40 protein-coding genes are annotated in these 40,520 nt (G+C 70.4%); 14 read left to right on the top strand and 26 right to left on the bottom strand.

What is annotated here, in order from left to right:
- The 11 genes from M3N57_04755 to prcB all read right to left on the bottom strand — a co-directional run.
- Positions 1 to 451 (bottom strand): hypothetical protein (locus tag M3N57_04755; GenBank protein MDP9022009.1); only part of this gene is annotated, 451 nt, incomplete at its 3' end.
- Positions 448 to 1,257 (bottom strand): twin-arginine translocase subunit TatC, encoded by an 810-nt coding sequence (gene tatC, locus M3N57_04750; GenBank protein MDP9022008.1) that lies wholly within the window; start codon positions 1,255 to 1,257, stop codon positions 448 to 450. The genes tatC and M3N57_04755, both read right to left, overlap by 4 nt.
- A complete protein-coding gene (gene tatA, locus M3N57_04745) occupies positions 1,254 to 1,436 on the bottom strand; it encodes a twin-arginine translocase TatA/TatE family subunit (protein ID MDP9022007.1) in 183 nt (60 codons plus the stop codon). The genes tatC and tatA overlap by 4 nt, the downstream gene beginning before the upstream one ends.
- A 92-nt stretch (positions 1,437 to 1,528) precedes the next feature.
- On the bottom strand, positions 1,529 to 1,798 hold the full coding sequence (locus M3N57_04740; protein ID MDP9022006.1) for a hypothetical protein: 270 nt from the start codon (positions 1,796 to 1,798) through the stop codon (positions 1,529 to 1,531).
- Positions 1,799 to 1,825: 27 nt separating this feature from the next.
- A complete protein-coding gene (locus M3N57_04735) occupies positions 1,826 to 2,191 on the bottom strand; it encodes a hypothetical protein (protein MDP9022005.1) in 366 nt (121 codons plus the stop codon).
- Complete coding sequence (locus M3N57_04730) at positions 2,154 to 3,188, bottom strand: WYL domain-containing protein (GenBank protein ID MDP9022004.1); 1,035 nt, start codon at positions 3,186 to 3,188, stop codon at positions 2,154 to 2,156. Before M3N57_04730 ends, M3N57_04735 begins: the two co-directional genes overlap by 38 nt.
- Entirely contained in the window at positions 3,185 to 4,117 is a 933-nt protein-coding gene (locus M3N57_04725) for a WYL domain-containing protein (protein ID MDP9022003.1), read from the bottom strand. The genes M3N57_04730 and M3N57_04725 overlap by 4 nt, the downstream gene beginning before the upstream one ends.
- Positions 4,118 to 4,145: 28 nt before the next feature.
- On the bottom strand, positions 4,146 to 5,498 hold the full coding sequence (pafA, locus tag M3N57_04720; protein MDP9022002.1) for a Pup--protein ligase: 1,353 nt from the start codon (positions 5,496 to 5,498) through the stop codon (positions 4,146 to 4,148).
- A gap of 62 nt (positions 5,499 to 5,560) precedes the next feature.
- Positions 5,561 to 6,868, bottom strand: coding sequence for a hypothetical protein (locus M3N57_04715; protein ID MDP9022001.1), 1,308 nt, complete (start codon positions 6,866 to 6,868; stop codon positions 5,561 to 5,563).
- A complete protein-coding gene (prcA, locus tag M3N57_04710) occupies positions 6,865 to 7,539 on the bottom strand; it encodes a proteasome subunit alpha (GenBank protein ID MDP9022000.1) in 675 nt (224 codons plus the stop codon). The genes M3N57_04715 and prcA overlap by 4 nt, the downstream gene beginning before the upstream one ends.
- A gap of 37 nt (positions 7,540 to 7,576) precedes the next feature.
- A complete protein-coding gene (gene prcB / locus M3N57_04705; GenBank protein MDP9021999.1) occupies positions 7,577 to 8,449 on the bottom strand; it encodes a proteasome subunit beta in 873 nt (290 codons plus the stop codon).
- A 104-nt stretch (positions 8,450 to 8,553) separates the two neighbouring features.
- Here prcB and M3N57_04700 point away from each other — a divergent pair, with 104 nt between their 5' ends.
- Positions 8,554 to 9,840: a hypothetical protein gene (locus M3N57_04700; GenBank protein ID MDP9021998.1), complete on the top strand. Its 1,287-nt coding sequence runs from the start codon at positions 8,554 to 8,556 to the stop codon at positions 9,838 to 9,840.
- 24 nt (positions 9,841 to 9,864) lie between these two features.
- On the opposite strand, the gene M3N57_04695 is transcribed toward M3N57_04700, so the two are convergent.
- The 6 genes from M3N57_04695 to M3N57_04670 all read right to left on the bottom strand — a co-directional run bounded on the left by M3N57_04695 (position 9,865) and on the right by M3N57_04670 (position 16,387).
- Positions 9,865 to 10,059: a ubiquitin-like protein Pup gene (locus M3N57_04695; GenBank protein MDP9021997.1), complete on the bottom strand. Its 195-nt coding sequence runs from the start codon at positions 10,057 to 10,059 to the stop codon at positions 9,865 to 9,867.
- 38 nt (positions 10,060 to 10,097) lie between these two features.
- Entirely contained in the window at positions 10,098 to 11,579 is a 1,482-nt protein-coding gene (locus tag M3N57_04690) for a proteasome accessory factor PafA2 (GenBank protein MDP9021996.1), read from the bottom strand.
- A 175-nt stretch (positions 11,580 to 11,754) separates the two neighbouring features.
- Entirely contained in the window at positions 11,755 to 13,482 is a 1,728-nt protein-coding gene (gene arc, locus M3N57_04685) for a proteasome ATPase (GenBank protein MDP9021995.1), read from the bottom strand.
- A 172-nt stretch (positions 13,483 to 13,654) separates the two neighbouring features.
- Entirely contained in the window at positions 13,655 to 14,470 is an 816-nt protein-coding gene (locus tag M3N57_04680; protein MDP9021994.1) for a tRNA (adenine-N1)-methyltransferase, read from the bottom strand.
- Positions 14,467 to 15,618, bottom strand: coding sequence for a MoaD/ThiS family protein (locus tag M3N57_04675; protein MDP9021993.1), 1,152 nt, complete (start codon positions 15,616 to 15,618; stop codon positions 14,467 to 14,469). Before M3N57_04675 ends, M3N57_04680 begins: the two co-directional genes overlap by 4 nt.
- A 49-nt stretch (positions 15,619 to 15,667) precedes the next feature.
- Complete coding sequence (locus tag M3N57_04670; GenBank protein MDP9021992.1) at positions 15,668 to 16,387, bottom strand: M50 family metallopeptidase; 720 nt, start codon at positions 16,385 to 16,387, stop codon at positions 15,668 to 15,670.
- A gap of 275 nt (positions 16,388 to 16,662) precedes the next feature.
- Between M3N57_04670 and M3N57_04665 the strand changes: the two genes are divergently transcribed.
- The 5 genes from M3N57_04665 (at position 16,663) to M3N57_04645 (ending at position 23,030) form a co-directional block, all read left to right on the top strand.
- Positions 16,663 to 17,799 (top strand): hypothetical protein, encoded by a 1,137-nt coding sequence (locus tag M3N57_04665; protein MDP9021991.1) that lies wholly within the window; start codon positions 16,663 to 16,665, stop codon positions 17,797 to 17,799.
- Between the two features lie 202 nt (positions 17,800 to 18,001).
- The gene (locus M3N57_04660) at positions 18,002 to 19,264 is read left to right on the top strand and encodes a M15 family metallopeptidase (GenBank protein MDP9021990.1); all 1,263 of its coding nucleotides are present in this window, start codon (positions 18,002 to 18,004) and stop codon (positions 19,262 to 19,264) included.
- An 85-nt stretch (positions 19,265 to 19,349) separates the two neighbouring features.
- Positions 19,350 to 19,997: a 2,3-bisphosphoglycerate-dependent phosphoglycerate mutase gene (locus M3N57_04655; protein MDP9021989.1), complete on the top strand. Its 648-nt coding sequence runs from the start codon at positions 19,350 to 19,352 to the stop codon at positions 19,995 to 19,997.
- Positions 19,998 to 20,098: 101 nt separating this feature from the next.
- Positions 20,099 to 22,180: a cell wall-binding repeat-containing protein gene (locus M3N57_04650; protein ID MDP9021988.1), complete on the top strand. Its 2,082-nt coding sequence runs from the start codon at positions 20,099 to 20,101 to the stop codon at positions 22,178 to 22,180.
- Positions 22,181 to 22,217: 37 nt separating this feature from the next.
- Positions 22,218 to 23,030: a heme-dependent peroxidase gene (locus M3N57_04645; protein MDP9021987.1), complete on the top strand. Its 813-nt coding sequence runs from the start codon at positions 22,218 to 22,220 to the stop codon at positions 23,028 to 23,030.
- A 36-nt stretch (positions 23,031 to 23,066) separates the two neighbouring features.
- Here M3N57_04645 and M3N57_04640 read toward each other — a convergent pair whose 3' ends face one another.
- Complete coding sequence (locus M3N57_04640; protein ID MDP9021986.1) at positions 23,067 to 24,068, bottom strand: potassium channel protein; 1,002 nt, start codon at positions 24,066 to 24,068, stop codon at positions 23,067 to 23,069.
- Positions 24,065 to 24,727, bottom strand: coding sequence for an endonuclease NucS (nucS, locus tag M3N57_04635; protein MDP9021985.1), 663 nt, complete (start codon positions 24,725 to 24,727; stop codon positions 24,065 to 24,067). The genes M3N57_04640 and nucS overlap by 4 nt, the downstream gene beginning before the upstream one ends.
- Before the next feature lie 218 nt (positions 24,728 to 24,945).
- On the opposite strand from nucS, the gene M3N57_04630 reads away from it, so the two are divergent.
- The 4 genes from M3N57_04630 (at position 24,946) to M3N57_04615 (ending at position 28,898) form a co-directional block, all read left to right on the top strand.
- Positions 24,946 to 26,124, top strand: coding sequence for an RNA polymerase sigma factor (locus M3N57_04630; protein MDP9021984.1), 1,179 nt, complete (start codon positions 24,946 to 24,948; stop codon positions 26,122 to 26,124).
- A gap of 61 nt (positions 26,125 to 26,185) precedes the next feature.
- The gene (gene ychF / locus M3N57_04625; protein ID MDP9021983.1) at positions 26,186 to 27,280 is read left to right on the top strand and encodes a redox-regulated ATPase YchF; all 1,095 of its coding nucleotides are present in this window, start codon (positions 26,186 to 26,188) and stop codon (positions 27,278 to 27,280) included.
- A gap of 31 nt (positions 27,281 to 27,311) precedes the next feature.
- A complete protein-coding gene (locus M3N57_04620) occupies positions 27,312 to 27,500 on the top strand; it encodes a hypothetical protein (GenBank protein MDP9021982.1) in 189 nt (62 codons plus the stop codon).
- A gap of 9 nt (positions 27,501 to 27,509) precedes the next feature.
- A complete protein-coding gene (locus tag M3N57_04615; protein MDP9021981.1) occupies positions 27,510 to 28,898 on the top strand; it encodes an AarF/ABC1/UbiB kinase family protein in 1,389 nt (462 codons plus the stop codon).
- 3 nt (positions 28,899 to 28,901) lie between these two features.
- Here the strand turns inward: M3N57_04615 and M3N57_04610 are convergent, their stop codons facing one another.
- The gene (locus tag M3N57_04610) at positions 28,902 to 30,692 is read right to left on the bottom strand and encodes a long-chain fatty acid--CoA ligase (protein ID MDP9021980.1); all 1,791 of its coding nucleotides are present in this window, start codon (positions 30,690 to 30,692) and stop codon (positions 28,902 to 28,904) included.
- Positions 30,693 to 30,787: 95 nt separating this feature from the next.
- Positions 30,788 to 32,584, bottom strand: a complete 1,797-nt coding sequence (locus tag M3N57_04605) for an AMP-dependent synthetase/ligase (GenBank protein MDP9021979.1) — start codon at positions 32,582 to 32,584, stop codon at positions 30,788 to 30,790.
- A 206-nt stretch (positions 32,585 to 32,790) separates the two neighbouring features.
- Here M3N57_04605 and M3N57_04600 point away from each other — a divergent pair, with 206 nt between their 5' ends.
- Entirely contained in the window at positions 32,791 to 33,684 is an 894-nt protein-coding gene (locus tag M3N57_04600) for a hypothetical protein (protein MDP9021978.1), read from the top strand.
- A gap of 98 nt (positions 33,685 to 33,782) precedes the next feature.
- Positions 33,783 to 35,900 (top strand): HDIG domain-containing protein, encoded by a 2,118-nt coding sequence (locus M3N57_04595; protein ID MDP9021977.1) that lies wholly within the window; start codon positions 33,783 to 33,785, stop codon positions 35,898 to 35,900.
- Positions 35,901 to 35,934: 34 nt separating this feature from the next.
- Here M3N57_04595 and M3N57_04590 read toward each other — a convergent pair whose 3' ends face one another.
- The 3 genes from M3N57_04590 to M3N57_04580 all read right to left on the bottom strand — a co-directional run bounded on the left by M3N57_04590 (position 35,935) and on the right by M3N57_04580 (position 37,976).
- Positions 35,935 to 37,008: an NAD-dependent epimerase/dehydratase family protein gene (locus M3N57_04590; GenBank protein ID MDP9021976.1), complete on the bottom strand. Its 1,074-nt coding sequence runs from the start codon at positions 37,006 to 37,008 to the stop codon at positions 35,935 to 35,937.
- A 93-nt stretch (positions 37,009 to 37,101) separates the two neighbouring features.
- Positions 37,102 to 37,500: a peptide-methionine (R)-S-oxide reductase MsrB gene (msrB, locus tag M3N57_04585; GenBank protein ID MDP9021975.1), complete on the bottom strand. Its 399-nt coding sequence runs from the start codon at positions 37,498 to 37,500 to the stop codon at positions 37,102 to 37,104.
- An 11-nt stretch (positions 37,501 to 37,511) separates the two neighbouring features.
- Positions 37,512 to 37,976, bottom strand: a complete 465-nt coding sequence (locus M3N57_04580; protein MDP9021974.1) for a YbhB/YbcL family Raf kinase inhibitor-like protein — start codon at positions 37,974 to 37,976, stop codon at positions 37,512 to 37,514.
- Positions 37,977 to 38,054: 78 nt separating this feature from the next.
- Here M3N57_04580 and M3N57_04575 point away from each other — a divergent pair, with 78 nt between their 5' ends.
- Positions 38,055 to 38,378 (top strand): hypothetical protein, encoded by a 324-nt coding sequence (locus M3N57_04575; protein ID MDP9021973.1) that lies wholly within the window; start codon positions 38,055 to 38,057, stop codon positions 38,376 to 38,378.
- A 37-nt stretch (positions 38,379 to 38,415) separates the two neighbouring features.
- On the opposite strand, the gene M3N57_04570 is transcribed toward M3N57_04575, so the two are convergent.
- Both M3N57_04570 and M3N57_04565 read right to left on the bottom strand, forming a co-directional pair.
- Positions 38,416 to 39,543, bottom strand: a complete 1,128-nt coding sequence (locus tag M3N57_04570; GenBank protein ID MDP9021972.1) for a cation:proton antiporter — start codon at positions 39,541 to 39,543, stop codon at positions 38,416 to 38,418.
- Between the two features lie 2 nt (positions 39,544 to 39,545).
- Positions 39,546 to 40,034 carry a cation:proton antiporter regulatory subunit gene (locus M3N57_04565; GenBank protein MDP9021971.1) on the bottom strand — a complete coding sequence of 163 codons (489 nt, stop codon included), beginning with the start codon at positions 40,032 to 40,034 and terminating at the stop codon, positions 39,546 to 39,548.
- Positions 40,035 to 40,303: 269 nt separating this feature from the next.
- On the opposite strand from M3N57_04565, the gene M3N57_04560 reads away from it, so the two are divergent.
- On the top strand, positions 40,304 to 40,520 hold a 217-nt coding region (locus M3N57_04560; GenBank protein MDP9021970.1), incomplete at its 3' end, for a hypothetical protein.

The raw sequence follows: 40,520 nt of genomic DNA, 5'->3' as shown, positions 1-40,520 counted from the left end.
CGACGAACAGCTGGCGGGCGCCGTCCGCGGCGGGTGACACCTCGGCGGCCTCCAGCGCCGCGATCGCCTGCCCGTAGGCACGCAACCACGTGTCCAGGTGCTCGGTGACGACCGACGGGTCGCCATCACGGAGCGTCGTGAGACCGCTCTGGACGGACCGTTCGCCGGTCGGCAACCCCGACTCCCAGATCATCGCTGACTGCTCGACCGCCAACGCCAGCGACCCGAGCTCGTCCGCGGCGGCGGCGAGCGGGTCGGGCGCGGTGACCCGACCGATCGCGATCCCTGCGGACAGACCGATCAGTGCGGCCACCACACCGACGAACGGCGCCCGGCGGTACCACGGACCGAGCAGCTCGCGGCGCTCGGCGCGGGCACGTTTGGCCGCCAGACGATCCTGGATGTGTGGCGGGACCTTCCCGGTCCCAGGGCCGCGGGTGCTGGTGGTCATGTGGTCGTCCTCTCCGCCACAGCCATGTCACGCCGTCGCCGGCTGCGTTCGATCAGTCGGGCGGCCAGGATAGAGCCCTCGTACAACGCTGCCATGGGCGCCACCATGAACAGCATCGTGACCGCGTCGGCTGTCGGTGTGACGAGCGCGGCGATGACGGCGTTCAACACCAGGGCGTACGGCCGGAAGCGACGCAGTTGTGCGCTGGACACGATCCCGACCGCGGCCAGGAAGACCACGACCAGCGGGACCTCGAACACGAGCCCGAAGGCCACCGCCGTGGTGAGGATGAACGACACGTACTCGGCGACAGACAGCAGCGTGGTGACCTGGTCCCCACCCAACCCGATGAGGAAACCCAGACCGCGTGGGATGACCAGGTAGGCGAAGGCGGCCCCGAGCACGAACATCAGCTGGCTCAACACCACGAACGGCAGGGTGTAGCGCCGTTCCCGTTCGGTGAGACCGGGAACCACGAACCGCCACACCTGGTGGAACAGCACCGGCGCGGTGAGGAACAGGCCCACGATCAGCGCGATCTTGACCCGGACCCCGAACGGTTCCAGGACCCGGAGGAAGACCAGCGAGCAGTCGCCTTGGACGTCGCGGTAGGCGCCGGGCAGGTTGCAGTAGGGCTGCTTGACGAACGCCAGGACGGGCTCGTAGACGAACCAGCCGACCACCGCCCCGGCAGCCAGGGCGATCACCACACGTAGCAGCCGCGTCCGCAGCTCGGCCAGGTGCTCGCCGAGCGTCATCTCGGCCGGGCGAACCTCGTTCGTGGCGGCGGAGTCAGTGGTGGTCACGCGGTCGGCGCGTCGCGCTCCGTGGCGTTGGAGTCCTCGACCTCAGGCTCCTCGGAGGCCTTGCGGAACTCCTTGATGCTCTTGCCAACGGAGCCGGCCAGGTCGGGGAGCCTCTTCGCCCCGAACAGGACCAAGATGATCACGAGGATGATGATGAGCTCTGGCGCACCGGGGTTCATGGTTGACCCTGACCTGGACGCGGGGATGCCGACGGTGTGGGCGACGGCGCCCGCGGAAAGTGTACGCCCTGGGGTCAGGCGAGACGTGTGGGTCAGCGCGAACCTGGCGTCGGCGGTCCGTACGGGGGGCGGCTGGTCGGGGCGACGTGTCCGTCGGCCGGCGGTGGCCAGGCGCGCGGCTGCGTGAGCGCCGAGTGTGCGGCCTGTGCCTCACGGCCGACCAGGATCATCCCCGGCTCGAGCGCTGCTCGCTGCTGCCTCAGCGTGGCCGCCAAGCCCTTGACGCGTCGGACCAGCAGCCACGTGACGGTGGCGAGGACGGCCAGCGCCACGACGACGGTCGCGGCGGCAGCAACCAGCACGGTGACCCATCGGCGGGAGCTTGGAGTCTAGGCCCTGCCGGGCGTGCAGGCGCCGAGGAGGCGCTCGAACCAGTCGTCGAGGCCCAGCAGCAGGTGCAGATCCAACACGTCGTCGTGGCCGAACGGCGCGCCACCGGGCGGGTCCTCGGGGTGCGCGAGCAGCACCGGTGTTGCCTCGATCACGTTGACCGTGACACCACCGGTGGTGAGCAGGCGCGTGACGCGCTCGTCGGCCGGCTTGTCGACCACGGACCGGCAGACCGGGCACGTGAAGGTGTAGTGGCTGTCGGGGCCGACCGGGGAGTCGGCGCCGCGCACGACCGTCAGACGGATGTCGGCTGGGGTGAGATCGATCTCACCGCATTGGTGGCACGTCGCCCGGATCGTGGTCATCGCGCTCCCCTCCCGTGTTGGCCTTGCCCAGAGGGTCGGCTTCCGGCGGGGCCGGCTTGAGGCCTCCTTCCGGTTGCGTGTAGCGCTCGAGCGCGGCGGAGGCGGCTTGGCGGACGGCGTCGCGGAGTTCGCGGGGCCGCAGCACGGTCACGCCCGGTCCTGCGCTCAGCACGATCCGCTGGATCCACCGCAGCGCGTCGGTGTGCAACACGATCCGCCGGCCGCCGTCTGCGAGTTCCTCGACGATGTCGGGGCGCACACTCTCGGCGACCCAGCGCACGTCAGGGGCGAGGACCAGTTCAACCGAGACGTCGCCAGGTCCCGGTTCGTACCGCGGCGGGGCGAGGTCGAGGTCGGCAGGGCGTGGCGTGGCCGGGGTGTCCAGCACGTCGAGGCCGGCGATGCGGTCGAGGCGGAAGCTGCGTCGCTCGCCGGAGCGGTGGTCGAGCCCGTGCACGTACCACGACCCGTCGGACACCTGCAGGGCCCAGGGGTCGACCTGACGGGGACTGGGGGCGGCCTCGCCTCGGCTGCGGTAGTGCAGCCGCACGCGCCGGTGGTCGGCGATCGCCGTCCGAAGCGGCGGGAGCCAGTGGGTGCCGTCCTCGGCGAGCTGGACCCGGACCCCCTCCGGGATCCCGGCCGCGGCGCGCACCTGGTCCAGCGCGGAGCGCAGCGCCGGCAGGTCCTCGCCGAGAGCGGCCACGACCGCCTCTCCAGCCAGCACCAGGCGGAGCGCTTCGCGGGCGGTGAGCCGCAGCGGTTCCTCGACCCACGCGACGCGGACCACCACCCGGTCGTCCACGACGTCGATGTCGAACAGGTCTCCCCCGCCGAGGCCAGGCAGGCCGCAGTACCCGATCGTGTCGAGGTCGGCGAGGATGGTCCGCCGGTCCACGCCGAAGGCCTGGGCGGCCTCGTCGACCGTGGCAGCGGGACGTTCCAGGAACCACGGCACCAAGGTCAGCATCCGCGCGGCGTCGTCAGCGGCGGTCACCGGTTGACCTCCAGGAGGTCCCGGAGCCGCGTCCGGGCGTCGGCGCGGAGCTCCGGCGGCGCGAGGACCTCGGCGTGTGCGCCGAACGTCAGGACCCAGGGCAGGAAGCGCTGCGGATCCACGTCGTCGAACCGGGCGACCACCCAGCCGTCGTCGCGGGTGCCTTGGGAGACGCCGCCGCGGGCGGCGATCTCCCACACGACCCCGGGGGCGAACGCCACCACCGCGGCGATCATCTCACCGACCGGTCCCGCCACGTGTGCCGCCAGGTCGAGGTCCGCGGGCGTGGTGTAGGCGTGGGGTTCGCTTGCGACCTCCGGCGCGGTCGTGAGGCGATCCATGCGGAACGCGCGGACGGCGTCGCGGTCGTGGTCGCGTCCGACCAGGTACCAGGCGCCCCGCCGTTGCACGACCCCGTAGGGATCCACCATCCGGGTGGACGCCGCCCCGCTGGCGGTGCGGTACCCGAAGCCGACGCTGCGCCGCTCCACGACGGCGTCGGCGACGCCGTCGAGCGCGTCGCCGCCGACGTCGATCCGTGCCGGCGGGGTGGGGACCGCCGCCGGGTCGGGTGCCCGTGTGGCGACCTTCGCCAGACCGGGGCGGGCAGCCTCCTCCCCGGTGACCTGCACGGCGATCGACAGCGCCGCGACCTCCTCGGCGGACAGCTCGACCGGCTGCAGCGCGTAGGCGTCCGGATCGATCAGGTAGCCCACGTCCGGCCCGAGGGGATCCACCGGACGGGTCTCGATCGGCACGCCGAGCTGTCGCAGGTCGTTCTTGTCACGTTCGAACATCCGCCGGGCGGACTCCGGGTCGTCGTGGTGGTAACCAGCCACGTCGCGGCGGATCTCGGCGAGGGTGAGCGGACGGCGCGTCTCGAGGAGCGCCACCGTGAGGTTGATGAGCCGCTCGACCTTCGCCGTCATCGCGCCCGCAGGCTAACGGAGGAGTCGCCTACATCGACGCGATCAGCTTCTCGACGCGCTCGTCCTGCCAGCGGAACGGGTCCTTGCACAGGACGGTGCGCTGGGCCTGGTCGTTGAGCTTGAGGTGGACCCAGTCCACCGTGTAGTCCCGGCGGCGGGCTTTGGCCTGACGGATGAACCGGCCGCGGAGCGCCGCCCGCGTGTGGGGCGGCGGCTCGAACTTGGCCTCGTCGATCTCGGCGTCGAACAGCCGCTGCAGCTCCCCCCGGCGCTGCAGGACGTGGAACAGACCCCGGTCGCGGGCGACGTTGTGGTAGGCGAGGTCGACCATGGCGACCCTGGGGTGGGACAGCGGTAGGCCGTGACGGGTGCGGAAACGCTCGATCAGGCGGTACTTGGCGACCCAATCCAGCTCCCTGTGCAGGCGGAACGGATCCTCGGCGATCGTCTCGACGACGTCGCGCCACTGGTCGAGGGCTTCCTTGGCGTCGGGATCCATGTCGGTCGTCGCCGCGAAGCGCTCGACCCGCTCGAGGTACGCCTGCTGGATCTCGAGCGCACTCAGCTCGCGGCCCGTCGCCAGCCGGAGCCGCCGCCGTCCGGTCAGGTCGTGGCTGACCTCCCGGATCGAGCGGATCGGGTTCTCCAGCGTGAGGTCACGCATGATCGACTGCTCTTCGAGCATGCGCAGCACCAGGTCGGTGGTGGCGACCTTGAGCCAGGCGGCGTACTCGCTCATGTTCGAGTCGCCCACGATCACGTGCAGCCGGCGGTAGCGCTCCGCGTCGGCGTGGGGCTCGTCACGGGTGTTGATGATCGGCCGTGACCGGGTGGTCGCCGACGACACCCCCTCCCAGATGTGCTCCGCACGCTGCGACAGGCTGAAGACCGCGCCCCGCGGGGTGTGCAACACCTTCCCCGCACCGGTGAAGATCTGGCGGGTCACCAGGAAGGGGATCAGCGCGTCCGCCAGGCGTTGGAACTCGCCGACCCGCGTGACCAGGTAGTTCTCGTGACAACCGTACGAGTTCCCCGCCGAATCGGTGTTGTTCTTGAACAACGAGATCTCGCCGGCGATGCCCTCCTCGTGCAGCCGCTGCTCCGCGGCGTGCACGAGGTCCTCCAGGATCCGCTCCCCGGCTTTGTCGTGGATGACCACCTGACGCGGCGAGTCGCACTCGGGCGTGGCGTACTCGGGGTGGCTGCCCACGTCCAGGTACAGACGTGCGCCGTTCTCCAGGAACACGTTGCTGGAGCGGCCCCAGGAGACCACGCGGCGGAACAGGTAGCGGGCGACCTCGTCGGGACTCAGACGGCGCTGGCCACGGAACGTGCACGTGACGCCGTACTCGTTCTCGATGCCGAAGATCCTGCGCCGCATCCGGTTCCCCGCGAGCTCGTCCGACGCCATGGTACGGGCAGCGCGGTCGCGGCGGCGTGGCTTCAGGCGGCGAGCGCAGCGGCCGTGGCGAGGTCAGGACCGATCCCCAGCCGCACCTCCGGCCCCTCGCAGCTCAACACCGCATCCTGGGAGGCGCCCTCGAACTCCGTCCGGCCCTGGCTGCCGCGGCCGGGTCCGAACGCGGCCGCGTACCACTCGCCAACGGCTGCGCACAGTCCCGTCTCACCCTCCAATGCCATCGCGACGGCGCTGCGGCCGCCGTCGGTGAACAACACGACCTCGCCGCCCCGCCACCGCGTCGCTGCGCCGCGCGGGTCGGCCAGCGCCTGCGTCGGATCGTCCCCGGGTGCCTCGAACAGGAACAGCAGATCCGCAGCGCCCACGGCCAGCGACGTGTCGCGGGTCCACGGTGCGGGCAGGTCCGTGACGTCGCGGGGATCGGCGGCGCCGCCGTCGCCACCGACGTAGCGCTCGGGGACGAGAATCTGCAACGTGGTGGTTGGCGGGCGACGGTAGGCGCCGTTCACGGCCGCGAACCCGTCGATGTCCCACAGGTGCACCACGAACGCGAGCCCCTCCTCGTACGGGAACGACAGCGACCGTTGGACGACGTGGGGAAGGTCGGTGAGGTCGCCGAGCTCAGCGGCGAGCCTCGCCTGTTCGGCCAGCAGCTCGACCTGCTGCTCGGGCGTCAGCGCACGTTCGGCGTACCGGATCATGGTGAGGGTGGCGTCGCCCTCCACCAGCGCGCTGGCCGCGAAGGCGGCGTCCTCCTCGCCGGGGGCCGGATCACGCTCGGCGAACGGCAGCCCCAGGACCTGGTCGACCAGGGCGTGCTCGAGCTCGTGGGCCAGAGTCACCTCGTCGAGGGGACCCAGCCGCTCGCCGTCGCCGGCTCTGACGACCAGCTCGCGGGTGCGCTTGTCGTAGAAGCCCGCCACCTGCTCCCCGAGCGCGGTCGCGAGCATCTCACGCAGGTCGGTCCCCGGCGGGATCGCTCTCAAAGCGACCAGGATCCGCCGGTCGGCCTCGGCTTCCTCGTCCGTGTACTCCTCGACCAGCGCCCGTGCGCGCGCCGCGAGCTCCTCGGGTGGGAGGTAGGTCGGTCGTGGGATCTGTTCGAACTCCAGCCCGCGCACCTCCGACACGATCCGTGCCACCCGCTGCAACTGCCCGCCGAGGGCCTCGGAGGCGACGGCGGGGGCGGGTGTGGACGGGGCCGCGGCGGGGCGGTCGGGGGTCGACACCCCAGAGCGCTCCACCGCCACGGCTGATGCGGTCACCCCGATCACGACGGCGGCTACGGCGATCAAGCTGGCGTGCCGCGACCAGCGGTCGGTGCCGGTCACGCCCCCTCGCTGCGGACCCTGGCGATGTCCTGGTCGTCGAGCCGGAAGAACTTCCGCCGCTCACGCTCGCGCGACAGCCCCGAGATCTCCAGGTCGCCGGGGGCGATCTCGCGGTCGGGTCCGAGGACCGACACGGCCAGCCGGACGGCGTCGTCGAGGGACGCACCTTCCTGGTACCGGGACTCCAGGGCGCGGGTCAGCTCCTCGGACTCCCCGCCGATCGCCACGTAGCGGTGCTCGTCGACGATCGATCCGTCGTAGAGGATGTGGTAGAGTTCCGCCCCGTCCTCGCCGCTGACCTCGGCGATCAGCATCTCCACCTCGAAGGGCTTGCCCTCCCCCATGAAGATCGCACCGAGCGCCTGGCTGTAGGCGTTGGCCAGCGACTTGACGGTGACGTCCTCGCGGCCGTACTGGTATCCCTTGGCGTCGGCGAGGCGGATGCCCGAGACGCGGAGCGCCTCGAACTCGTTGTACTTCCCGACCGCCGCGAACGCGATCCGATCGTAGATCTCCGACGTCTTGTACAGCGACCGCGACGGGTTCTCGCTGACGAACACGACGCCGTCGTCGTACTCCATGGCCACCAGTGCTCGCCCCCGGGCGATGCCCTTGCGGGCGTATTCGGCCCGGTCCTTCATCATCTGCTCGGGCGAGACGTAGAAGGGCATCGCCACGGTGGTGTCTCCCGTCAGGCTTCCGGCACGGTCACCGCTGCGGCGGTACGTCCGCGATCGTGCGTTCCTCGCGCGACGCGACCACGTCCTCGACGTGCGCGCCGACCGACTCCTCGCTCATCTCCCGGTACCCGTCACCGTCGATCACGGCGACGATCGGGTAGATGCGCCGGATCAGGTCGGGACCGCCGGTGGCGCTGTCCTCCTCCGCCGCGTCGAACAGTGCGCTGACCGCCAAGCGGACAGCGCCCTCCTGCGGCGCGTCGGGATCGTGATCGCGCTTGAGGGCCCCACGGGCGTCGCGGCCGCCTGATCCCGTGGCGGCGTAGTCGGCCGACAGGTACCGGCCACCGACCGGGTCGTACTCGAAGATCCGACCGTGGGTGTCGGCCGCCTCGACCCCGGCGAACAGCGGGACCACCACGAGGCCCTGCATCGCGAACGGGAGGTGGGCGCGGACCATGTGCGCCAGCCGGTTGGCCTTGCCTTCCAGCGACAGCGTGTCGCCCTCGACCTTCTCGTAGTGCTCGAGCTCGGTGGCGAACACCTTGGCGAGCTCCATGGCGAAGCCCGCCGCCCCGCTGATCGCGATGGCGCTGAACCGGTCGGCGGGGAAGACCTTGCGCACGTCCTTCTTGGAGATCAGGTGCCCGGCGGTCGCGCGACGGTCGCCAGCCACCACGACGCCGTCGCGGTAGGTCAACGCGAGGACGGTTGTGCCCTCGGCAGTGAGCTCGCCGAGTACGTCGGGCGCGTCACCGCCGCCCGAACCACGGAGCATGCCGGGCACCGCGTCGGGCGACCGCCGCCGCATCACCTCGAAGAACGACGACCCGTCGGGGTCGAACGGCGTTGGCAGCCGGAGCTCGCCCCACAGGCCGGTGCGTGGCGGGTCGGGCGTCAACGGCGCACCACCGTGGCCCGATGCGTCGGGACGCTCCTTGGCATCGCCACTCCTACGTCGTTGGGCCGCTGCAACGCCATGGATAGTAGGACACCGGGCGAGGTGTGCTGCTCTACGATCCGGCCGAGCCGGCCCGCGACGGGCCGCCAGCGATGGACGGACACTCGGCGATGCAACCGCCTCGTGCAGCCGTCGGCCCGCGCCGACGGGGGTCGATCGTCGCCGGGATCGCCGGGGTCGCAGCAGCCGCGACGCTCCTGGTGGCTGCGGGGCCTCCGCGAGCGGAAGCGGTCGCCCGACCGGGTGAGGTGCCGTCATGGTGCGATGCGACCGCTGACGGGTACCGCTGCGTGGCCGGGCCGATCTCGGTGCCGCCCGGCGAACGCGTCGAGCTGCTCAGCGGCGTGGCTGCCCCACCCGAGGCCGGGTACGTCACCTCGGCTCGGGCGACGTTGGTCGACGCCGACGGTCAGCAGGTGCACCACCACGCGGTGCACCTGCACCACGCGGTCTGGCTCAACCCCCACCAGGATGACCTCACCTGCGACACCTACGAGGACACCGCGCCCAACTTCGAACGCTTCTTCGCCACGGGGAGCGAGCGCACCGAGGTCGTCGTCCCCGACGGGTACGGCTACCACTGGGTCAGCCCAGCGCCGCAGGCACGCACCGACGTGCCCGACTGGGTGCTCGTCGCGATGCTCGACGGCATGGCGGGTCACGCCGAGGCGTTCATCCAGCTCGACCTCGGCTACGTCGCCGAGGTCGACGCAGACGGCATCGTCCCGGTCCGGCCGGTCTGGCTCGACGTGCGCAACTGCAGCGCGCACCCGGTGTTCACCGTCGAGGCGGGCAGTGGCGAGGGCGGCTTGCACGAGGAGGTTTGGACCTACGAGATGCCGATCGGCGGCCGGTTCGTGTTCGCCGGCGGTCACCTGCACGACGGCGGCCTGCAGCTGCGGCTGGACAACGCCACAGCCGGGACGCAGCTGTTCACATCAGAAGCGATCCACAGCGTCCCCGGCCAACCGTGGCCGCTGACGGCGATGACGACGTTCGCGGATCCCGACGGCGTCCCGGTGGCGTCGGGTGATGTCCTCCGCCTGACAGCGGTCTACGACAGCAGCCGCACCTGGCAGGACGTGATGGGGATCATGGTGGCGATGCTGGCCCCGCCGCGCCCGGAGGGGGTCGATCCTCATCCTGGCCAGCTACCGGCGGCGCCGGACCAGCCAACCCGTGACGACGACGCCGCGCAGCCACCAACCACCGCGTCGGAGCCCACCGCATCGGCGGGGCGGCCGGTGGTTGCCGTCAGCGCTGGCGCGGGGGGCGCAGTCGGCTTGGCGGTGTTCGTGCTGACCCTGCGCCGACGCGACCGGCGCCGGTGAGCCACCGCGCGCCCGGCGGGTGCGCTACTGACCGCCCTTCTGGACGTAGTTCTTGACGAACTCCTCGGCGTTCTCCTCGAGGACCTCGTCGATCTCATCGAGGAGCTCGTCGACGTCCTCGATCACGTCCTCGGACGTCGTCTCAGCCGCTTGCGTGGACTGCTCCTCTTCGGCTTCCCGGGTCCGGGCCCGCTTCTGGGTACGTCCCCCGTCGCTCACGCTGTCCCTCCTGCTGGTTGTGGGGAGGGTACCCACGCTCAGCCGGTCAGGGACGCCAGCAGGTCCTCGGCCGTCTCGGCTGCGTCCAGGACGTCACCGACGTGGGCGGCGGTGCCCTTCCCCGGGTCCATCATCGGCACCCGTTGCAGCGCGTCACGGCCGACGTCGAAGATCAACGCGTCCCATCCGGCAGCCACGATGTGGTCACGGAACTTGTCCAGGCAGCGGCCGCGGAAGTACGCGCGGGTGTCGGCCGGCGGGTGCCACATCGCCCGCTCGATCTCGCTCTCGGCCACCAGCCGTTCGACCTTGCCGCGCTCCGCGAGGCGGTGGTAGAGCCCCTTGTCGCGTCGGACATCGTGGTACTGCAGGTCCACCATCTTCATGCGGTCGTCGCGCCAATCCAGGCCGTGCCGCTGGCGGTACTGGTCGAGCAGCTGCAGCTTCGTCGCCCAGTCGACCTGACCGGCCAGGCGCCGTGGGTCCTCTTCGGCCGTGGTCAGGACCGACTCCCAGCGTTGCAGCACCTCGGCATGGACCGGGTCGAGGTCGAGGTCCTTGCAGTACCGCTTGGCTGCCTCGAGGTACCGCCACTGCAGGTCCAGAGCGGTGACCTGCCGCCCGTCCTTGAGCATGACGGTCCCACGGCCGGTCAGGTCGTGGCTGATCGCGTGGAAGGCAGCCACCGGCTTCGCCAGCTCCGGTGGATCGGGCGCCGCGCCATCCTCGATCATCGACAGGATGATCGCGGTGGTCCCCACCTTCAGGAACGTCGCGACCTCACACAGGTTGGCGTCGCCGTTGATGACGTGCAGGCGTCGGTAGCGCTCCGGGTCGGCGTGGGGCTCGTCGCGGGTGTTGATGATCGGGCGCTTGAGCGTCGTCTCCAACCCGACCTCGACCTCGAAGAAGTCGGCCCGCTGGGACAGCTGGTAGTCGACGTCCGGGTCGTCGAACTCGTTCCCGATGCGTCCCGCCCCCACGTACAGCAGGCGCGATACGAAGACGGGGATGAGCTGTTTGACCAGCGTGGGGAACGGGACGGCGCGGTCGACCAGGTAGTTCTCGTGGGTCCCGTAGGCAGCGCCCTTGCCGTCGGTGTTGTTCTTGTGGATCAGGACCCGGCCGCCGGCGAGCGCGTTCACTGCGCGCTGCGCGGCGACCTCGAGGATGCGCTCCCCGGCCTTGTCCCAGATCACGAGGTCGCGGGGGTTGCTGCACTCGGGGCTGGAGTACTCCGGATGGGCGTGGTCGACGTAGAAGCGCGCCCCGTTGGTCAGTACGGTGTTCGCCAGCCCCAGGTCCTCATCGCCGGGTGGTTCGTGCGACGACTGTTCCTCGTAGCCGCGTGCGTCGCGGAGCGGGTGCTCCTCCGAGTGGTCCCACTTGACCTGGTGGCGGGCGATCGGCTGGTAGGACGACACGACCAGCGACGAGGCGAGCACCGGGTTGACGTCAGGCTGACCCTGTACGGTGATCCCGAACTCGGTCTCCGTGCCGATGTACTTAGGAAGGACCACCGAACCCCCTTCGGTCGTGCGTGGCCGTCGTTGGTAAGGGTAGGCGGCGACGCTGTCTGAGGCCTCCTGGACCGAGGCGCTCAGGGCTGACCGGGCGGGGAGACCGGAGTGAAGGCGGGGGGCCCTTAACCGGGGTGGGCGGACGCTCGCAGGAAGAGCAGAAGCGGGCGGGCTCTTACAGGTACTGGCCCGCGTTGACGTTCTCGATCGCCTTCCCGCTGTCCTCCGCACCGCTCACCAGCGTGCGCACGTAGACGATCCGTTCGCCCTTCTTGCCCGAGATGCGCGCCCAGTCGTCCGGGTTGGTGGTGTTGGGCAGGTCCTCGTTCTCGCGCCACTCGTCGCGGATCGCCCGGACCAGGTCGTCGGTGCGCAGTCCACGTTCCGTGGAGGCGATCAGGCGCTTGATCGCGTACTTCTTGGCGCGGTCGACCACGTTCTGCACCATCGCTCCGGAGTTGAAGTCCTTGAAGTACAGGATCTCCTTCTCCCCGTTGGCGTAGGTCACCTCCAAGAAGCGGTTGTCCTCGTCCTCGGCGTACATCTTCTCCACGGTGCGGTTGATCATCGACTTGATCACCGCAGCGCGATCGCCTCCGTGCCCATCGACCTCGGCGGGGTCAAGCGGGAGCCCCGAGTGGAGGTAGATGCGGAAGATCTCGCGGGCGGCGTCCTTGTCGGGGCGCTCGATCTTGATCTTCACGTCGAGGCGGCCGGGGCGCAGGATCGCCGGGTCGATCATGTCCTCACGGTTGGACGCGCCGATCACGACGACGTCCTTCAGCGACTCCACCCCGTCGATCTCCGCCAGCAGCTGCGGGACGATGGTGTTCTCCACGTCCGAGGAGACGCCCGACCCGCGGGTGCGGAACAGCGAGTCCATCTCGTCGAAGAACACGATCACCGGGTAGCCCTCAGCGGACTTCTCGCGAGCGCGCTGGAAGATCAGTCGGATCTGACGCTCGGTCTCGCCGACGTACTTGTTGAGCAGCTCGGGGCCCTTGACGTTGAGGAAGTAACTCCGCGCGTCGGACTTCCCCGTCTTCTCCGCCACCCGCTTGGCCAGAGCGTTGGCGACCGCTTTGGCGATCAGCGTCTTGCCGCATCCCGGCGGGCCGTACAGCAGGATGCCCTTGGGGGGCTTGAGCTCGTGTTCGGCGAACAGATCCGCGTGCAGGTACGGCAGCTCGACGGCGTCGCGGATCTGTTCGACCTGCTCGGCCAGGCCCCCGATCTGGTCGTAGGTGATGTCGGGGACCTCCTCGAGCACGAGCTGCTCGACGTCGGCCTTGGGCACGATCTCCAAGGCGTAGTTGGCGCGGGAGTCTACCAGCACCGAATCGCCAGCCTTGAGCGGCTGATCGAGGAGCGGATCGGCCAGGCGGACCACCAGCTCCTCGTCGCCACGGCCCATGACCAGCGCACGTCCCTTGCCCAGAAGCTCGGTGACGATCATCACCTCGCCTGCGTCCTCGTACCGACTGGCCCCGACGATGTTCAGCGCCTCGTTGAGCAGCACCTCCTGACCGGGGCTGAGCTCGTCAACGTCAACGTCGGGTCCGACGTTGACCCGCAGCTTGCGCCCCTGCGAGGAGACGTCAGCGGTCTCGTCGTCGTGGGGCCGGAGGAACGAGGCGTAGCTCTGCGGGGGGCTTGAGAGGCGTTCGACCTCCTCGCGGAGGGTGGCGAGCTGCTCGCGTGCCGCGCGGAGGGTCTCGGCCAGTTTGGCGTTCTGGTTGAGGGCGCCCTGCAGCTGTCCCTTGGTCTCCAGGACACGCTCCTCCAGGAGCCGGATGCGGTTGGGGCTCGCCTCGAGGCGGCGCCGCAGCAGCTCGACCTCTTCGCGGAGGTACTTCAGCTCAGCCTGCAGCTCGTCGTGATCGTCGATGCTGCCGGCGAACACCTCTGGCTGGTGCTCGGCGCGGCGGCGGACGTCATCAGGATGGCGGTCGGAGTGACGCTCGGTCACGGGGCCTCCCTTGGGGCCGGACAGCGCTCGTCGGGGTCAAGTATAGGTGGAGACGGCCGGGCTGCCGATGAGTCGAACGGGCTGCCGATGAGTCGAACGGCTGCCATCAGGCACCCTCGGGCGTCCCGATCCGCCGTGCCGTGGTCAGGAACGCGGTGTGCGCCACCATGCGGTGGTCAGGGCGCACCGCCAACCCCGACACCGTCCAGGTCCGGTGCAGCGTCTCCGACGACCGCACCAGCCCGAAGTCTCCGTCTGCCTGCAGCGCCTCAACCAGTCGCATCACCTGGGTGATGGTGGGGGTGTAGGCGATCAGGATCCCGCCTGGACGGATGGCCTGGGCCGCACCCGCCGCGAGCTCCCACGGTTCGAGCACGTCGAGGACCAGTCGGTGGCAGGACAGTCCGGGCAGGGCGTTGGCGAGATCACCCGCACGCAGGTCCCAATTCGACGGCGGACCGCCGAGGAAGCTCTCGACGTTGCGACGGGCGTCCGCCAGATGATCGGCGCGCCGCTCGTAGGAGATCAGGCGCCCCTCGGGGCCCACGGCCTGCAGCAGCGCCAGGCTCAACGCACCCGACCCGGCGCCGGCCTCCACGACCGTGCACCCCGGGCGGACGTCGCCGAGCGCCACGATCATGGCCTGGTCCTTGCGGTAGACCACCTGCGCGCCGCGCGGCATCTTCAGGGTGAAGTCCTCCAGCGTCGGGCGGAAGGCCACCACCGCCATGTTCTTGGAGGTCCGTGCGGCGGTGCCCTCCCGACGTCCGATCAGGTCATCGTGACGCAGCACGCCAGCGTGACTGTGCCACTCCCCGCCGACCTCCAGCAGCACCAGGTAACGGCGATCCTTGCGGTCGCGGAGGATCACCCGCTCCCCGGCCTCGAGTGGGGCGTCGGCGCCGGGCAGCCGCGCGCTCACGCGTGTGGGGCGGGCAACCGCGCCACGATCCGGTCGCGCTGGCGGCAGAAGGCGCAGACCGGGGCGTGGTCATCGTCACGCGACGAGGTCGGCATGCCACAAGCGGCGCAGCTGGCCAGCGCGACGTCCGCCTGGTCGGGGCACTCCTCGGCGCCCCGATCGTCGGCGTGCTTCTCCAGGAAGCCGAACAGGAACTGCGCCTTGGTGCCCGGGGCGTGGCGTTCCACCACGTTGAGGGCCTCCTTGAGCTCCATGCCGGTGTTCCCGGCGACCAGGGGGCACTCCTCGACGACGTACTCGATGCCGCGGACGACGCAGTAGGCGGCCATCTCCCGCTCCGATAGGCGGTACAGGGGCTTGCAGCGGCGCGGCTGGTTGGGGCCGGTCGCGGGCAAGACGGGGCGCTGCCGCGCCAGGAAGCCACGCTGCCAGCGCAGGACGTTCCCCAGCAGGGTCGCCGCCTCGTCGTCGAGGTTGTGTCCGGTGACGACGACGTCGTACCCGCCCCGCACGGCTTCGCGGTTGAACACGTAGCGCTTCGACAGCCCGCACACCCCACACGTCGCCCGGTCCGCGACCTGGGAGGCGTGCGGGATGGCGTAGCCGTACGCGTCGGCCAGATCGACCTCGAGGAGGGTGACGTCGCGCTCCGCGGCGAAATCGCGACAGATGCGACCGGAGCGGGTGCTGTACCCGCCGATCCCCAGCCCGACGTAGAGTCCGTCCGCGCGGTAACCCATGGTCACCAGGGCGTCCCACAACGCCAGGCTGTCCTTCCCACCGGAGACCGTCACGAGGATCCGGTCGCGGTAGCTGAACATCGTGTTGCGGTCGATGGCTTTGCGGATCTGGTTGTGGACGTGGTCCACGAGGTGAGCACCGCACCACGCCGAGCGGTGGCGTGGCTCCTCGATCACCGCCGGGACGCGGCAGACGACACAGCGCGGGTCGCCGGCCCCGCCCGACATCACCGGACGGATCTCGATCTCGTCCTCGTCGGCGATCGCCATCCGGTCGGTGACGAGCTCGCCGTCACGGATGACCAGGACGGTGTGGGGGTCGATGTCGAGCTCGGCGAGGACCTGCCGCACGGTGCGCGGGCCCTCCAGCTCGACCTCTCGGTCAGGGTTGCGCAGACGGATGCGCATGATGCTTCTCCCTGGATGGCGGCCATCGGGGACGGTGAACCCGAGCGGGCTACGCCTCGGCCGGGACCGTATCGCTGTCCGGTTCGGCATGCAGACGTGCGGCCTGTCGTGCCGCGTGCAGCAGGAACCCTCCGACCGCCGCCAGGTACAGACCGTCGGCCATGCTGACGGCGACCGCCAGCGACACGCCCGCAGCGATCGTCAACACACCGAGACCCAGCCCGCAGCGTCGCGCCGTACGCCGGCCCCGCTCGGGATCGCCGGTGCGGGCCCACACCGCCGATCGCACGAGCACGCCACCGTCCAGGGGGTGGCCCGGTAGCAGGTTGAACAACCCGAGCGCGGCGTTGAACACGCCCAGGTACGTCAGGATGGTGACGGTCAGCGGGTCGGCCACCGACAGAACGTCGGGCGCGGCGATCAGCAGCCCACCGACGAGGAGGTTGGCCAGGGGCCCTGCGAGCGCCACCGCGAACGCGTGATCCGCTCGGGGCGGATCGTCGCGCAGGTGTGCGATCCCGCCGAACACGAACAGGGTGATGCCGACGACCTCGATCCCCAGCCGGCGTGCGACCAGAGCATGGGCGAGCTCGTGCATCACGACGCTGCCGAGGACGGCGCCGGTCACGGCGAACGTGGCCGCGGCGGCCGGAGCGGGGTCCAGCCATCCGCGGAAGACCACCGCGAACGCCACGAGCAGGACCGACGCGATGGCCAACCACGACCGGTCGGCGGCGACCTCGATGCCGAGGACATCGCCGAGGCGCATCGCCGGTGGTCCGGGGCCGTCACCTTGGGAGGCGCGTCGGTGGGAGGCGCGGCGAACTCGCCGCGCCGAGCGGAACCTCCCGCGTCGCGCACGCATGTGCCGCATGGTACGGCTCCGCCCCTCGCTCCGAGCGGATCTCGCGAAACTGCCGACGACACGGCAGGGCCTGTCGGCGCGTGACCGCGACGGCGTCCGATCGTTGGTCCGATGCGCGAGCCGGCGTCGTGGGGCGCTGTGCAGCTCAGCCGGACGCGCGGCCGGTGAGGAGGCCAGCTGTGCTCGACGCGGTCGCCAGCGACGAGTTCCCTGAGCTGCGACCGTTCATGGACGCCCGCGGGTACGAGCCGGGTCAGGCGTTGCACGGCGTCCCGCCGGGCGTGGAACTCACCGCCATCCGCGAGGCCGCCGTCGACGTCCGCGACGCGATCATCTCCACCGGACGCCCGGACGCCGTCACCACCTGCGATCTGATCACCTTCGCCTACCCCACACGGTTCGCTCTGTGGCGGGCCGCGATCAGCCCCGCCCCGTTCGTGTGGATGACGAACCGGATGCTGGTCGTGCAGTGGACCGATCCCCGACAGCGCCGCCGAACGCTGCTGTGGGAGCCCACCGATCACGAACGTGGCGAGCACACGCCGTACGTCGCCGCCCTGAAACAGCGCTCGGTCGTCCCTGACCGGCTCCTGACCCGGGTACACGGCACCGTGCTCGGTCACCTGCGGGTGCTCGGGATCGACCCGGCTGATGTCGACTACGTCGCCTTCGACCACCTCCACGGTCAGGACGTGCGTCGGCTGCTCGGCACGACGCTGCCGTCCCCGGACCTGGGTGCGCCCGACGAGCCGCTCGCGGGGTGGCTGCCCAACGCCCGCATGATCACCCAGGTGCGAGAGTGGGACACGATCCGCCACCTCCACCCGCTGCAGGTGCCCTGGTACCAGCCGTGGGCCTACGAGGACCTCCCCCCGGAGTCGCTGCTGTTCGTCGACGGCGACGTCCACCTCGGGCCCGGCGTCGCGCTGCTGTACACGCCCGGTCACACGGCTGGGAGCCAGACCCTGACCTTGCATACCGACCGGGGCGTGTGGGTCTCCAGCGCGAACGGTGTCGCCGCGGAGTCGTGGACCCCGCGCGCCTCGCGCATCCCCGGGGTCCGCCGCTGGTGCAGCGACTGGGGGCAGGAGGTCGTTCTCAACGCCAGCACGCTGGAGTTCGCCGCCTGGCAGTACGACTCCATGGTCGCCGAGGCTCTCGTGGCTGATCCCACCTCCGACGGCGACTTCCGCCTGACCTTCCCCTCGAGTGAGCTGACCGCACACCGGCTGTCGCCGCTGACCACGCCGACGCTCACGCACGGCGCGATCCGCCACGGCACCGTGCGCCCAAGCCCCGTCCACGCCGCACCATGACCCGCGACCCGCCGGGCCGACGCTCAGCGCGCAGCGTGCAGAGCGGTGCGTCACGGAGACGGCACGGAAACGCAGACGGCGACCGCGGCGCTGACGTAGGCTGTCGGAGCGCTTACCCGCCAGGTTGCCTCAGGGGCGGAGCGAGCCGGATCGGAGGGCGTCGACCGTGTGGACGCGCCTGAGACGCGCGGGGCTGCGGCTGGTGCCCAGCCCCCGGTGGCGGACTGCGGCGGCCCTCGTGTTCGTGCTGCCGCTGCTGGTGTCCCCCCTCGGGACCGACACCGGGGAGCGGGTCGCCGCCCAGACCACCGCGGTTGCGCCCCCGCACGCCGAGTTGGCAGCCGCCAGCCCGGGTCCGGTCGGAGGCTCCGACCCCGCCGCGCAGCAGCCGGGGACGGCAGCCGCGGCCCCCGAGCCGCACTCGCCCCAGCCACCGGTTGCGGACACCGTCGAACCGGTCCAGCCCCAGCTGCTGGTCCGCCCGGCCGAACCCGTCCAGCCCGACGGGCTGGTCACCGCACAGAACGTCCCCGGCATCCGCCACCTGGCCGGTGCGGTCGAGCTCGACGGCGCCATCCAGGCGCTGGGGAGTGCGCACGAGATGAAGATCCTGGTGGTCGACCCGGTGGCTTTCCGACCGCTCACCCCATCGTCCACGGCCCAGACCAAAGGGGTCTGGGAGCGCCTCACCGAGGGTGAGCTGGTCGTCCGGCACGACATCGCTCACCACCTGCAGCTCCCACTCGGCGGCGACGCCACGGTGTACGGACCGTCCGGCGAGACGCTCGTGCTGCGCGTCGGCGCGTTCGCGTCCAACGGGGCGCCTCCGCTGGCCGACGCGCTGGTGTCGTGGCAGGTCGGCGCGCAGCTGGGCGCGGCCGCCGCCAACCTCCTCGTCATCGCCGTGTCCGATGACACGGCCGCGCCGGCGGTGGGCCGGCAGCTGGTGGAGGCGATCGGAGGTGGCGACGTCTCCTCGGTGCGGCCCCCGGCTGAGCAGACAGCCCGGCTGGTGGGTGTCGGAGCCAAGCATTTCGAGTCGTTCAGCTACATGGACCACGGCGACGGGATGATCACGATCGACTCGGCGTGGGTCCGCAAGTGGATCGTCACCGCCCGCCTGCCGATCTTCGGTGGCGTGGCTCGGTGCCACCGCGTGATGATGCCCCAGCTGATCAACGCGCTGCGCGAGGTCGAGGCTCGGGGCCTGGCTCACCTGATCGACCGCGGCCAGTACGGCGGGTGCTGGGTTCCCCGCCACATCCTCTTCGACCCCAAGAAACCCCTGTCGATGCACGCCTGGGGACTGGCCGTCGACTTCAACGTCGCGACCAACCAGTACGGCGCGAGACCGACCATGGACGGGCGGATCGTCGAGATCTTCCAGCGCTGGGGGTTCGGGTGGGGCGGGCACTGGTCGACGCCCGACGGGATGCACTTCGAACTGCGGGCGGTCATCCAGTGACCGGCCTGCCGAGCCGGCCAGATGGCCGCAGGACGGCCAGACGCCTGCGGTAGCCTCGCCAGCTGGTCACGCCCGGGGAGCCCAGATGCCGATGCTCGCGCTGGTGCGCCACGGCCAGTCGCTGTGGAACCTCGAGAACCGGTTCACCGGCTGGGTGGACGTGCCGCTGACCCCGCTCGGTGAGGAGGAAGCCAGGCGGGGCGGGCTCGTGATACAACAGCGGGGGCTGGCTTTCGGCGTCGCCTACACCTCGGCCCTCAAGCGCGCCACCGAAACGCTCCGCATCCTCATGGAGGTGGCCGGTTACGACGATCTGCCGGTCATCGGTGACCCGGCGCTGAACGAGCGCCACTACGGCGATCTCCAGGGGCTGAACAAGGACGATACGCGGGACCGGTACGGCCCTGAACAGGTGCACCTGTGGCGGCGCTCCTACGACGTGCCTCCGCCCAACGGTGAGGCGCTGAAGGACACCGCCGCACGGACCCTGCCGTTCTACGAACGGTCGATCCTCGGCGATATCCGCCAAGGCAAGGACGTGCTGGTCGTGGCGCACGGCAACTCCAACCGTTCGATCGTGATGGAGCTCGACCAGCTGAGCGAGGACCAAGTCCCCGGTCTGGAACTGCCGACCGGGGTGCCACTGGTCTACGAGCTGAAGGAGGACGGCACGGTCCTCGACAAGAAGGTGTTGGACCTCGACGAGGACCCGGCGGACCCCGAACCGCAGTAGCATGCTGCGACCTCGACCGGGGGTCGACCATCCACCAGAGCCGCCTCAGACGTTGGATCGCGCTCGCCACGGCCGCCGCCGCGCTAGCGGCGCTCCCGCCGGTGGCGTCGACTCCCGCCGAGGCTGGCAGCGCACCGGTCCTCGTTCAGCGGCTCGACGTGGTCCCCGGCCTGGTGCGGGAGGTCTACCGTCACCACACCGGGCAAGGACCCAGCAACGTGCAGCTGCTGCGCCTGGCGCCGGGTCACCCGCGGGTGCGCGTCGTCCCCGAGCTGGGACAGGGGGTGATCCCCGGGCGCGAGACGGTGTTGAACACCACCCGTCGCCTCGGTGAGGACGCGGTCGGCGCCGTGAACGCCAGCTTCTCGAACCCGGCCTGCCCCGTGACGGACCCGCCCGGCGAGCCCTGTGGCCTGCTGGTCCGAGACGGGATCGTGCTGTCGGAGAACGTCCTCAACGGGGCCTCGTGGCCGGGGGCGTTCGCGCTGTTCGATCCCGCCGAGACCTGGCGGCGACCGTACGACGTCGGTCGGCCCAGCTTCGAGGGCTACCTGCGCTTCTACGACGGCACCCGGGTCGACATCACCGCGGTGAACCGCCAGCCCACCGCCAACGAGGTCGTCGCGTTCAACCGCGCCTACGGCCCGTCGACCACGACGCCTGCAGGCACGATCGAGTTCGTCTTCCCCGACCTGCAGCTGCGCGCCCTCACCCAGGCCGAGGTCGTGATGCCCGCGCCGTCCGCGTCCGGCGGGGCGCCGATCCCAGCCGGTGGGACGGTCGTGGCTGCGACCGGGACCCACGCCGCGACGCTACAGGCACATGCCGGTGAACGCGTCGAGGCGAAGGTCTACACGGCGGGAACCGAGTGGGCCGGTGCCCAGCAGGCGGTCGCGGCCGGTCCGCTGATCGTCAAGGACGGGTCGATCACCCCGAGCACCAGCTGGTACGCGGAGGGTTTCTCCCACGAGCACCACAACGAGGCTCTGCACCCCCGCACGGTCGTGGCGTTCACCGGGGGCAACGAGATGCTCCTGCTGACGGTCGACGGCCGCCAACCCGACAGCGTCGGGTTGACCACCCAGCAGACCGCGGAGCTGGTCCGGGCGCTGGGTGCGGTCGACGCCGTGATGATGGACGGCGGCGGCTCGACCACGATGGTCGCCGACCACCAGACGGTGAACGTGCCGTGCTCCTCGCCGTCGACCTGCGGTCAGCTGCGTCCGGTCGCGTCGTCGCTGGTCGTGTGGTCACCGACCCCCAACGTCGATCGCCTGGCCGGTCCCGACCGGTTCTCCACGGCCGCTGCGATCGCCGACGCTGGCTGGCCCGGCGGGGCCGGGACGGTCGTGCTCGCCAACGCCGCCAGCTTCGCCGACGCGCTCGCCGGCGGTCCTCTGGCCACCGCGCACGGCGCGCCGCTGCTGCTGGTCGACACCGACCAGGTCCACCCGTCGACCGCCGGCGCGATCAGCCGCCTGCGACCCCAGCGGGCCCTGGTGCTGGGCGGACCGGCGGTCGTGTCCGATCGCGTCATCGCTGAGCTGCGTCGCAGCGTCCCCGAGGTGCGCCGCGTGTTCGGCGCCGACCGGACCGCAACAGCTGCGAGCGTCGCGCGCGAGCTCGGCGCCCCGTCGGGGCGGGCGTTCCTCGCGTCGGCCGCGACGTTCCCGGACGCGTTGAGCGCAACGGTCCCCGCCGCCCGCAGCGCCGCACCGCTCCTGCTGACCTGGCCCGATCAGCTGGCCTCGGCCGCCGCCGAGGCGCTGGCCGTGCTCGGCGTCCGTGAGGTGGTCCTGGCCGGGGGCGGCAGAGCGGTGTCCGACGCGGTCGTCACCCAGCTGCAGGCCCGGGGGATGACCGTGACCCGTGTCGCCGGCGCGAACCGCTACGAGACCTCCGCACGACTGGTGGAGTGGGCGGTCGCCGCCACGGGACTACCCACGACCGCCGCGGTGCTCGCCTCGGGCGCGGCGTTCCCCGACGCCCTGTCGGGCGGGCCGTTCGCGGCCAGCCGGGGCGCTGGCCTGCTGCTCACCGACCCGGCGGCGGCGTCCGCGTCACCCGGGACGTGGCAGTGGTTGACCGCCCACGACATCGACCACGGGTGGGTCTTGGGCGGCCGTGCCGCCGTGTCCTCACGGGTGCTACACGAGCTGCAGGCCGCGGTCGACGCGCGCTGACCGTCGGTAGGCTGGCGCCGCCGTTCGGAGGTGCTCGATGGACCAGCCACAGCCGATCCGCCCCGCCGAGGGCTGGGGGGTCCTGCACCTGTTCCTCCGCGTCGACCGGGCAGTCGCGGCGACCCTCCCCGAGACAGCGGTCAAGGATCTCGCCGGGGTCCTCGAGCGCTTCGACGACGACCCCGAGACGCAGGTCCACCTTTTCTCGGTGCTCGGCCACAAGGCCGACGCCATGGTCTTCGCCCTGTCGCCTGACCTGTCGCTCCTGCGCCGCCTGCAGACGGCGATCACCGCATGTGATTTCGGCCCGGCGCTGGAGCTGCCGTGGTCCTACGTCAGCCTCACCGAGACGTCGGAGTACACCCCAACCGCCGCGTCGTACAGGGACGACCTCGCGGCCAAAGGCGTCGCCGGCGACGACCTCGACCGGCGCGTCGCCGCATTCGCTGAACGCCAGGCCGAGTACAACCGGCACAAGCTGTACCCGCAGATGCCGCGCTGGGAGGTGGCCTGCTTCTACCCGATGTCGCACCGGCGGGTCGGCACCGACAACTGGTACTTGCTGCCGTTCGAGGAACGGATGCGTCTGATGCACGAGCACGGCCGGTCCGGGCGGGCGTACGCCGGTCGGGTGCTGCAGCTGGTGACCGGCTCCACCGGCCTGGACGACTGGGAATGGGGCGTGACCCTGTTCGCCCACGACGTCGCCGACCTCAAGCACATCGTGTACCGCATGCGCTACGACGAGGCGTCCGCCCGCTACGCCGACTTCGGCCCGTTCGTCGTCGGACTGCGTCGTTCCGCGCAGCAGCTGGTCCGCGAGCTGGGCCTCACGGTCCCCGACCTGTGACGGGGACGCTGCTGCTGGCTGCCGGCCCGGCACGCATCAGGTAGGACGGAAGCGATCACGCATGCGGGCGACCTCCTCCTGGCTTCCCATCACGACCAGCACGTCACCGTCGTGGAGGACCGACTCGGCCGACGGGTGGGTGTCCATCGAGCCGTCCTCGGCGTGCAGGACCGCCAGGACCGTGCAGCCGTACGTCTCGCGGATCGCGGCCTGGCGGAGCGTGTGGTTGTCCAGCGGGCTGCCGGCCCTCACCGGGACCTCCTCGAGGGTGTACTCGATGCCGCCGGCGCCGATCCCGTCGAGGAAGTCCGACACGACGGGGCGGGTGAGCAGCTGAGCGATGCGCCGGCCCCCGATGGTCGACGGCGCGATCACCCGGTCGGCGCCGGCGCGGCGTAGCTTGGCTTCGTTCTCGTCGGCTTTGATCCGGCCCACCACCGTGCATCCCGGCCGCAGGCCCTTCGCGGTCAGCGCGATCAGGACGTTGTCCGCGTCGGTGTTGACGCAGGCGACGACAGCCTGGGCACGCTCCAACCCGGCGTCGAGCAGCACGTGCTCGGCGGTGGCGTCGCCTTCGACGTGCAAGAAACCCGTCCCGGCGACCTCGGCGATCTTGTCCTCGTCGTTGTCGACGACCACGAACGGCATCCCCTCGCGCATCAGCTCGGCCACCAGGTGACGTCCAACCCGCCCGTACCCGCAGACGATCACGTGTTCGTCGATGGCGTTGATCCGGCGCTCCATGCGTCGCCTTTCGATGATCCGCCGCAAGTGACCCTCCACCACGAACTCCGCGGCGCTCACGGCGGCGTACGTGGCGCTCGCCACCCCACCGACGATCAGCAGGACCGTGAAGACCTTGCCCGGTCCGTCGAGGGGCGCGACCTCCCCGAAGCCGACCGTGGTGACCGTGATCACCGTCATGTACAGCGCATCGAGGAGGTTCATCCCCTCCAGCAGCTGGTAGCCGACCACGCCCACCAGCAGGACGCCGAAGTAGATCGAGAACGCGATCCGCAAGCGGCGAGTGGGCGTCACTCGAAGAGCCTTAGGGTCCCGTCGTCGCGGCCACGGAGCTCGTCGAGGTCGATCTCGACCCAGGCGATCCCCCGCGCATCGGCGAGGACCCGGGCCTGGGGTTTGACCTCGGTCGCGGCGAGGACCCCACGCACCGGCGCGAGGAGCGGATCGCGTTGCAGCCGGTCGAGGTAACGGGTGAGCTGTTCGACGCCAGCGATCTCGCCGACCCGTTTGACCTCGACCGCCACGGCGCGGCCGTCCGCGTCGCGCAGCAGCAGATCGACCGGGCCCAGGTCGGTGGGGAACTCACGGCGGATCAGCCGTGAGCCCTCCGCGATGCGGTCGGGATGCGTCGCGAGCAGTTCCTGCAGCTGCCGCTCGACGCCGTCGAGGGTGAGTCCGCGCTCGGTGTCGAGTTCGACGGTGAGATCCTCGTGGACCTCCTCGAACTCGATCGTCAGGGTCTCGCCGCGCGGGTTCACCACCCGCCAGACGTCGCCTTCGTCGACGATCGTGTTGGGGGCGTTCATCCAGTTGAGCGGCTTGTACGCCCCGACGTCGGCGTGGATCGCGACGCACCCGTCCGCCTTGACCATGACCAGCCGCACCGCCGAGGACAGGGTGGACGACAGCCTGCCGTCGTAGTGGGCGGTACAGCGGGCGACGATCAGGCGCACGGTCAGGCGGCCCGGACCGGCACGGAGATCCCCATGTGGCGGCACCGTAGCGGAGGGCGCGACCGGCGCCGCACGATGCCGGCCTGCCAGGACGTCGCGTCCGTCGGCTGGTAGCGTCTGCGCCTCCCACCAGCCGAGCCGCCCTGACACCGTGGTCGGCTCGCCGGAGGCCGGAGCCGCATGCGGGCGCGGCTCCGAGCGCACAAGGAGCCAAGCGGGTGGAGCAGCGCGAGGCTCGGGAGCTGGTCACCCACAAACCCGAGCTCGGTGAGCTCTTCGAGCGGGGTCGTGGCCGGGGCTACGTCCTGCTGTCCGAGCTCCACGACCACTACGACCCGCTCAACGACGACGCGGACTGGATCGCCCGGGCGGCGCGCGCCGTGGAGGACCTCGGGCTGGAGGTCGTCGATGACCAGGCCGACGAGACCGAGCGCCCCGTCGCTGACGTGATCAGCTCGTCGACCGACCCCGTTCGTCACTACCTCAACGCGATCGGCAGGACGGCGCTGCTCACCGCCGAGGAAGAGGTCGACCTGGCCAAGCGCGACCAGGCCGGCCAGGCGGCCCGGCGGTTCCTCAACAACGGGGCGTCGCTCACCCCTCGTCAGCGCGCGCAGCTCCGCCAGGTCGACCGGGATGGGCGCCTTGCTCAGGACCACATGGTCCGGGCCAACCTCCGGCTGGTCGTCTCCGTTGCGCGCCGGTACCGCGGCCGCGGCCTCGATCTCCTCGACCTCATCCAGGAGGGCAACCTCGGTCTGATGCGGGCCGTCGAGAAGTTCGATCACACGAAGGGCTACAAGTTCTCGACGTACGCCACCTGGTGGATCCGCCAGGCGCTCACACGAGGCCTGGCGGACAAGTCACGGGTGTTGAGGTTGCCCGTCCACGTCCACGAGGCCCTGGGGAAGCTGCGGTGGGCCGAGCTGGACCTCGTTCAGCAGCTGGGACGCGACCCCACCGAGGCGGAACTCGCCGACGCCATGGACATGTCGATCGAACGGCTCCGCGACATCCGCTCGGCCGCGCGGGAGCTGCTGTCGCTGGACACGCCGGTGGGCGAGGACGGCGGCACCACCATGGGCCACCTGGTCGCCGACGAGGACGCCGTCGACCCGGAGATCTCGGCCGCGTTCGTCCTCACCCGCGACCTGCTGCACACCGTGTTGGCCACCCTGAACGAACGGGAGCGTGGTGTCGTGTTGATGCGGTTCGGCCTGCTCGACGGCAACTGCCGCACCCTCGAGGAGGTCGGTGCCGAGTACGGCGTGACCCGCGAGCGGATCCGCCAGATCGAATCCAAGACCCTGACCAAGCTGCGCCACCCGTCTCGGTCTGACCGGCTCCGTGGCCTGCTGGAGACGGCCCCCGCTGGCCCACTGGTCGGCGACGGCTAGGTCCGGATCACCTTGCCCGTACGCTGCCAGCGACGTCTGATCGCAACGGGAGTGAGCGTGCATGGGGCTGCAGGTCGGGCTGGTCGGTCTGCCGAACGTCGGGAAGTCGACGTTGTTCAACGCGCTGTCCCGCGCGGGGGCGCTCGCGGCCAACTACCCGTTCGCGACGATCGACGCCAACGTGGGGGTCGTCGCGGTCCCCGACGAACGCCTCGACCGCGTCGCGGAGCTGGCCGGCTCGGCCCGAACCGTCCCGACCACGATCGAGTTCGTCGACATCGCTGGGCTGGTGGCCGGGGCCAGCACCGGGGAGGGGTTGGGCAACCAGTTCCTGGCGCACATCCGCGAGGTCGACGCGATCTGTCACGTCGTGCGCTGCTTCGACGACGACGACGTCGTTCACGTTTCCGGCGTGGTCGACCCCGTCGGTGACGTCGACGTCGTCGAGACAGAGCTCATCCTCAAGGACCTCGAGACGGTCGAGAAGCGTCTGGAGCGCATCACGCGCGTGGCGCGCAGCGGGGACACCTCAGCAGCCGACGAGGCCGGGTTCCTGGGTCGCTTGCGTGATCACCTCGCGGCCGGAGAGCCGGCACGCCGCTTCGAGTGCGCCGCTGTCCACGCCGACCTGCTCCGCGACCTGTTCCTGCTCAGCGCCAAAGCGGTCGTCTACGCCGCGAACGTCGGCGAGGACGACCTGCCCGACGGCGGACCCCTGGTCGAGCCGCTGCGGAAGTTGGCGGTGGATCAGGAGGCCGACGTGGTGGTCGTGTGTGCGCAGGTCGAGGCGGAGCTCACCGACCTGCCCGAGCCTGAGCAGCGTGAGTACCTCGGCGCGCTCGGCCTGGAGCGCAGCGGCCTGGAGAGACTGGTCAACGCCGCCTACCGGCTACTGGGCCTCGTCACCTTCTTCACCGCAGACGACAAGGAAGCGCGCGCCGTCACCGTCCGCCGCGCGACCCGCGCCCAGCGCGCCGCCCGGGAGATCCACTCCGACATGGAGCGGGGGTTCATCCGTGCGGAGGTGATCTCGTACCACGATTACCTGACGTACGGCTCGGAGTCGGCCGTCCGGGATGCGGGACGGCTGCGACTCGAAGGCAAGGACTACCCGGTCGCCGATGGTGACGTCATCCGCTTCCGTTTCGCGGTGTAGGTTCGCACCCGACATCCCATAGGAGCCCCCCATGGCCCGCACCCAGCTGATCACCCGCCTCGAAGTGGCCGCTTGCCCGACCCACCGCACCAACGTCGGTCATTACAAGGATCATGATGTCGGATGCGACTGCCTGACCGAGGAGCGTCGCTCGGAGCTCGCCCAGCGCCTGGAAGACGCCCGGACGGAGGGCAACCCGCTCGCTGACCCCGTCGAGTAACAGCCGACCGTGGCGCGACGTGAGGGACTGGGGGGGCGGGTCGGTCGGGGCGCACGCCTGGCGGGAACCGGGGTGCGGTCCGCAGCCGGCCTGGCCGCAGCGAAGGCGCGCCAGCTGACCGGTGGGGACGCTGATCCCGAGGAGTTCCACCGGGCCACCGCGGACATCCTCGTCAACGTCCTGGGCGAGATGAAGGGCGCAGCGATGAAGCTCGGACAGCTGCTGTCCTTCGTCGACGTCGACCTCCCACCCGACGTGCGGTCGATCTACCACGACGCGCTCGCCAGCCTGCGCGACAGCGCCCCGCCGATGGATCCCGCACTGATCGAGCAGGTGGTCGCTGAGGAGTTCGGGGCGTCGGCCAACGCCATCTTCGCGGAGTGGCACCGTGAGCCCATCGCCGCTGCCTCGATCGGGCAGGTCCACGCGGCCCGGCTCGACGACGGGCGCGAGGTCGTCGTGAAGGTCCAGTACCCGGGCGTGGCCGAGGCGGTCAGCGCTGACCTGCGCAACGCCGAGGCGTTCTCACCGCTGGCGCGGATCATCTCCCCCCACCTGGAGGTGGAGCCCCTCGTGGAGGAGCTGCGCGAGCGGGTCGGCGACGAGCTGAACTACGAGCGTGAGGCCAACTACCAGCGGGCGTTCGCCAACCGCTACGACGGCCACCCCTTCGTCCACGTCCCCGAGGTCGTGGCCGACATGTGCCGCGGACGGGTGCTGGTGAGCGAACGCGTGCGCGGTCGAACGTTCAACGACATCGCCGAGCGGGGCACCGACGAGGAGCGGCAACGGCTCGGTGAGATCATCTTCCGCTACGCCTTCGGCACCATCGAGCGCTTCCGGCTCTTCAACGGTGATCCGCACCCAGGTAACTACCTGTACGAGGACGACGGACGCGTCGCCTTCCTCGACTACGGGTCGGTGAAGATGTTCAGCCGGGAGCGGTTCCAACACATGCAGCGCATGAACCAGACGGTCAAGCAAGGTGACCCCGACGAGGTCGTGCAACGACTCCGCGAAGCGGGGTTCCTCCCCCCCGGCGTCGAGGTCGACGCCGAGCTGATGTACGAGTGGTGGCAGCTGTACATGCGGCCGGTCCTGGCGGAACAGCCGTTCACGTTCACCCCCGAGTTCGCAACCGAGGTCATCCGCTCCACGACGGACCCGCGGAGCAAGTACCTAAAGGTGCTGCGCCCGTTGAACCTGCCGCCCGACTACCTGCTGCTCAACCGCATCCACTTCGGGATCAACAGCGTCCTGGGACGTCTGCGGGCGAGCAACGACTGGCGCGAGATCCGCGCCGAGTACGTCGAGGACGCCCCGCCGGCGACGCCGCTCGGGGAGCAGGACCGCAAGTGGTGGGAGACGCGGGAGCCGGTGTACGACCCGCCAGCTTGAGTTCTACTCCTCTGGGTAGATGTCGTCGATCACACGGTCGTACTTGTCGGCGACGACTCGGCGCTTGACCTTCAGCGTCGGTGTCAGCTCACCACCGTCGATGGTGAAGTCCTCGGGGAGGATACGGAACTCACGGATCGACTCCGCTCGCGACACCGCCTTGTTGGCGTGGTCGACGGCACCCTGGATCTCGGCGCGCAGCTCGGGGTCGTCGGTGAGGTCAGCCACCGTCTTCCCCGTCTTGCCGTGCTGCTCCGCCCAACGGGGGAACTCCTCGGGGTCGATCGTGATGAGCGCCGCGATGAACGGCCGCCCGTCGCCCACCACCATCGACTGGCTGACCAGCCGGTGTGAACGAAGCCGATCCTCGAGGACCGCTGGGGCGACGTTCTTCCCGCCCGCCGTGACGATCAGTTCCTTCTTCCGGCCGGTGACCCGCAGGAACCCGTCGGCGTCGAGTTCACCGAGGTCGCCGGAACGGAAGAAACCTTCGTCGGTGACGGCCTCTCGGGTCGCCTCGTCGTTGTTCCAGTACCCGGCGAAGACGTTGCCTCCCTTGATCAGGATCTCGTCGTCATCGTCGACCCGGACGGTGCAGCCGGGGAACGGCTGCCCGACCGTCCCGATCTTGAGGGCGTCCGGGCGGTTCGTCGTCGCCCCTGCAGTGGTCTCCGTGAGGCCGTAGCCCTCGAGGATCTTGAGTCCGATCCCGTTGTAGAAGTGGCCGAGTCGCTCACCGAGCGCGGCACCACCGGAGATCGCGTAGCGGAGCTTGCCGCCCAACCGCTCCCGGAGCTTGCCGTACGCGAGCCGGTCGAAAACGGTGTGCTGGATCCGCGTCGCGAGGTTCACGCCGCCGTCCTGGCTCTGGCGCGAGTAGTCGATCGCGACCTGCACCGCCCTCTCGAAGATCTTGCCCTTGCCCTCCTCGTTGGCCCGGGACACCGCCGCGTTGTAGACCTTCTCGAAGATACGGGGCACCGCCAGCAGGAACGTCGGCTGGAACATCGGCAGCTCCTCGGCGAGGTGCTGCGGGTCGGTGGCGTAGGCCATCTGCACGCCGACCTCCACGCTGCCCGCCTGGACCAGCTGAGCGAAAGAGTGCGCCAGCGGTAGGAACAGCAGCGTCCGGTCGTCGGGGCCGAACAGCTCCTCGAGCGCGGTCGTGGCCTGTACGGCGTCCCAGCGCAGGTTGCGGTGCAGCGTGACGCAGCCCTTCGGTTTCCCGGTCGTGCCCGACGTGTAGATGATCGTGGCGATCGACTCGGGACCGATCCGCTCCGCCCGCCGGTCGAGCTCCTCGGCGTCGACGTCCGTGCCGTGCTCCTCGATCTGGTCCAGGCCCGCCTCCTCGATCACGAAGACGTGGTCGAGCGGAGCCGTGGCCGAAACCTGCTCCCACTCCCGGCGGTCGTCGGGTGTACCGAACACCGCGGTGCGTGCGCCACTGTCGTTCAGGATCCACTCGATCTGGTCGGCCGAGTCGGTCTCGTATATCGGGACGATCGTGCCGCCGGCGGCCATCACCGCGTACTGCAGGTAGGTCCACTCGATCCGGGTCTTGGACATGATGGCCACGCGGTCATCGATCTCCAGACCGAGCCCGATCAGGCCTCTCGCCAGCCGCTGCACGGTGGCAGCGAACTCGGCGGCGGTGACGTCGACGAACCGGTTGCCGTCACGGTAGGCCAGCAAACGGCGATCGGGGTTCTCGTCGGCGTGATACCACAGCGGGTGCAGCAGCGTTGCATCGTCCGGGAGAGCAACCTCTCCCGGCGTCGTGTACTCGCGCATGGCTCCTCCAGGACGTCAACACGTCCACAGGAGGCTAGCACCGAGGCATCAGCGCGAACTCGGTTGATCGTGGTACCCGGCGGGCGGACGAGCTCTCAGCGGGTCGCCGAGTACAGCTCCTCGATCGCGGCTGCGTGCCGTTCGGTCACGACCTCTCGCCGCACCTTCAGGGTCGGCGTCAGTTCGCCACCCTCGATGGTGAAGTCGTCGGGGAGGATCCGGAAGGCGCGGATCGATTCCGCCCGCGACACCGCGTGGTTGGCCTGGTCGACCGCAGTCTGGACCTCGGCGCGCAGATCGGCGTCGTCGACCACCTCGGCCGGTGTCCGACCCGGCTTGGAGTGCTGCTCCGCCCAACGGCCGACCTCCTCGGGATCCAGCGTGATCAGGGCAGCGATGAACGGGCGACCGTCGCCCACCACCATCGCCTGCGACACCAGCCGGTGCGCGCGGATCCGGTCCTCGAGGAGGGCTGGGGCGACGTTCTTCCCGCCCGCGGTGACGATGATCTCCTTCTTGCGTCCCGTGATCCGCAGGAAACCGTCGGCGTCGAGCTGACCGAGGTCGCCCGAGTGCAGGAAACCGTCGTCGTCGATCGCTTCCCGGGTCGCCTCGTCGTCGTTCCAGTACCCGGAGAAGACGTTCCCGCCCTTGATCAGGATCTCGCCGTCGTCGGCGATGCGGACGGTGCAACCGGGCAGCGGCCGTCCAACCGTGCCGATGCGCAGATGCGACGGCGTGTTCAGCGTGGCGCCCGCCGACGTCTCCGTGAGGCCGTAGCCCTCCAGGACCGTGATCCCTGCCCCGTTGAAGAAGTGCCCGAGCCGCTCGCCGAGCGCCGCACCGCCGGAGACCGAGTACTCCACGCGCCCTCCGACGGCCGACCGCAGCTTGCTGTACACCAGCTTGTCGAACACGGTGTGCAGCGCCCGGGTCTTGAAGGGCACTCGGCCGACCTGGGTGCCACGCGAGTGGTCGATCGCGACGCGGGAGGCCACATCGAAGATCCGGCCCTTGCCGTCGGCGTACGCCTTGGCCTGCGCGCCGTTGTAGATCTTCTCGAAGACACGTGGCACCGACAGCAGGAACGTCGGTTGGAACAGCGGCAGTTCCTCGGTGAGCTTGGTGGGGTCGGTGGCGTACCCGATCTTGACCCGTTCCGCGACGCAGACGCACTGGATGATCCGCCCGAAGATGTGCGCCAGCGGGAGGAACAGCAGCGTGGAGCGGCCGTCTCTGAACAGCTCGGGGGCGCCGACCCCGACCTGGGTGAGGTCCCAGACGAGGTTGCCGTGGGTCAGCACGCAGCCCTTCGGCCGCCCCGTGGTCCCCGATGTGTACACGATCGTGGCGAGATCCTCGGCGGTGACGGTCCGGGCCCGCCCCAGGACCTGCTCGTCGTCGACCTCTGCGCCGTGCGCGGACAGCTCATCGAGCCCGCCATCGTCGATCACGAACGCGTGCTTGCAGGCGGGCAACCGGCTTGCGGCCTCGTCGTAGCGGGAGCGCAACTCCACGTTCTCGAAGATGGCCGCCACCGCCTCGCTGTCGGCGAGGATCCACTCCATCTGATCAGCGGCCGACGTCTCGTAGATCGGGACGGTGACGGCCCCCGCACTCCAGATCGCGTAGTCCAGCAGCGTCCACTCGATCCGCGTTCGCGACATGACCGCCACGCGCTGCCCCGGCTCGATCCCCAGACCGATCAGGCCGGCCGCGAGGCGACGGACCCGTTCGGCGAACTGCCGGACGCTGACGTCGACGAACTGCCCCCCCACGCGGTGCGCGAGGGCCGCCCGGTGCGGTTGGACACGTTCGCGCTCCCACAGGGTCTCAGTCAGGTTGGTGTCGGGCGCGATCGTGGCAGCGCCGGGGCCAGTGAACTCTCGCATGGCGACCTCCGCGACGAGTGCTGGGGCACGCTCGGAAGGCGGCAAGCTAGCACGGGTCGCTCGCCCGCCGGCTCGCGGCCGACCGCCGTCCACGCTCCCGCCGTCGGTTGCCCAACGGCCCTGCGGCCGGGCACGTTCGCCCTCGGAGGCGCGCCGAGCGTCACGACGGGGCGCCGTATGCTCGGCCGACCGCGAGCGGGAGAAGGATGCGCGGTCCTGGCTACGTCCTGGTCGTCAACGCCCATGCCGGCCGCGCGGCACGGGAACGGAGCGAGGCAGCCCGTCGTGTCCTCGACGGAGCCTCCCCCACCCAGGTGCTCACCACCACCGACCCGGCGCAGGTCGACGAGGCGATCGCCGCGCTCGATGGTCGAACCCTGGTCGTGGTCGGTGGCGATGGGACCCTGCACGTTGCGGTCAACCGCCTCGCGGCTGCAGGGATCCTGGCCTCGACCACGATCGGGATCGTGCCTGCGGGGACCGGGAACGACTTCGCGCGTTCACTCCGCATCCCCCAGGAGCCGGTCGCGGCCGCACGCGCCGTGTTGGCCTGTGAGCCCCTCAGCGTCGACCTGCTCGAGGCCGACGACGGCCAGCTGGCCGTGAACGCCGTCCATGCGGGGCTGGGGGCCGAGGCGTCGCAGCGCTCCGTCCCGTTGAAGGACGATCTCGGCCCACTGGCGTACCCGGTCGGGGCGCTGGTCGCTGGCGTTCGCGAGACGGGATGGACGCTCCAGGTCGAGGTCGACGGGGCGCCGGTGTCACAGGTCGCCCGCCCGCTGCTGATGGTGGGGATCGCCAACGCCGGTTGCATCGGTGGCGGAACCCCGCTTTGCGCCCCCGCGGAACCCGACGACGGACGACTCGATGTCGTGGTCGTCGCCGCGGTCGGCCCGGCCGCGCGGGCGGCGTTCGGGGCGGCCCTTCAGCGCGGGCGGCACCTGGCCCGAGACGACGTCGAGCACGTCCGCGGGCACGACGTGCGCATCTCGGGTGATCCCGTGCGGTACAACGCCGACGGAGAGCTGTCACGCCCCCTCCGCCAGCGGCGGTACCGCATCCGCCCGGCGGCGTGGCGTGTCCTGGCCCCGCCCCGGTAGGCGCCGTACAGTAACGTCTTCGGTCCGGTCGGCCGCTGGTCTCGCGCCCTCCGCGGGCGTACGGTCGTTTGCGTCCGTCGTCGGAAGGCCTCCGAACGGTGGAGCGGCTCGTCAGGCGGTACCGGGCGTACCGCCTCCTCATCGCTGCGGTGGTGCTGATCGGCATCCCTGCGGCGCTCAGCCTCCCTGCGTTCCTGGACGAATCCCCGATCCGGGCCGGGGAGGCGTCGCCGCGGACGGTCGTGGCTCCCAACCTCATCCGCATCGTCGACGAGGACGCGACAGAGCGCGCACGTCGCCAGGCGGCCGAGGCGGTCGATCCGATCTTGCAGCGCGACGACCAGGCGCGCATCGCCACGGTGGAGGACATCCGCAACCAGTTCGACGTGGTGCAAGAGATCCGGCAGGCACCCACCGCCGAAGGCGCGGAGCCGCCCTCGACCGAAGAGCGGGTCGACGCCCTCCGCGATCGGCTCCCGATGCTGGATGACACCGGGCTGCGCATGCTGGTCACCATCGACGCGCCGACCTTCGAGTCGCTACGGAGCGAGACGATCAGCATCGTGCAGCAACTGACCCGCCAATCGGTCCGGGCGGGGCAGGTCGACGATGTCCTCGATGAGCAGCTGCGCGTCGAGGCGACCGTGCGCGACGTCCCTGCGAAGCTCACCGATGCGGTCGTGGAGCCGCTGATCCGGAGCGCGATGCGCCCGACTGTCGTGGTCGACCACGAGGCCACCGATGAGGCGCGGCGGCGCGCGGCCGCCAACGTCGACGAGGCGATGCGGACCTTCCCCACCGGGTCGGTGATCGTCTCCGCCGGGGAGGAGGTCACCCCGGTGCAGCTGGCCGCCCTGGAGCGGGTCGGGCTGGCTGGGTCCGATCCACGCTGGGAGGTCCTACGCGCGCTCGCCGTCACCGCCATCGCTGCTGCCGTGTCGGCGCTGTACCTGCGCACCCACCGACGCTCGGTGTGGCGCTCGAACCGGAAGCTGCTGTTGCTTGCGACGCTCACGTTCGGCTACGCCGCGATCCTCGCCGGGGCGACACTGGCGATCGAGCGCACCGAGGTGTGGCTGTACGCGGTTCCGTCCGGGGCGCTGGGGATGCTCGCCACCATCTTGCTGGGCGCCCCGGTCGGGGTGATGCTCGCCGTGCCGGTGACCTTGCTCACCGCCTACGTCGCCCCGGGGACGACCGGCGTGGTGGCGTACGCGGCGGCCGCGACGCTGCTGAGCGTCCCGCTGGTCACACGCCTGTCGGTCCGCGGCGACCTGCGCCGAGCGGCTCTGTTCGCGACAGCCGGCTACATCGTCCTGGCGCTGACGTTCGCGGTCACCTTCGAGGGCGCCGACAGCTTGATCCGTCCCGCTCTGGCGGGAGCGATCCACGGCGTGACCGGCGGGATCCTGGTGGTTGGCGGCCTGCCCTTCATCGAGTCGGCGTTCGGTCTGGTGACCGCCACCGGCCTGATCGATCTCGCCGACCGCAACCATCCGCTGCTGCGGGAGCTGGAACAGAAGGCACTCGGGTCGTACAACCACTCGATCGTCGTCGCGACGCTGGTCGAGCGCGGTTGCCGGGCTGTGAACGCCGATCCGCTTCTCGGCTCAGTCATGGCGCTGTACCACGACATCGGCAAGGTGCGCAGACCGTACTTCTTCATCGAGAACCAGTTCGGGATCTCCAACCCGCACGACGGTCTGGAACCGGATATCTCGGCCACGATCATCCAGGAGCACGTCACCGACGGGATCAAGATGGCCCGGTCCTACCGACTCCCGCCAGAGGTGGTGCACGGCATCGCGACGCACCACGGGACGACGGTCGTCACGTACTTCTACCTCAAGGCCGTACGGGACGCCGCGCCGGGGCAGCAGGTCGACGAGGAGGTGTACCGCTACAAGGGTCGCAAACCGACCACCAAAGAGACCGCGGTGCTGATGCTCGCCGACTGCTGCGAAGCTGCCAGCCGCGCAGCCGCCCAGAACGACCGCAACTTGTCGCGCGAGCAGTTGTCCGAGCTGGTGGACAGCCTATTCGCCGACCGCATCGAGGACGGTCAGCTCGACGAGAGCCCGCTGACGTTCCAGGACGTCGCTGCGGTCAGGGCGTCGTTCCTCGAGACGCTCTGCGGCGTGTACCACCCGCGTATCACCTACCCGCAACGCCAGCAGGCGGAGGCAGCGACGCAGGAGGCTCCCGCCTCCACCTGATCGGCGCCACCGTCGGTCCGCCGGGTCGCCGGCCTCACTGGCCGATGTCGGGTCGGGCGCGGGCGCGCTCGCCGACCCCGGTGGCGACCTCGCGTTGCCGCAGCTTCCCGCCCGACTTGGGATGCAGCGGCGGTGTGTCCATCCCGGCGCCTTCGCGCAGACCCTCCATCATCTCGCGGATGGCTTCCTGGGACGTGCGAGACGGCTCCCAGCCCAGCTCCGTCCGGGCACGGGTGGTGTCCATCACCGGGAGGCTGAGCGCGAGGTCGAACAGCATCGGACTGGCCGGGATCAGGTGCAGGCGCCACGCCGCAGCCATCGCCGCCCTGAGTGCGCCGACGGGCATCTTGACCGGACGAGCGTCGAACAGTTCTGCGAGCGCCCGGGGGTCGAGCACGGGTTCGGCGGCGATGTTGAAGGGGCCACGAACGTCGCGGACGATCGCGAGACGGTAGGCCTCTGCAGCGTCGGCGGTGTGCAGTGCCTGGAGGCGCAGGCCGGGCAGATCAGGGACGATCGGGATCAGGTCGGGGCGGGCGAGGCGGTTGGGGAGGAGCGGTCCCGCGAACAGGCGGCGCTGCTCGGACGCCGACTCGCGCTTGAAGATGAACCCGGGGCGGAGGCGGACCACACGGGTCCCCGGTTGGTCGCGTTCGAAGGTGTCCAGCACCCGTTCGACGTACGACTTCTCGCGCCCGTAGGCGGCGGTCGGCAGGGCGTGGGTCGGCCAGGACTCGTCCACGCGGTCGTGCTGTGGGCCCGGCGAGTAGGCGCCGACCGAGGATGCGTAGACCAGCGCGGGGACCGCCGCTTCGGCCACCGCCTCGAAGACCCGGATGCTGCCCAGGACGTTGGTCCGCCACGTCGCCAGCGGGTCGTGCGTGGGCTGGAAGATCCACGAGAGGTGAACGACCACATCGGCGGCGTCGAAGTGGGTGGTGAGATCGTCCTTCGCCACGTCGGCGCGGGCCCACCTCGTCTTGGCCGGCTGCCATGCCGGCGGTCGTCGGGCCAGCCCGACGATCGACGTGACCTGCTCCTCGTGGCCGAGGACGTCGATCAAGCTCGTGCCGACGTTGCCCGTCGCCCCGGTGATCACCACGCGCATAGTGCGTCTCCTCGTCGGCTCACGGCACCGTAGCGACCGTGTCACATCGTGTTCCCGTCGCGGGCACGACCCTGCACACGGATGGCCGCCGACTCAGCCGTGGGCTTCGAGCTCCAACGCCAGTGAGTTGATGCAGTACCGCTGACCCGTGGGTGGAGGGCCGTCGGGGAACAGGTGGCCGAGGTGCGAGTCACACGCCGCACAGAGAACCTCCGTGCGGGTCATCCCGTGGCTGTGGTCGTCTTCGAGGCGGACCGCAGCGTCGTCGAGCGGCTCCCAGAAGCTCGGCCATCCCGTCCCGGAGTCGTACTTGGCGTCCGACTCGAACAGGGGCTGACCGCAGGCCGCACAGCGGTAGGTCCCCGCAGCCTTGCTGCCGTGGTACTCGCCGGAGAAGGGCGGTTCGGTCCCCTTCGCGCGCAACACCTGATAGCGCTCAGCGCTCAAGCGCTCGCGCCACTCGTCGTCGGTCAGTTCGACCCGCTCGGTCACGTGTGTTCCCCTCAACGTTCGTACGTGCCGACCAGCCGTGCCTGCTCGATCACATGCCCCTCGATGCAGTCGAGCAGCTGCTCCCGTGTGAGGCCGGGGCTCGCGTCCAGACCGGTGTCGAGCGCGTACACCCAGAAGTAATAGTGATGCGGACCGTGGCCCTCGGGTGGTGCGGGGCCGTTGTAGCCAGTGTTGCCGAAGTCGTTCTGGCCTTCCGTGAACTCGCCGCCGCCCCCCTCCCCGATCCCGGTTCCGGACGCGGGGATGCCGTACACCACCCAGTGGGTGAAGCCGCGGACGAGTGGCGCATCCGGGTCGTGGCACACGAGCACGAACTCGCTGGTCCCTTCCGGGACGTTGCTCCACTCCACCGCGGGCGAGACGTCGTCGCCTTCGCTGGTGTGCCGTCGGGGGATCGCGCCGCCGTTGTCGAACGCCGGGCTGGACAGTGACAGGTCCCCGAGGTTCAGTCCCATTTCGTGACTCCATCCGATCGGCTCAACGCCGACCCTAACGGGCCGCCGCAGCGCCGTTCCCACCGCTAGCCTCTTCCTATGAACCCGTTCTGGGCGGGGGTGTTCGTCGGCTTGCGGCGCTTTCTCGCCCGTCACCAGGGACGACCGCCGTCGGCCGCGCGCAGTGTTCCGCTGTGGCGCCTGGTTCTCGACGAGGTCGCCTACCTGCTGCGCATGTCGGTTCGTCGCCGCTGGTTGCGGGTGTGGCTGCCTGCTGCCGTTGTGGTGGCGACGGTGATGGTCGGGTTGGCGGAGTTCACGCCGGGTCCGGTGATCGCTGTCGAGTGGCGCCTCGTGCTGACCGCGGTTCTTGTCGCTGTCACCGCCGTGGTGCTGTGGCCTCGGCGGAACGCCCACCCCTGACCGCCCCGCGTCACCAGCTCTGACCGCCAGCCGTCGCTCAGGCGACCGCACGCGCCGCGAGCGGGCCCGCGATCGCCAGCAGGAGCACGTACGCAGCCGCGACCGGACCGATGCCGATGTCGAGGCCCGACGCGACGCCGAGTTCGGCGATCACGATGGAGAACTCCCCGCGTGCGACCAGCACGGCCGCCGCTCGGCGGCGCCCGGCCGGACCCACCCCGATCCGGGCGGCGCCCCACAACGCCGTCGCCGTCTTGGTCGCCGCGGTGACGACCGCGAGCGCCGCCGCGACACCCAACACCGGGGGGATGTTGCGCGGATCGACGGACAACCCGAAGAACACGAAGAAGATGGCGGCGAACAGGTCCCGGACCGGGTGAAGCAGGCCCCGAGCTGCCTCCTGCGCCGGTCCCGAGAACGCGATCCCCACCAGGAAAGCCCCGACCGCGGCGGAGATGTGCAGACGTTCGGCGGCGCCGGCGACGAGCAACGTCAGGCCCAGGACCCCAAGCAGGAGCGCCTCGTTGCTCGGGGCCAGGACCAGGCGACTGATCGCTTCCCCCCAGCGCCATGCCGCAGTGAGCACCACGGCAGCAGCCAGCAGCGCCACGGCCACCGAAGCACCCATGCCCGCGACGGTGCCTCCCACCACCAGTACACCGACCATCGGCAGGTACGCCGCCATGACGAGGTCCTCGGCCACCAGGAGCGACAGCACCATCGGGCTCTCCCGGTTACCGAGCCACCCCAGGTCGTCGATCACCTTCGCGACGATCCCGGATGAGGAGATGTAGGTGACACCTCCTAGCAGAACGGACCCGACGGGACCCCAACCCAAGATGGAACCAGCGATGAAGCCCGGGACGAAGTTCGCCACGAGATCGACCGCGGCGACCGGCGCGGACGCCCGCATCCCACTGATCAGCTCGTCCGGCGAGTACTCGAGCCCGAGCATGAGCAGGAGGAGCACCACACCGATCTCGGCGCCCACCTGGATGAAGGCTTCCGCGGTGATCGCGGAGTAGACCCCCCCTTCACCGATCGCGAGTCCCACCAACAGGTAGAAGGGGATCGGTGACAGCCCGACGCGCGTGGCCAGACGAGAAACCAGGGCGAGCGCGATCAGGATCGCGCCGAGCTCGAGGAAGATCGTCTCGATCGCCAACGTCAGGGGGCGCGCAGCAGGTCGTTCACCCGACGGATCGCCTCTGGCGGCCCAACGACGACTGCGGTGTCGCCGGGTTGGAGCACCAGCTCCCCCCCAGGGCTGGGGATGTACTGGCCATCACGGAGGACGGTGACGATCGTGACGCCGGTCGTCTTGCGGACGGCCAGCTGCTCGATGCTGCGACCAGCCGCTGGGCTGCCGGGTTCGACCTCGAACCAATCGAGGGCGAGCCCCGGCACGACGTGCTGCAGACGGTCGAGGTCAGCCACCACCTGCGATCCGCCGAGGAGCTCCGCGAGGAGACGCGCCTCGGGACCCTCCACATCGAGCACCTCGGTTGCGGCATCCGGATCGTCGGGGTGGCTGACGAAGATCTGTCGGTGGCCGGTGCGGTGGTGCAGCACCGAGACCCGCTGTCCGCTGGCCGTGGTGAACGAGTAGCGCATACCGACCCCGGGCAGCTGCGTCTCTTCCACGCGCTGAGCCACGCCTGCCTCCTCGCCCGTGACGACATGACCCTATCCACGCCGCCGCGGTGGCAGCCCCAGGGGCGGTGGCGCTGCTCCTCCACGCCAGCCTCCCAACTATGGTGGGCGCATGCTCGAGTTCATCGTCGGGGGCCAAGCGATAACCGCCTTCCTCATCATCGGCGGGGTCGGTCTCGCGCTCCTCCTGCTGTCCCTGGTCCTCGGCGAGGTGTTCGAGGGTCTCCTCGGCGGCTTCGACGTCGACGCCGGCGGGGGGATCTTCTCGGGCCGTGCTCGGTGCGTTCCTCGCGTCGTTCGGCTTCGGTGCCGCCCTCATCATGTACGCGACCGGCGCCGGCGCCGGCGGCGGCGCGCTCGGCGGCCTCGCGAGCGGGTTGGTCGTCGGCGGCCTGGCCCTCGTGATGATGCGGACGCTCATCAACATGCCGACCGACGAGACCGTCTCGACCCGTGGGCTCGAGGGCTCGCAGGGCACCGTGATCACGA

The sequence above is a fragment of the Actinomycetota bacterium genome, from assembly GCA_030776725.1.
Lineage (GTDB): Bacteria > Actinomycetota > Nitriliruptoria > Nitriliruptorales > JAHWKO01 > JAHWKW01.
Note: the sequence above shows the minus strand (reverse complement) of the source record. Positions and strands in the feature narration are given on the sequence as shown.

Bases quoted from the DNA above. Each gene is read 5' to 3' on its own strand.
- tatA (MDP9022007.1), bottom strand. From the start codon at position 1,436: ATGAACCCCGGTGCGCCAGAGCTCATCATCATCCTCGTGATCATCTTG.
- M3N57_04735 (MDP9022005.1), bottom strand. From the start codon at position 2,191: ATGACCACGATCCGGGCGACGTGCCACCAATGCGGTGAGATCGATCTC.
- M3N57_04725 (MDP9022003.1), bottom strand. From the start codon at position 4,117: ATGACGGCGAAGGTCGAGCGGCTCATCAACCTCACGGTGGCGCTCCTC.
- pafA (MDP9022002.1), bottom strand. From the start codon at position 5,498: ATGCGGCGCAGGATCTTCGGCATCGAGAACGAGTACGGCGTCACGTGC.
- prcA (MDP9022000.1), bottom strand. From the start codon at position 7,539: ATGCCCTTCTACGTCTCGCCCGAGCAGATGATGAAGGACCGGGCCGAA.
- M3N57_04675 (MDP9021993.1), bottom strand. From the start codon at position 15,618: ATGCGCATCCGTCTGCGCAACCCTGACCGAGAGGTCGAGCTGGAGGGC.
- M3N57_04670 (MDP9021992.1), bottom strand. From the start codon at position 16,387: ATGCGCCTCGGCGATGTCCTCGGCATCGAGGTCGCCGCCGACCGGTCG.
- M3N57_04655 (MDP9021989.1), top strand. From the start codon at position 19,350: ATGCCGATGCTCGCGCTGGTGCGCCACGGCCAGTCGCTGTGGAACCTC.
- M3N57_04645 (MDP9021987.1), top strand. From the start codon at position 22,218: ATGGACCAGCCACAGCCGATCCGCCCCGCCGAGGGCTGGGGGGTCCTG.
- ychF (MDP9021983.1), top strand. From the start codon at position 26,186: ATGGGGCTGCAGGTCGGGCTGGTCGGTCTGCCGAACGTCGGGAAGTCG.
- M3N57_04620 (MDP9021982.1), top strand. From the start codon at position 27,312: ATGGCCCGCACCCAGCTGATCACCCGCCTCGAAGTGGCCGCTTGCCCG.
- M3N57_04610 (MDP9021980.1), bottom strand. From the start codon at position 30,692: ATGCGCGAGTACACGACGCCGGGAGAGGTTGCTCTCCCGGACGATGCA.
- M3N57_04605 (MDP9021979.1), bottom strand. From the start codon at position 32,584: ATGCGAGAGTTCACTGGCCCCGGCGCTGCCACGATCGCGCCCGACACC.
- M3N57_04600 (MDP9021978.1), top strand. From the start codon at position 32,791: ATGCGCGGTCCTGGCTACGTCCTGGTCGTCAACGCCCATGCCGGCCGC.
- M3N57_04590 (MDP9021976.1), bottom strand. From the start codon at position 37,008: ATGCGCGTGGTGATCACCGGGGCGACGGGCAACGTCGGCACGAGCTTG.
- M3N57_04580 (MDP9021974.1), bottom strand. From the start codon at position 37,976: ATGGGACTGAACCTCGGGGACCTGTCACTGTCCAGCCCGGCGTTCGAC.
- M3N57_04575 (MDP9021973.1), top strand. From the start codon at position 38,055: ATGAACCCGTTCTGGGCGGGGGTGTTCGTCGGCTTGCGGCGCTTTCTC.